Below are 54,960 nucleotides of genomic sequence, written 5' to 3'. Positions count from 1 at the left end.
AGGTCGATCCGCTGGCCCCCGGTGATCTTGGTGTAGAGGCCGAAGTCGCGGGCCACCTCGCCGATCACGATCAGCTTCTGCGGGGTGATCTCGCCGCCGGGGATGCGGGGCACGATCGAGTACGAGCCGTTGCGCTGCAGGTTGGCCAGGAAGTGGTCGTTGGTGTCCTGCAGCGCGGCCTGCTCGCCGTCCAGGACGTAGCCGGAGGCGCCGATCGTCGGGGCGAGCGAGGCGATGATCGAGCCGACGGCCGGCTTGCAGACCTCGCAGCCCTCGCCGCCGCGGGCGCCCTCGCGGCCGTGCCGGTCGAGCAGCTCGCGGAAACCGGTGATCCGCAGCGCCCGCACGATCTCGTAGAGCTCCTGGCGGGTGTGGGCGAAGCAGCCGCACAGCCCCTTGTCGACCTCGACGCCCGAGGCCTCCAGTTCGGCCGTGACCAGCTGGCCCAGCACCTTCACGCAACTGCCGCAGCCGGTCCCGGCCCTGGTGCACTTCTTCACCTCGGGGACGGTGGCGCAGCCGTGTTCGGTGACCGCGCCGCGGATCGTGCCCTTGGTGACGTTGTGGCAGGAGCAGATGACCGCCCCGTCGGGCAGTGCGGACGGGCCCAGCGCCACGGGGGCGCCCGCGCCCGCCGGGAGCACCAGCTGCTCGGCGGGGACCGGGGGCACCGAGCCGGTGAGCGGGCGCAGCATGCCGTACTGCTCGGCGTCGCCGACCAGGATGCCGCCCAGCAGCACACCGTCCGGCGAGACGACCAGCTTCTTGTAGACCCCGGAGCGGGAGTCGGAGTAGACCACGTCGAGGCAGCCCGCGGTCGCGCCGTGCGCGTCGCCGAAGGAGGCCACGTCCACGCCGAGCAGCTTCAGCTTGGTGGAGGTGTCGGCGCCGGTGAAGGAGCCCTCCTCGCCGGCGACGGCCTTCGCCGCGGTCTCCGCCATGTCGTAGCCCGGCGCGACCAGGCCGTACACCCGGCCGTCCGAGGCGAGGGCGCACTCGCCGATCGCGTAGACGTGCGGGTCCTCGGTGCGGCAGGTCGTGTCGACGACGATGCCGCCCCGCTCGCCGACCGGCAGCCCGCAGTCCCGGGCGAGCTGGTCGCGCGGCCGTACGCCGGCCGAGAAGACCACCAGGTCGGCGTCGAGCGACGAGCCGTCCGACAGCGCCATGCCCCGGACCGAGCCGTCGCCCGCCGTGAGGATCTCCTGCGTGCCCACCCCCGTGTGGACGGTCACGCCCATGTCCTCGACGGTGCGCCGCAGCGCCTCGCCGCCGCCCTCGTCGACCTGCACCGGCATCAGCCGGGGTGCGAACTCCACGACGTGCGTGTCCAGTCCGAGGCCCTTGAGGGCGCCCGCCGCCTCCAGCCCGAGGAGCCCGCCGCCGACCACCGCGCCGGTGCGGGAGGTCATCGCGTACTCCTCGATGGCCAGCAGGTCCTCGATGGTGCGGTAGACGAAGCAGCCGCCCGCGTCCTTGCCGGGGACCGGCGGCACGAAGGGGTAGGAGCCGGTGGCGAGCACCAGGGTGTCGTAGCCGACGGTGCGGCCGGAGCGGGAGGTGACGGTCCGGGCCTCCCGGTCGACGGCCACCGCCGGGTCGCCCAGGTGCAGTTCGATGCCGTGCTCCGCCATGAAGCCGGCCTCCACCAGGGAGAGCGCCTCCGGGCCGGTGCCGGCGAAGTACGAGCTGAGGTGGACGCGGTCGTACGCCGGGCGGGGCTCCTCGCAGAGCACCACCACCCGGGCGCGGGAGGTCAGGCCCCGGTCGGCCAGCGCCTCCAGGAACCGCTGTCCGACCATCCCGTGGCCGACGAGCACAATGGTGGGCGTGGTCATGTCAGGACCCTCCGTTGTCGGTGAGCAGGTGGAGCGGGGGAGCGGGCAGTGCCTCGTCGCCCTCCCAGGTGCGGGCGAGGGCGCCCACGGTGCTGAGGTCGCCGAGGAGGATGCCGCCGACGAGGCGGTCACCGCGCAGGACGACCTTCCGGTACGCGCCGCGTGTGGCGTCGGCGAGCCGGAGCACGTCGTCGCCCGGTGCGGGGGTGGTCTCGCCGAAGGAGGCGATGTCCAGGGCCGCCGGGCCGTTGAGGGTGAGCCGGGTCAGCGAACGGGTGCCGCCGTACCGTGGCCCGGGGCCGGCCGTCAGGACGTCCGCCAGCGCGTCCGCCTGCTCGGTTGCCGGGCCCGCGAGGCCGTAGACGACGCCGTCGTGCTGGGCGCAGTCGCCGACGGCGTGCACCGACGGGTCCGAGGTGCGCAGCGCGTCGTCCACCACCACCCCCTGGGCGACCGCCAGCCCCGCCGCCCGGGCCAGCCCGACCCGGGGCCGCACGCCGCAGGCCAGCACGACCAGGTCGGTGCCGAGGCGGTAGCCGTCGGCTAGCTCGACCGCGGTGACGACGCCGGGCGCCGCCGTCCGCGTCCGCCGTGAGGGCCGCGCGCCCCCGTCCGCGTCACGGGTCAGCAGACCGCGCACCCGGCACTGGGTGTGCACCTCGACGCCCAGCCCCTCCAAGTGCGTACGCAGCAACTCCGAAGCTGCGCCGTCGAGATGGCGTTCCATCAGGTGCTCGCCCTGGGTGGCGACCACCACCTGCACCCCGCGCGCCGCCAGCGCCCGCGCCGCCGACACCCCGAGCAGCCCGCCGCCGACGACCACCGCCCGCACCCCGGGGTGAGTCGCAGCGGACAGCGCCAGGCAGTCGTCCATCGTCCGGAAGGCGTGCACCCCCTCGGGGAAGCTCCCGCCGTCCTGCGCGAACAGCCCGCGCAGCGGCGGCAGTACGGGGTTTGAGCCGGTCGCCAGCACCAGCCGGTCGTACCGGAGCACCCCGCCGTCGTCGCAGACCACGGCCCGCTCGGCACGGTCGATCCGCACCACCCGGACCCCCCGGCGCTGCACCGCGCCGGGCACCCCGGGCAGCGCGACCGCCTCCGGCGCGTACCGGCCCGCCAGCACCTCCGCGAGCAGCACCCGGTTGTACGGGGCGTGCCGCTCCTCCCCGACCACCGTCACTTCCGCGCCGGAGGGCGCCAGACGCTGCGCGAGGCGCGCCCCCGCCATTCCGCCGCCGACCACCACCATCCTCATGGCACGAGCCTGCGGTGCCGCTGTTACCCGGCCGCATCCCCGTCGTTTCTCCCGGGGAACAGTGCCCTCAGCGCCGGCCCGGAGCTGCTGTGAGCCCGAAGCGGCATCCGACTACGGCCGGTCGACCCTGATCACGGCGATCCCGGGCCGGACCTCGGGGTCACCGAGCGCCGGGCACCAGCCGAAGGCCCGGCGCAGTACGGCGAGGAACGGCTCGTCGTCCGATCGGCACGCACACCGATGTGTGGGCCACGGCTCGGGGGCCCGCTGCCGCAACAGGCGCCACACCGCCGAGGTGGCTCATCGGCCGCCGCGCTCCTGCTCGGCCAAGTGCCCGAAGTCCAGGACGTCCTCGGCATGCTCCTGGAGCCACGCGAGCCCGCGGGCACGGTCGTCGGCGCTCGTCCCGGCCGCCATCGACAGGGCCAGGTTGATCGTCTCGCGCTTCGTCCTGGTGCCGAGCTGCCGCTGGGCGAGGGCGAGCATCGCGTCGTCCAGATCGATGACCATGCGTGTCACGGCGGCCTCCCGTTGGATATCAGCCAGGATGCCAGTATCTCAACAGGACTTTCAGAGACCGGTGGTCCGCGGCTCCGCCCGCTCGACACGGACCGCGCACACCTTGAACTCCGGCATGCGGGACGTCGGGTCGAGCGCCGGGTTGGTGAGGGTGTTGGCGCGGCCCTCGCCCGCCCAGTGGAAGGGCATGAAGACCGTGTCCGGACGGATCGCGCCGTCCACCCGGGCCGGCGCCACCGCGCGGCCCCGGCGGGAGGTGACGGCGACCGGGTCGCCCTCGGCGACGCCGATGCGCTCCGCCAGGCGGGGGTGGAGCTGTACGAAGGGACCGGGCGCGGCGGCGTTCAGCTCCGCCACCCGCCGCGTCTGGGCGCCCGACTGGTACTGCGCCAGCACCCGGCCGGTCGTCAGGTACAGCGGGAACTCCCCGTCCGGCTCCTCGGCCGCCGGCCGGTGCAGCACCGGCACGAACCGGGCCCGGCCGTCCGGCGTCGCGAACCGGTCGAGGAACAGCCGGGGCGTGCCCGGGTGCCCGGCGGACTCCCCGGCCGGGACGTCCGGGCACGGCCAGAACACCCCGTCCTCCGCCTCGATCCGGCGGTAGGTGATCCCCGAGTAGTCCGCGGGCCCGCCCGCCGACGCGCGGCGCAGCTCGTCGAAGACCTCCTCCGGGTCGGCCGGGAAGCCCTTCTCCGTGCCCAGTCGCGTGGCCAGCGCGTTCAGCACGTCCAGGTCGCTGCGCACGCCCTCCGGCGGGTCCACGGCCCTGCGCCGCAGCAGCACCCTGCCCTCCAGGTTCGTCGTGGTGCCGGTCTCCTCGGCCCACTGCGTCACCGGCAGCACCACGTCGGCCATCGCCGCCGTCTCCGAGAGCACCACGTCGCACACGGCGAGGAAGTCCAGCGCCGCGACGCGCTCCGTGACGTGCGCCGCCCGCGGCGCGGAGACCACCGGGTTGGAGCCCATGAGCAGCAGGCCCTTCACGTCCCGGCCCAGCGCGTCCAGCAGTTCGTACGCGCTGCGCCCCGGCCCCGGCAGGTCGTCCGGGTCGACCCCCCACACCCCGGCCACGTGGGCGCGCGCCGCCGGGTCGTCGAGCCTGCGGTAGCCCGGCAGCTGGTCGGCCTTCTGGCCGTGCTCCCGGCCGCCCTGGCCGTTGCCCTGCCCCGTGAGGCAGCCGTACCCGGACAGCGGGCGCCCCGCGCGGCCCGTCGCCAGGCACAGGTTGATCCACGCGCTCACCGTGTCCGTGCCCTTCGACTGCTGCTCGGGGCCGCGCGCGGTGAGCACCATGGCGTCCGGCACGCCGCAGAACATCTCCACCGCCTCGCGCAGTCGCGGCACCGGCACCCCCGTGATCCGCTCGACCAGCTCGGGCCAGAGCGTCATCGCCGCGGCGCGCGCCTCCGGCCAGCCGGTCGTCCGCTCCGCGACGAAGTCCTCGTCCACGCGGCCCTGCGCGACGACCAGGTGCATCAGGCCCAGCGCGAGGGCGAGGTCGGTGCCCGGACGCGGCTGCAGGTGCAGGTCGGCGTGCTCGGCGGTGCGCGTGCGCCGCGGGTCCACGACGATCAGCCGGCCGCCGTTCTCCCTCAGCTCCGTGAAGTAGCGCAGCGCCGGCGGCATCGTCTCGGCGAGGTTCGAGCCGACCAGGATCACGCAGCCGGTCCGCGGGACGTCCGCCAGCGGGAACGGCAGGCCCCGGTCCAGCCCGAAGGCCCTGGAGTGGGCGGCCGCGGCGGAGGACATGCAGAAGCGGCCGTTGTAGTCGATCTGGGACGTCCGCAGCACGACGCGGGCGAACTTGCCCAGGGCGTACGCCTTCTCGTTCGTCAGCCCCCCGCCGCCGAACACACCGACGGCGTCGGGGCCGTGGGCGGCCCGCACCCGGCGCAGGCCTTGCGCGACCCGGTCCAGGGCGTGCTCCCACGAGGCGGGCTCCAGCCGCCCGGAGGCGGGGTCCCTGACCAGGGGGCCCGTCAGCCGGGCGGACGGGGCCAGCACGGCGGGCGCGGTGCGGCCCTTGCCGCACAGGGCGCCCCTGTTCACGGGGAAGTCCCGCTCCACGACGTCCGGGACGCGCCCGTCCCCGTCCCCGGCGGCGGGGCGGAGGCCCATTCCGCACTGCAGGGCGCAGTAGGGGCAGTGGGTGTCGACGGTTCCGCCGGGGCTCGCGCTCATGGGGTCCACGATGCGGCGCCGGTGTTTCGCGTCGCGCCCGTGGGGGTTACGGGGGTCGCACGGGGGGCTCCCCGCGGGGCTGCACCGGGTGTGAGGGTGCGGCCCCGTCGTTGTGTGCGGGTTCGTTGCGCCTGCGGCGGGGCGTCCACCCGCCCTCCCGCGCTCCCCCGGCCGAAGGCTGGGGGAGCGCGGGAGGGCGGGGAAGAAACCCCAACAGCAACCACAGCGGCGCCGCACACAACTACCGGCCGCAACCACACCCCCGGTCACCCCAGCGCGCGCCGGACGCCCCCCTCACGGGGCCCGAGGAAACGCGGGTCCGGGGTGAACGCCGCGTCGAAGGCGGCCTTCACCGCTCCCGCGACCTCACGGGTGCCCCCGTAGTACCAGGTCGCGTCGTGCCGCTCGTCGACCCCGATCCCGTACGCCTCGATCCCGGCGGCCCCGCACAACGCCAGCGCCCGCCGTATGTGGAAGCCCTGGCTCACCAGCAGCGCCCGGTCGACGCCGAAGACGCGCCGGGCCCGGGTGCAGGAGTCCCACGTGTCGAATCCGGCGTAGTCGAGCACGACCTTGGCGCGGGGCACCCCGTGCGCCGCCAGGTAGTCCCGCATCGCGGTGGGCTCGTCGTAGTCGGTGCGGCTGTTGTCGCCCGTGACGAGGACCGCCCGCACCTTGCCCGCCGTCCACAGTTCGGCGGCCGCGTCGAGGCGGTGCGCCAGGTACGGGGAGGGCTCCCCGTTCCACAGGCCCGCGCCGAAGACGACGGCGACGGGCTCCGCGGGGGCGTCCGCCACCGTACGGACCCGGTCGCCCGCCGTGACCTGGAGCCACGTCGCGGGCAGCAGCGCGAGCACGCCCAGGGCCACGGCGGCCCACAGCAGGCGCCGCCGCCCCCGCCGGGACCGGGGCGGACGCGCGAGCCGCCGCAGCCGCGACAGGACGGCCCTCGCATGCGCCCCGGGGGCCTTCCGGTTTCCACTTGCTTCCACGTCCGAGTCGACGTCCCGCACCTCCCTGCGGTTCCATGATGATGATGCGCGACGACCATTCCCGCCTCCCGTTCTTCGTGTACGGGACCCTGCGGCCCGGCGAGATCAACCACTCCTGGCTGCTGCGCGGCCGGACGACGTCCGAGACGCCCGCGGTGCTGCACGGCGCGCTGCTCTTCGACGGCCCGGGCTACCCGTACGCCGTGGCCGACGAGCGCGGGCGTGTGCACGGCGACGTGATCCATCCGGTCGAGGACCTGTACCAGGAGGTGCTCGCGGACCTCGACCGCCTGGAGGAGTACAGCCCGGGCGCGTCCGGGAACCTGTACGAGCGCGTCGTGCGCGACGTGCGCACCTACTCCGGGCAGACGCTGCCCGCCTGGGTGTACCTGGCGGCCCCGGACCACGAGCGGGAGCTGCGCGAGAAGGGCCGCCCCATCGACGGGGGCGACTGGAAGCGCCGCTGACCGGCGCCCGCCCGCCCCTCACAGCGGGGCGCGCGGGCTGTGATGCGGCGGAAACCGGTCGTCACGCCGGTGCAACGGCCCGGCAACGCCGCCCGGCGACACTCGGTCCATGACGGCCGAGGAACCCGCGCCGCAGGGCGCGCCAGGAGCGGACCACTTCGACAGCACGGCGCAGCTCATGTCCCGGATCACCGAACAGCTCAGCAGCCGGCTGTCCCGGGTGACGCTGCGTGCCGCGCCGCCGCGGCCCCCGGTGCTGGTGGTCGTCGCGCACGGCAGCCGGGACCCGCGGGCGCTGCGCACCGCGCACGCCCTGCTGGACCGGGTACGGGAGCTGCGCCCGGGCCTGTGCGTGCGGCTGGGGCACATCGAGATCGACGAGCCGCCGCTGGACGGCGTGCTGGCGGCGCTGCATGGCGAGGTGGTCCTGGTGCCGCTGATGCTGACCCGCGGCCACCACGCCAAGCGGGACGTCCCCGAGGCGCTGGCGCGTGCCCCGCACCTGCGGGGGCGGGTGGCGGCGCCGCTCGGGCCGCATCCGCTGCTCGCGCAGGCGCTGCACGGCCGCCTGGCCGAGGCGGGATGGCGTCCGGGCTCCCCGCGGGCCATCCGGCGCGCCGGGGTGGTGCTGGCCGCCGCCGGGTCCCGGGACCTGGATTCCGCCAGGGACACCGAGGCGACGGCGGCCCTGCTGCGGGCCCGGCTGGGCGGGACCGTCCCGGTGGTGCCCGCGTACGCGTCCGGGGGGCCGGACGTCGCGGGCGCGGTACGGCGGCTGGCGGCCGGCGGCCGGGACCGGGTCGCGCTGGCGTCCTGCTTCGCCGCGCCGGGCCGCTTCGCCACGGCGACGGCCGCCGCGGCCCCGGGCATCGCCGCCGCCCCGCTCGGCGCGCATCCGGCGATGGCGGAGCTGGTGCTGCACCGCTACGACCGGGCGCGGGCCGACGCGGCCGGGGGAGCGGCCGGGGGCGCCGCCGCGGCGCAGCGGGCCACGGCGTAGCCACCGGTACCCGGTCGTGACCGCTACCGTCGCGGTATGGACGCGAACCACCCCGCGGCGGCCGACCACGCCCCCTACAGCGAAGCCGACACCGAACGCTACGTACCCGAGCCCGACAAGCGGCCCGGCCGCACCTCGTTCCAGCGGGACCGGGCCCGCATGCTGCACTCCGCGGGGCTGCGCAGGCTGGCCGGGAAGACGCAGGTGGTGGACCCGGTCGACGACGCCCGGGCGATCAACAGCAGCCCGCGGACGCGTCTGACGCACAGCCTGGAGTGCGCCCAGGTCGGCCGGGAGCTCGGGGCGGCCCTCGGCTGCGACCCGGACCTGGTCGAGACGGCCTGCCTGGCCCACGACATCGGCCATCCGCCCTTCGGCCACAACGGCGAGATGGTGCTCGCCGAGGTGGCGGCCGGCTGCGGCGGCTTCGAGGGCAACGCCCAGAGCCTGCGCATCCTGACCCGGCTGGAGCCGAAGCGCTTCGCCCACGCCGAGGACGGCACCCTGGTCAGCGTGGGCCTCAACCTGACCCGGGCGGCGCTGGACGCGGCGACGAAGTACCCGTGGCCCCGCGGCGGGCACCCCACCGACCCCACCAGCCCGAAGTTCGGCGTGTACGAGGACGACCTGCCGGTCTTCGAGTGGCTGCGCCGCACCGCCCCCGCCGGCCGCCCGCTCGGGCAGTGCTTCGAGGCGCAGGTCATGGACTGGGCCGACGACGTGGCGTACTCCGTCCACGACGTCGAGGACGGGCTGCACGCCGGGCACCTGGACCCGGCGGTGCTGCTCGCCGAGCCCGAGCGCCGCGAGATCTTCGCCGTCGCCGCGGCCCGCTACGCCCCCGGCGCGGCCGTGGACGAGCTCGCCGAGGCGCTGGACCGGCTGCTGGACATGGAGTGGTGGCCGCACGGCTACGACGGCTCCGCCATCGCCCAGGCCCGGCTCAAGGACGCCACCTCGCAGCTGATCGGCCGCTTCTGCCTGGCCGCCGAGCGGGCCACCCGGGACGCCTACGGCACCGGCCGGCTCACCCGGCACCGCGCGCAGCTGGTCGTCCCGCGCGACCAGCGGCTGGAGTGCGCCGTGCTGAAGGCGGTCGCCGACCGGTACGTCATGCAGCGCGAGGCGCAGGAGCGGCGGCGCGCCCAGCAGCGGGTGGTCATCGGGGAACTCGCCGAGGCCCTGCTGGCCCGGGCGCCGGAGGGGCTGGACCCGCAGTTCCGCGGCATCTTCGACGCGGCCGAGGACGACCGGGCCCGGCAGCGGGCCGTGGTCGACCAGATCGCCTCGCTCACCGACGCCGCGGCGACCGCCCTGCACGCCCGGCTCACCGCCCCCCGCTGAGCCCCCTCGCCGAGCCCCCCGCCGAGCCCCGGCGGGCCCCCGACCGCCCCCCGCGCGCCGCGCCGCCCCCGTTCCCGGTCGGCGCGGCGCTCTTCACGTCGGCCCTGCCGTGCGGGACGCTCACATGACTGGCAATTGCCAGAGGGAGGGCCGCCGGGCACCCGAGGACACCAGGGAGGCGCACAGTGGTGGACGCAGACCACACATTCGTCATCGTCGGGGCGGGGCTCGCGGGGGCGAAAGCGGCGGAGACGCTGCGCTCCGAGGGTTTCACCGGCCGCGTGATACTGATCGGGGACGAACGCGACCACCCCTACGAACGACCCGCGCTCTCCAAGGGCTTCCTGCTGGGCAACGAGGAGCGCGACTCGGTCTTCGTCCATCCCGCCGCCTGGTACGCCGAGCACGACGTCGAACTCCACCTGGGCCAGCCGGTCACCGGCCTGGACCGGGCCGCCCGGCGGATCACCCTGGGCGACGGCACCTCCATCCCGTACGACAGGCTGCTGCTGACCACCGGCGCCGAGCCGCGCCGGCTGGACATCCCCGGCACCGACCTGGCCGGGGTGCACCACCTGCGCCGCCTCGCGCACGCCGAGCGGCTGAAGAACGTGCTGACCTCGCTCGGCCGCGAGAACGGCCACCTGGTCATCGCCGGGGCGGGCTGGATCGGCCTGGAGGTGGCGGCGGCCGCCCGCGGATACGGGGTCGAGGTGACGGTCGTCGAGCCGCAGCCGTGCCCGCTGCACTCCGTCCTCGGCCCCGAACTCGGCGAGGTCTTCGCGGACCTGCACCGCGATCACGGGGTGCGCTTCCACTTCGGCGCGCGGCTGACCGAGATCACCGGCCAGGACGGCATGGTGATGTCGGTGCTCACCGACGACGGCGAGGAGCACCCCGCCCACCACGTGCTCGCCGCGATCGGCGCCGCCCCGCGCACCGCGCTCGCCGAGGCCGCCGGGCTCGCCCTCGCCGACCGGTCCGCCGGCGGCGGCATCGCCGTGGACGCCTCGCTGCGTACCTCCGACCCCGACGTCTTCGCCGCCGGTGACGTCGCCAACGCCGAACACCCGCTGCTGGGCGGCCGGTTGCGGGTCGAGCACTGGGCGAACGCGCTCAACAGCGGGCCGGTGGCGGCGCGTGCCATGCTCGGCAGGGACGTCGTCTACGACCGGGTCCCGTACTTCTTCACCGACCAGTACGACCTGGGCATGGAGTTCTCCGGGCATGCCGCCCCCGGTACCTACGACCAGGTGCTGGCCCGGGGCGACATGGGCAAGCGGCAGTTCATCGCCTTCTGGCTGCGCGAGGGCCGCGTGCTGGCCGGGATGAACGTCAACGTGTGGGACGTGACGGACACCGTCCAGAAGCTGATCCGTTCCGGCCGCCGGGTCGACACCGACGCGCTGGCCGACCCCACGGTGCCGCTGGCCTCCCTCCTGGAGTGACCGCGGGGGCGACCGCCTAGCATGGCTGCCATGGAGCCCAGGACCGCCGTCGTACCCGTCGAGGAGATATTCGATCTGCGCTGGAGGGTGCTGCGGCCGGGGCTCCCGCGGGAGTCGGCGATCTTCCTGGAGGACGGTCACCCGCTCGCCTTCCACATGGCGGCCTACGGCGGCGAGGAGGTCGTGGCGTGCGTCACGCTCTTCCCGGAGCGGCTGCCCGGCGACCTGGCGGTCGCGTACCGGATCCGCGGCATGGCGAGCGCCCCCGAGGTCCGCGGCCGCGGTTACGGGGCGGCGCTGCTGCACGCCGCGCTGGAGCAGGCCCGGCAGCGCGGGGCCGAGCTGGTGTGGTGCAACGGCCGCACCTCGGCCCGCGGCTTCTGGGAGGGGCAGGGCTTCACGGCGGTGGGGGAGGAGTTCGTCCTGGAGCCGGCCGGGCCGCACTACCTCTTCGTCGCCAAGCCGGTCTGACCTTCCGCGGACCGCGCCGTAGAATCCTTCCGTGGCTGGGCGGATCAGGGACGAGGACGTCAAGGCGGTGCGGGACGCGGTCCCGATCGACGCCGTCGTCTCGGAGTACCTGCAGCTCAGGAACGCGGGCGGCGGCAACCTGAAGGGCCTGTGCCCCTTCCACGACGAGAAGTCCCCGTCCTTCCACGTGAGCCCGAGCAAGGGGCTCTACCACTGCTTCGGCTGCCAGGAGGGCGGCGACACCCTCGACTTCGTGATGAAGGTCGACCACCTGTCCTTCTCCGAGGCCGTCGAGCGGCTGGCCGCCGTGGCGGGCATCACCCTGCGGTACGAGGAGGGCGGCTACACCCCGGGCCGCCAGCAGGGCGAGCGGATCCGGCTGATCGAGGCGCACAAGGCGGCCGCGCAGTTCTACGTCGAGCAGCTGGGCGGCGCCGAGGCCGAGATCGGCCGGAAGTTCCTCGCCGAGCGCGGCTTCGACCAGGCCGCCGCCGAGCACTTCGGCGTCGGCTACGCCCCGGCGGGCTGGGACCACCTCGTCCGCTTCCTGCGCGGCAAGGGCTTCACCGACCGCGAGCTGATCGTCTCCGGGCTGGCCAGCGAGAGCCGCCGCGGCGGCGCCATCGACCGCTTCCGCGGCCGGCTGATCTGGCCGATCCGGGACATCACCGGCGAGGTCATCGGCTTCGGCGCGCGCAAGCTGCGCGAGGACGACCAGGGCCCGAAGTACCTCAACACCCCTGAGACGCCGATCTACAAGAAGTCCCAGGTGCTGTACGGCATCGACCTGGCCAAGAAGGAGATCGCGCGCAGCAGCCGGGCCGTCGTCGTCGAGGGCTACACCGACGTCATGGCGTGCCACCTCGCGGGTGTCACCACGGCCATCGCGACCTGCGGCACCGCCTTCGGCGGCGATCACATCAAGATCCTCCGCCGGCTGCTGATGGACAACTCCAACGCCGAGGTCGTCTTCACCTTCGACGGCGACGAGGCCGGTCAGAAGGCCGCCCTGCGCGCCTTCGAGGACGACCAGAAGTTCGCCGCCGAGACCTCCATCGCCATCACCCCCGGCGGCATGGACCCGTGCGACCTGCGTCTGGCCGAGGGCGACGCGGCCGTGGAGCGGCTGGTCGACTCCCGTACGCCGCTGTTCGCGTTCGCGCTGCGGTCGGCGGTGGCGCGCTACAACCTGGAGACCGCCGAGGGCCGGGCCTCCGCGCTGGAGGCGGGCGCGCCCATCGTCGCCGGCATCAAGAACTCCGCGATCCAGCACGAGTACGCCGTGCAGCTCGCCGGCATGCTGGGCATCCTCGACACCCAGTTCGTCGTGCGCCGGGTGGGCCAACTCGCCCGCTGGCAGCGCGAACGCCGCCAGTCCGGCGGCCCGCCGGGCCCCGGCGGCAGCCGCGGCGGCCCGCCGCAGGCGCAGCAGGCGGCCCCCGCGGGACCCGCCGCGCCGCGCGGTCCCCGGCTGGACCTGCGCAGCCCGGCGCACCGGGTCGAGCGCGAACTGCTCAAGCTGGCCCTGCAGCACCCGGGGCTGGTCTCCCCGGCCTTCGACGCCTACGGCGAGGACGAGTTCACCGCCCCGCCCTACACCGCCGTGCGCCGTGCCATCGCCGAGGCGGGCGGCGCGGAGTCCGCGGACGACGGCTACCTGGCCCGCGTACGGGACGTCGCGCCGGACGACACGGTCCGCAGCATGGTGACGGAACTCGCCGTCGAGGCCGTGATGCACAAGGCCCCCGACATCTACGCCGGCGAGGTCCTGGTCCGGGTCCGCCTGCTCGCGGTGGACCGCCGCGTCGCCGAGGTCCGGGCCTCCCTGGCCCGGCTCGGTCCCCGCGCGGACGAGGCCCAGCTCTCCGCAGTGCAGGGCGAGTTGTGGGCGCTCCAGCAGTACGGCCAGCGGCTGCGCGTCCAGGGCGCCGCCGCCCTCTGAACCGGGGCGCGGACGGCCGTCCGGTCCGGGATCGGACGGGGACGCGGGCGTGACGAGGGGGTTGCCCTCCGTCACAAAAAAGCGGCGCACGACCCTCGTGGGCACGGTGTGCCGTACGCCACACTGGGGGCGGTGCAAGAGTCCTCGGAGCGCGGACTGCCGAGCGGTGTCGACGGTGACACCACCGGAGTACCGCTGACGGCGAACTCACGGACGGGCCGCGGCGAGGGCGTCGCGACCGTTCCGCCGGTGCGCGTCTCCGAGTCCGTGGCTGCGCTCACCGTGGAGGTCGCTCCCGTGCACATCCAGACCCTGACGCCCCCGGCGGCCCCGGCCGACGACCTGCTGGAGCGCGTGCCGGAGCAGAACCACGCCGCCGTGCACCCCGAGGAACCGGCCGGCGAACCCGACGAGGCGGAGGCGCAGGCGCAGGCCCGGGCCGAGGCCGCGGCCGAGGCGGGCTCCGACCCGGACCCCGGGTCCGATCCCGACCCCGGCCCGGTACGGCGGCGTTCCGCCGAGGAGGTCTCCGGCCCGTCCGCCGACCTGTTCCGCCAGTACCTGCGCGAGATCGGCCGGATACCCCTGCTCACCGCCGAGGAGGAGGTCGAGCTCGCCCGCCGGGTCGAGGCCGGCCTCTTCGCCGAGGAGAAGCTGAACAGCACCCTGGACCCCGACTCGCGGCTGGCCGTCGACCTCGACCGGCTGGTCGTCCTCGGCCGGATGGCCAAGCGCCGCCTGATCGAGGCCAACCTGCGCCTGGTCGTCTCCGTCGCCAAGCGGTACGTGGGCCGCGGCCTGACCATGCTCGACCTGGTGCAGGAGGGCAACCTCGGGCTGATCCGCGCCGTGGAGAAGTTCGACTACGCCCGCGGCTACAAGTTCTCCACCTACGCGACCTGGTGGATCCGCCAGGCCATGAGCCGCGCCCTGGCCGACCAGGCACGCACCATCCGGGTCCCGGTCCACGTCGTGGAGCTGATCAACCGCGTCGTCCGCGTCCAGCGCCGCCTGCTGCAGGAACGCGGCTACGAGCCCAGCACCGAGGAGGTCGGCGCCCACCTGGAGATCCCCCCGGAGCGGGTGAGCGAGGTGCTGCGCCTGGCGCAGGAACCGGTGAGCCTGCACGCCCCGGTGGGCGAGGAGGAGGACGTCGCCCTCGGTGACCTCATCGAGGACGGCGACGCCGCCTCGCCCGTGGAGTCCGCCTCCTTCCTGCTGCTGCGCGAGCACCTGGAGGCGGTGCTGTCCACCCTCGGCGAGCGCGAGCGCAAGGTCGTCCAGCTGCGCTACGGCCTGGTCGACGGGCGCCCGCGCACCCTGGAGGAGATCGGCCGGATCTTCGGCGTCACCCGCGAGCGCATCCGGCAGATCGAGTCCAAGACCCTCAACAAGCTGCGCGACCACGCCTTCGCCGACCAGCTGCGCGGCTACCTGGACTGAGGACGCGCGAGCCCCCGCCGGCCGGGCCGGCGGGGGCTCCCGTCAGGGCGCGGCGGACGGTCAGTCGACCTCCGCCACCGCCTGCGCGAACTGCGCCGCGTACAGCCGGGCGTAGGCACCGTCCTTGGTCAGCAGCTCCTCGTGGGTGCCCTGTTCGACGATGTCGCCGCTCTCCATCACCAGGATGACGTCCGCGTCGCGGATCGTGGACAGCCGGTGCGCGATGACGAAGCTGGTCCGCCCGTGGCTGAGCTGCGCCATGGCCCGCTGGATCAGCACCTCGGTGCGGGTGTCGACCGAGCTGGTGGCCTCGTCGAGGACGAGGATCACCGGGTCGGACAGGAACGCCCGCGCGATGGTGATCAGCTGCTTCTCGCCGGCGCTGACGCCCGTGCCCTCGTCGTCGATGACGGTGTCGTACCCGTCCGGGAGGGTGCGGATGAAGCGGTCCGCGTGCGCGGCGCGCGCGGCCTCCTCGATCTGCTCGCGGCCGGCTCCCTCGGTGCCGTACGCGATGTTCTCCGCGATGGTGCCGCCGAACAGCCAGGTGTCCTGCAGCACCATGCCGATGCCGGAGCGCAGCTCCTCCCGCGGTACGGACGCGATGTCCGTCCCGTCGAGGGTGATCCGCCCGCCGGTGACCTCGTAGAAGCGCATGAGCAGGTTGACCAGGGTGGTCTTGCCCGCGCCCGTGGGGCCGACGATGGCCACCGTATGGCCCGGTTCGACGGTCAGCGACAGGTCCTCGATGAGCGGCTTCTCCGGCTCGTAGCGGAACGCCACGTCCTCGAAGCGGACCTCGCCGCGCTGCTCCTTGCGCAGCCCGAGCGACTTCGGCTCCGGGCTCTGCTCCTCCGCGTCGAGCAGCTCGAAGACCCGCTCGGCGGAGGCGACCCCGGACTGCACCAGGTTGGACATGCTGGCCACCTGGGTCAGCGGCTGGCTGAACTGCCGGCTGTACTGGATGAAGGCCTGGACGTCGCCGATGGACAGCGCGCCGCTCGCCACCCGCAGACCGCCCACGACGGCGACCAGGATGTAGTTGACGTTCCCGATGAACATCATCGCGGGCTGGATGACGCCCGAGATGAACTGCGCCCGGAAACCCGACCGGTAGAGCGCCTCGTTCTGCTCGCGGAAGGCCTCCGCGGACTCCTCCTGGCGGCCGAAGACCTTCACCAGGGTGTGCCCGGTGTACATCTCCTCGATGTGGGCGTTGAGTTTGCCCGTGGTCCGCCACTGCTGCACGAACTGCGGCTGGGCCCGCTTGCCGACCGCCGTGGCGACGAACACCGACAGCGGCACGGTCACCAGCGCCACCAGCGCCAGCAGCCAGGAGATCGAGAACATCATCACCAGCACGCCCACGATCGACAGCAGCGCGAAGATGATCTGCCCCATCGTCTGCTGCAGCGTCTGGCCGATGTTGTCGATGTCGTTGGTGGCCCGGCTCAGCACCTCGCCGCGTGCCTGCCGGTCGAAGTACGACAACGGCAGCCGGGCCAGTTTCGCCTCGACGTCCTGGCGCAGCCGGAACACGGTGCGCTGGATGACCGTGGTCGCCAGCCGGCCCTGGACGATCGCGAAGACCGCGGCCACCACGTAGATCGCGAGGGCGGTCAGCAGGACGTGGCCCACGGCGTCGAAGTCGATCCCGGCGCCGGGGGTGAAGTCGGCGGACTGCAGCAGGTCGGCGAGGGTGTCGTTGCCCTGCTGCCGCAGGTGCTCGATGGCCCCGGCCTTGTCGGTGCCGGCGGGCAGCGAACGGCCCAGGACCCCGGCGAAGATCAGGTCGGTGGCCCTGCCCAGGATCCGCGGGCCGATGACGTTGAGGGCGACCCCCAGCGTCGTGCAGGCCAGCATGGCGACGACCAGGGCGCGTTCCGGACGCATCAGCCCCAGCAGCCGCTTCCCGGAGCCCTTGAAGTCCATGGACCGCTCGGTGGGCTGGCCGCTCATGAACCGCATCGGGCCCGCCGCGGGTGCGGGCCCCCTGCGGGGCGCGGGGACGCTCATGCCGCCTCCTGCTCGGTGAGCTGGGAGAGCACGATCTCCCGGTACGTGGGATTGCCGTCCATCAGTTCGTGGTGGGTGCCGGTGCCGACCACGCGGCCCTCGTCGAGGACCACGATCCGGTCCGCGTCGCGGATGGTGCTGACCCGCTGCGCGACGATCACGACCGTCGCGTCCGCCGTCTCCCGGGCCAGTGCCCGGCGCAGCGCGGCGTCGGTGGCGTAGTCCAGCGCGGAGAAGGAGTCGTCGAAGAGGTAGACGACGGGCTTGCGGACCAGTGCCCGCGCGATGGCGAGGCGCTGGCGCTGGCCGCCGGAGACGTTGGTGCCGCCCTGGGCGATCGGGGCGTCGAGCCCGGAGCGGCCGTCCTCCTCCGCGAGCCGTTCCACGAAGTCCTTGGCCTGCGCGATCTCCAGGGCGTGCCAGAGCTCCTCGTCGGTGGCCTCGGGGTTGCCGTAGCGCAGGTTGGAGGCGACCGTCCCGGAGAACAGGTACGGCTTCTGCGGGACCAGGGCGACCGTCTCGGCCAGGTGCACCGGGTCCAGTTCGCGGACGTCGGTGCCGTCGATCAGCACCTGGCCACCGGTGGCGTCGAACAGCCGCGGCACCAGCCCCAGCAGGGTCGTCTTGCCGCTGCCGGTGGAGCCGATCACCGCCGTGGTCTCGCCGGGCCGGGCGATCAGGTCGATGCCTTGCAGCACCTCGGCCTCGGCGCCCGGGTACGCGAAGTCCGCGGCCCGCAGCTCCAGCTCGCCGCGCCGGGACGGCAGCCGCACCGGCTCCGCGGGCGGGACGACGCTGGGGTCGGTGCCCAGCACCTCCTCGATGCGCTCGGCGCAGACCTCGGCGCGCGGCACCATCATCACCATGAAGGTGGCCATCATGATCGACATCAGGATCTGCATCAGGTAGCTGATGAACGCCGTCAGCGCGCCGATCTGCATGCCGCCGCTGTCGATCCGGTGGGCGCCGAACCACAGCACGGCCACGCTCGTGATGTTCACGACGGCCATCGCGACCGGGAACATCAGCGTCATCGTCCGCCCGGCGCGCAGCGCGACGTCGGTGAGGTCGTCGTTGGCCTTGCGGAAGCGGTTCTGCTCGAAGTCGTCCTTGACGAAGGCGCGGATGACCCGGATGCCGGTGATCTGCTCGCGCAGCACCCGGTTCACCGTGTCCAGCCGCTCCTGCATGGAGCGGAACAGCGGACGCAGCGTGCGCACCAGCAGCAGCACCAGCACGCCCAGCACCGGCACCACCGCCAGCAGCAGCGAGGACAGCGGCACGTCCTGGCCGAGCGCCATGATGATGCCGCCGAAGCACATGATCGGCGCCGAGACCATCAGCGTGAAGGTCATCAGCACCAGCATCTGGACCTGCTGGACGTCGTTGGTCGTCCGGGTGATCAGCGAGGGGGCGCCGAACTGCCCCACCTCGCGCGAGGAGAAGCGCTGCACCCGGTCGAAGACCGAGGCGCGGATGTCCCGGCCGACGGCCATCGAGGTACGGGCCCCGTGGTAGGTGGCGCCCACCGAGCAGGCGAGCTGGACGAGGGTCACGGCGAGCATGACGCCGCCGATGCGGAGGATGTAGCCGGTGTCCCCCTTCACGACGCCTTCGTCGATGATGTCGGCGTTCAGGGTGGGGAGGTAGAGCATGGCGAGGGTCGCCACGAGCTGCAGTACGACGAGCACGGAGACGGCGCGCCGGTAGGGCAGGAGATGGGACCGGAGGAGACGGATCAGCACGACGGATGACCCTATAGTCCGATGGTTGCCGCAGGCACTCGGTTTACCGGCTCATGGCCGACACCGTGATCAACCCGGGAAGGCCCCCGGATGCGTCTGCTCACGCACCGCGATGTACTGCTGCCGCACCGAGTGCCCGACCGGCCCGTCGTCCGGGCCCGGTTCCACCACGGTGTAGTCCGCCGGGTGCCAGTACGGGGGCTGCTCCGGCGAGGCCGTGCCGTTCACCACACCCAGCGACCAGGCCGCCTGCCGCGCCGCGCCCAGCGCCGCGTACTCGCCCGGCGGCGGCACCACGATCTGCGCGCCCAGCAGCGCCGGGGCCATCGACCGTACGGCGGGCAGGTCGCCCGCCGGGCCCAGCAGGAAGATCCGGCGCACCTCCACCCCGCGCGCCCGCAGCACGTCCAGTGCGTCCGCCAGCCCGCACAGCATCCCCTCGAACGCCGCCCGCGCCAGGTGCTCCGGCTTCATGCTCTCGCGCCGCAGCCCGTGCAGCGTCCCCGCGGTGTGCGGCAGGTCCGGGGTGCGCTCGCCCTCCAGGTACGGCAGCAGCACCAGGCCGTACGAACCCGGCGTGGAGCGCATCGCCAGCTCCGACAGCCCGGCCAGGTCGGTGCCGAGCAACTCGGCCGTACCGCGCAGCACCCGTACCGCGTTGCGGGTGTGCACCACCGGCAGGTGGCGGCCGGTCGCGTCGGCGAAGGAGGTGATCATGCCGGACGGGTCGCTCAGCGCGTGGTGGTGCACCGCGAAGACCGTCCCCGCCGCGCCCAGCGACACCACCGCGTCCCCGGGGCCGACGCCGAGGCCCAGGGCGGCCGCCATGTTGTCCCCGGTGCCGGCCGAGATCAGCAGCCCCTCCGGGGTCCGGCCGGCCGGCTCGGCGGGGGCCAGCACATCGGGCAACTGCACGGGATGGCCGAGCGCGAGTTCCACGAGGTCCGTGCGCCACCGGCCGGTCGCCGCCGACCAGTAGCCCGTGCCCGAGGCGTCGCCGCGGTCCGTCGTACGCCGTTGGGGGCGGCCCATCAGCTGCCACACCAGCCAGTCGTGCGGCAGCAGCACCTGCGCGGTGCGCTGCGCCGAGGCCGGTTCGTGCCGGGCCAGCCAGCGCAGCTTCGCCACCGGGTACGCGGCTTGCGGCACCGCCCCGACCGCCTCCGCCCAGGCGCCGGGACCGCCCAGCTCCTCGGTCAGGTCGGCGGCCTGGATCTGCGCCCGCTTGTCGTTCCACAGCAGTGCGGGCCGCACCAGCGCCCCGCCGGTGTCCAGCGCCAGCATCCCGTGCTGCTGCCCGGAGACCCCGATGGCCTCCACGCCCTCGAGCATCCCGCCCTTGGCGGCCTCGCCCAGCGACAGCAGCCACGCCTCGGGGTCGACCTCGGTCGGCGTCGCGCCGCCCTCGCCGCCCGGCAGGGGGTGCGGGGCGTGCGTCTGACGGAGCACGGCCCCGCTCCCGGTGTCGCACACGACCACCGTCGTGCCGGTGCCCGAGCTGTCGATCCCCGCCACAATCCCCATGCGGGCATCATGCCGCACCCGGCACGTACGGCGGAAAACCGGTCACCCGCACCCGTGCCCTCACCCCCGCCGGTGCGGCCGGGTCGTCAGGTGTTGCTGGTGCCCCAGTCGTCCTCGACGCCCGAGCCGTTGCCGCGCACCCGGCGCAGCCGCTCCGCGACCGCCGGCGGCAGCCGGTCCCCGACCTTGGCGGTCACCACGTCCACGGCCTTCACGGCCGCCCCGCGCCCCGCCTGTCCCGCGGACTCCACGGTGTTCCGCACCGCCGCGTTGTGCGCGATGCGCTGGGCGCTCTTGCGCAGCTGCTCGTACCGGTCGCGGCCGGCCCGCGCCCCGAGCACGTACCCGACGGCGACCCCGCTGATGAACGTCAGCCGGTAGCGCATGGCTCCACCCTCTCCTCGTCTCGGGGCTGTGCTTGGCGCCTACCCTTCGTGGCCTGCGGACAACCACGGAGATACCGGTTGGCGGAGCACCCCCCACCTTGCGCTAATGTATGTGTCGCAGCGAGCGCACGCCGTCCGGGATGCCGGAAACGGGTGCATTCGGTGCAAGCGGAGCGATCCCCTGTAGCTCAATTGGCAGAGCAGCCGGCTGTTAACCGGCAGGTTACTGGTTCGAGTCCAGTCGGGGGAGCTCGCGCTCCTCTATCCCCTGTAGCTCAATTGGCAGAGCAGCCGGCTGTTAACCGGCAGGTTACTGGTTCGAGTCCAGTCGGGGGAGCAGCGGCCAAGGACCCCCTCGGGGGTCCTTTTTCGTACCCCCGGGAACCGATCGTACGGTGATCGCAGTCCACCAGGTGGTGCGTCTGTGACCCGCGAGGGCGACAGATCGTATGAGCAGCTATGCTGCGGCAGACGGCGTGCACGGGATGGTGACGGCGCGCCGTACGGGGCGGTAGCTCAGCCGGTTAGAGCAGCGGACTCATAATCCGTCGGTCGTGGGTTCGAGTCCCACCCGCCCCACCAAGGGCCGTGGGCCCGCAGGTTCAGGACCTGCAGCGGGATAACGAACGAAGCCCCTCCGGGTCACCCGGAGGGGCTTCATCGCTCGTCAGCCGGCGTGCTCCCGGGCCGAGTTGCCGGCCGTTCCGCCCGACGGGCCGTCACCCCGTTCGGCCGCCCGGGGACATGCGGCGGTCAGCGGGGGCCGGTGTGGAGCGGGGCGGGCGCGCGCCGTACGCACGCCTCGGCGTCGGCGCAGAGGACGAGGATGCCGCCCGGGCCCGATCCGGTCTCGACGAGGTGGGAGACGCCGTCCTCGGTGTACGTCCGGCAGCGCGCGCAGGTGCCGGTGACCCGGTCGCCGGTGGTGCTCATCGCGGGCCCTCCCGGTGGCAGGAGCAGCGGCAGCGCGGCGTGACGAGGATGCCCGGGTGGCCGGGCAGCGGGTGGTCGTCCAGTCGCCTGCACTGGCGGTGCAGCTCCTCGTGCTCCGGGCGCTTCGCCAGTTCGCAGTGCTCGGACAGGCGGGCCGCGGCGGCCTCCGCCCCTCGTGCGCGCAGGTGGACACCGTCGTCCATGTCGACCCCTTCCGGCCGGCCGTGCCCCGTCGTCAGCGGGCGCGGGGCTTTCCGTGGCCGACGATACTCCTAGTGCGGGGTAGTACACCACCATATTGTGCGGATCGCGGGCGAGTGGGGTGCATGTCTACGGTGCACTCATGATCGACGAGTGGGCGGAGGACCGACCCAAGTGGGAGCAGATCGCCGACGTGATCCGGGCGCGGATCGCCGACGGGACCTACCCGCCGCGGTCCCGGGTGCCGTCGGTGCAGCAGCTCGTCGCCGACACCGGCGTCGCCGTCGACACCGCGCAGAAGGTCCTGGCGAACCTGCGCGAGGAGGGCGTGATCTACACCGTCCGCGGCCTGGGCTCCTTCGTCGCGGAGCCGGACGAGGGCTGAACCCGGCGGTTCGGACTTCCTCCCCGTCCGCGCGAAGGCGCCCCCGGCCCGGCCGGGGGACCGGCGGGCAGGGGGCGCGTCGTGGGGGAGGCGTCGGCGGACGGGGCGTCAGACCGAGGAGAGGTCGATCGCGCGGTCGGCGTCCGCGGGGCGCAGCACGCGGAGGATGCCCTCCAGGAGGTAGTAGTCGGCGTAGGGGACGGAGACCTCGACGCCGTCCTCGGCCGGGCGGTTGCGGGTGCAGCGGGCGACGACGGCCTGGGCGCGGGTCGAGCGGGTCGTCAGGCAGGTGCGGGAGAGGGCGAGGAGCAGACGCAGGGCGCTGTCGCGGTAGCGCGCCGTGCCGGTGGCCGCGGCCAGGTCGAGCAGGCCGCAGGCCAGGACCGCGCCGGCCGAGGCGTCCTTGACGTCGTTCGGCTGCTGCGGGGCGAGGTAGTCCCAGACCGGTACGTGATCGGGCGTCAGCGCGCCGAGCGAGAAGTCGGCGAGCCTGCGGGCGGTGGCGAGGAAGGCGGGGTCGCCGGTTCGGCGGAACATCGTGGTGAAGCCGTAGACGCCCCAGGCCTGGCCGCGGGACCAGCAGGAGGAGGGGCTGTAGCCCTGCACGGTGTTCGGGCCGAGCGGGGCGCCGGTGGCCGGGTCGAAGTCGAAGACGTGCGGGGATGAGCCGTCGGGGCGGAGGAAGTGGCGCTGGGTCGTGCGCGCGTGCGCGACGGCGACGTCGAGGTAGGCCGGGTCCCCGGTCTGCCGTGCGGCGAAGGCCAGCAGGTCCAGGTTCATCATCGTGTCCATGATCACCCGGCCCGCGTTGTCCGCGCTGCCGAGCGCGCCCCAGGCCCGGATGAAGCGGCCCGCCGAGTTGTACCGCTTGCTCAGGCTGGAGGCCGCCTGCAGCGCTCCGTCGCGCCACTTGGGGTCGCCGGTGAGCCGCCAGGCGGTCACCCAGGACGGGTAGAAGAGGAAGCCGAGGTCGTGCGTGCCGGTGTCGGTGCGCCGGGGGGCGAGCCGGTCGGCGGCGGCGAGGGCGAGGGAGCGGAACTGCGCGTCGCCGCTGTGCAGCCACGCCATCCACAGCGTGCCGGGCCAGAAGCCGCCGACCCAGTCGCCGCCCGCGGAGTAGGTCCACTTCTCGAACTTTGTGATGACGGGGAACGAGGTCACGCCGGGTGCGACGGCGCGCAGCTTCGCCACGGCGTAGTCCGCCGCCTCCCGCAGCGCGCGGAGCGTCGCGGCCGGGTCGTCGGCGTGGGCGGCCGACGTGCCGGACGCGGGGGCCGCGGCCTGTGCCGGGGGTGTGAGCGCGGTGGTCGCCGCGGCGGCGCCGGCGGCGGAGGTCAGCAGGTGACGCCGGGAGATGCCCATGGGTGCCAGCCCTTCGGAGTGGGGGGCGGTTCACGAGGAGGCCACGGGTCAGCGTGGCATGGCTATGACATGTCTGTACACCTACGTGGCGTCAGTTCCTGTACGTGAACGCCGAGTCGGTGACTTTGGCCGGAGGGGCGCTCTTGACGCCCTTCCGGTGCCGCCCTAGGTTCCGGTGGCGCGTTCATGGAGTTGTGCTCTGTTCATGTACACAGACGCAAGGAGAAGAGATATGCGCACCCCCTCGGGCCGGTCCCGGCGCCGCCGCGCAGGCGTCGCCGCCGTCCTCGCGGCCCTTCTCGTCCCGCTGGTCTGCGCCGCCCCCGCCGCGGCCCGGCCGGACGGTCACCACGGCGCGGCCGGCGGCCCCACCGCGGCGCCGCGGACGGTCGTCCTCGACGGGAGGGACCTCGTACGGGCGAAGGCCCGGCTCCGGGACGGTGACCCGCGGGCCCGCCGCGCCCTGCGGGACCTCGTCGTCCAGGCCGACGCGTGGCTGGGGCAGGGCCCGTGGACGGTCGTGGACAAGGACCGCGTCCCGCCCAGCGGCGACCCGCACGACTACTTCAGCCAGGCCCCCTACTGGTGGCCCGGCGCGCCCAGGACCCCGGACAACCCGCAGGGTTGCCCGTACGTGCAGCGCGACGGGGAGCGCAACCCCGAGGTCGACGAACTCACCGACCACGACGAACGGGGCAAGGTCTTCGAGTCGGCCTACGAACTCTCCCTGGCCTGGTACTACACCGGCCGGCGCGCGTACGCGGAGCACGCGGCCCGCATCCTGCGCACCTGGTTCGTCGACCCGGCGACGCGGATGAACCCGAACCTGGGCAACGCCCAGGCGATTCCCTGCCGTTACGACGGACGGGCCATCGGCATCATCGACTTCTCCCAGGGCTTCACCAGCCTCCTCGACGCCACCGCCGTCCTGGACCTGGGCGCCCCCGGCTGGTCGGCGGGCGACCGCGAGGGCATGCGGGCCTGGGAGGACGGCTTCCTCGACTGGCTGCTGGACAGCGACTTCGGCCGGCAGGAGGGCGCCGCCGCCAACAACCACGGCACCTTCCACCACATGCAGGTCGCCGCGCTCGCCGCCGCCACCGGCCGCACCGCGCTCGCCCGGCGGACCGTCAGCGACGCGGGAACCGGGTTGATCGACCCTCAGATCGCTCCCGACGGCGCCCAGCCGCAGGAACTCGCGCGCACCCGCAGCTGGCACTACTCCACCTTCAACCTGGTGGCCTTCACCCGGCTGGCCGCCGTCGGCGAGCACGTCGGCGTCGACCTGTGGCAGCGCACCGGCCCGGGCGGCGCGTCACTGCGGCAGGCCGTCGGCTTCCTGCTGCCGGCCGCCACCGGCGTCGAACCGTGGCCCCATCCGGAGCTGGACTTCCACGCCTACGCCGCCTCCGACCTGGTCCACGCCGCCGCCGACCACGGCGACCGGCGGGCCCGCGCGGCGCTAGCGGACCTGGAGGCGCCCCCGGGCGGCGACCTGTGGACGCTGCGGCCCGCCCCGGAGCAACTGGACGGCATCACGGGCTGAACGGGGACCGGCCAGGGCCCGGAGGTCCTCCGGATGCGCCATCCGGGTGACTGTGATGTGCTGGGTCTGTCGATGACGGCCCGGCACCGTGATGCGGTGCCCCGGGCCCCGGCTATCCCGCCCCTCTCCAGGGGGCCGGTGATCCGCGCTCCCTCGCAGGCACCGTCGTGTGCCCGGTGCCTCGGGAGCGCCGGCACCGGCAGATCCGACCACCCGACCCCCGAGGTGGACCCCATGGCTCTCACGAAGAAGCTCGCCGCCGCCACGGCCGCCGCGCTCGCGGCGGGGGCCCTGGCCCTCGGCGGTGCCGGCACGGCCGTCGCCGAGGACGGCTGCCACGGTCAGGACGGGCAGGGCGGTTCCGCCTCGCACTGCGCGCCGGACGTCTCGGAGTGGTCCACGGCGGACGTCCAGGAGGCGCTGCAGTCCTTCCTGCAGGCGCACCCGGACATCGCGGCCGATCCCCATGTGCAGGCCTTCGCCGCCCTCGCGACGCAGTGGCTGCAGGCGCATCCCGGGATGACGGCCGACCAGTTGACGGCGGCGCTCGGGCCGGTCGTCTCCTGCCTGACGGCGGGCGGCGCACCGCAGTCCTGTGTGACGTCGCAGTCCTGACGGCCCCGGCGGAGCGGTCCTATGTCGCCCGAGGGCCCGATGATCCTCGTGACCGGCGCGGCCGGCAGCGTGGGAGGGGTCGGCCGCACCACCGTCGAGTTGCTGAGGGAACGCGGCTTCCCGGTCCGCGCCTTCGTCCACCGTGAGGACGAGCGGGCGGAGCGGCTGCGGGCCACCGGGGCCGAGGTGTCCACCGGCGACCTGACCCGGACCGCGGACGTCGCGCGGGCCGCGGAGGGCTGCGGCCGGATGTACTTCGGGATGGGTGTGTCGGCCCAGTACCTGCAGGCCGCCGCGACGACGGCGGCCGTGGCCCGCGCCCACGGGGGTCTTGACGTGCTGGTGAACATGTCGCAGATGACGGTCTCCCAGATGGACCTCACCAGTACGACCGAGTCGAAGCAGCAGTGGCAGCAGTGGCTGGCGGAGCAGGTCATGAACTGGTCCGGGGTGCCGGTGTGCCACATCCGGCCGACGGTCTTCATGGAGAACCCGCTCTTCCTCGGGCTCGGCTTCCGCTCGATCACCCGGGACGGCACGATCCGGCTGCCCTTCGGCGACGGGCGGACCTCACCCGTCGCGGCCCGCGACGTGGCCGAGGTGGTCACGGCGGTGCTGACGGACCCGGCGCCGCACGTCGGCCGGGTCCACGAGCTGACCGGTGCGGAGTCCCGCGACATGACCGCGATCGCGGCCGAGTTCACCGAGGTGCTGGGCCGGAAGGTCGGCTACGTCGACGTGCCGTACGAGGAGTGGCTCCCGGAACTGGACGCCCTGGGGCTCCCCGACCACGTGCGGCAGCACATCGCCACCATGGCCCGCCTGCACGCGGCGAACCGCTACGACCGCGCCACCGACGACATCGCGCGGATCCTGGGCAGACCGGCCCACGGCGTCGCGGAGCTGGTCCGGGAGCACCCCGAGGTGTTCGGCTGACGTCCGCCGCCGTCAGTGGTCCGCGCAGCAGGGCGTCGGGTTGGGCACCTCGAACGGGGCGAGCCGTCCGCCGACCGCGGGGACCAGCGGCAGGACCAGCTCGCCCGCGCGCCACTCGGGGCGGACGTGTCCGCTGGTGAGGATCTCCGCGGACGGCGCGGGCCGCTCGTCCGCGGGGGAGCCGAGCACGACGAGCCGGGTGATCGGGGTGCGGTCCAGCAGTTCGGCCACGGTGACCGTGCCCGTGAGGCCGTCGACGCCCGGGTACACCACCGCCCGGCCCGCGGTGCGTGCCGCGGCCTCGGCGGCGGCGCCGGCCGCCGCCTCGGCCAGGGCGGCCGGGCCGTGGCTGCGGCCGGCCAGGAAGACGCCGAGGCCGGCCGTGGCCTCACCGGCGCCGGTCCCGTCCGCGCCCGTCCCCTCCGCCTCCGTGAGCAGGTGCCACGCCGCCTTGGCGACGGCGGGATCCGCCGTCGCCAGCGAGAGGGCCGTGTGCGGATCACCGTCGCGTACCAGGTGCGTGCACGCGACGGTGCCGGCGGGGAGGCCGAGCCGGTCCACCAGGTGGTGGACCAGGTGGTCGGCCTCCCTCAGGCCCGGGGAACCGGCGTCGACGCCGAGGACCGTGGGGGCCGTCGTCACGCGGGCAGCACCCAGATCGGGTTGGAGTAGAACCACAGGTCCTTCCACGGGTCGGCGTCGCCCAGGACGTCGATCGCCGGACCCGCCGGGTCCACCGCGGCACCGTTGATGCCGACCGCGCCGCGGTTGCCGTCCGTACCGCGCAGGCGGACGTAGAGCGGCTTGTCGACGCGGCCCAGGGAGTACGTCAGCCGCACCGCACCCGTCGAGCGGTTGACCTCGAAGGACTTCACGACCCTGGTGTCCGGGGTGGCGAAGGTGTCCTTGTCGGAGACCCGGCCGGTGACCGCGCCGCGGATCACGTCCACGCGGGCCAGCTTCGGCACGAACTGGGCCCAGTTGGGGCCGTTCGCCAGGTCGATGTCGACGACGAGGTCGACCTTGTCGCCGCGGCGCACCCGCAGCATGCCGCCGAGCGTCTCCTCGCGCCCGCCGGAGCGCAGCCGCGCGTCGAGACCGCTGATCAGCCCGCCGTGGTCGACCCAGACGCGGCCCTCGCGGATGCCGTCCATGACCGCGCGGTACGAGAAGCCGTCCGCCCCGACGTGGGTGCAGCTGTACTGGCCGGGCCAGAAGTCGCCGTCGGTCAGGCTGAGGCCGCCGCCGTAGACCGGGTCGTCGTAGTGGCCCTGGGTGGCGAAGTCGCCGCCGCCGCGGACCGCGGTGTCGGCGTAGACGTTGTGCGCGTCGGAGTTGGCGGTGATCCACCAGGGCTTGCCCTCGGCGAGGAGGCTGTCCCACAGGCCGCCGACGGTCGCGGTCATCCAGTCGAAGCCGCCCCAGGTGCGGTAGCTCTCCAGCGGGTAGCCGGCCCAGGACTGGGCGCTCGGGCTGCTGTCGTAGAACCCGCGGCCCGAGCCGGGGCCCTGCGGCGCGGGCAGGCCGGCGGCCTGGTGGCCGGGCGCGCCCTCCATGCCGACCGCGATGGCGGGCTGCGCGTCGCGCCAGGCGCGGATCTCGTGCGGGGAGTCCAGGCCCTTGCGCGCCGGGTGGTTGGCGAGGAACAGCGCGTCCTGCACCTTCTTGCGGCGGACGGCGTCGGCGAGGAAGTCCAGACCCGCGATGGCCAGCGCCTCGTTGGCCGGGGTGGGCGCGGTGGCGGCCTTGACCGAGCCGTCGAAGGAGTTCTCGAACTCCTTCAGCACGGCGACCTCGTTGCGGCCGGGGTGGACGAAGACCGTGCCGTGCTCGGCGGCCGGGATGTTCCACTCCAGGCCCTGGAAGACCAGGGTGTCGGAGACCTCGTCACGGGCCGCGACGATGTGCGGGTTGACCTTGTCCACGCCGATCTTGGCGTGCTGCTCGCTGCCGTGGTCGGTGATGACCATCCAGTCCAGGCCGTTGGCGTTGGCGTGACGGACGTGGTCGATGACGCGGTACTTGGCGTCGGAGCTGAACTGGGTGTGGATGTGGTGGTCGCCGGCCAGCCACAGGTAGCGACCGGAGTTCGAGCCGCCGTGTCCCTGGTGGCCGTGCGAGGAGGAGCCGTGGGCGGCGGCCTGGCCGGCGCCGGCGAGCACGCTGCCCGCGGCCAGCCCGGCGCCCAGCAGCCCGGTGCGGCGCAGCATGGAGCGCCGGGACAGCTGGGCGGGGGTCAGTTCCCCGTCCGGGACGGAGAGGTCGAGCGCGGGCGGCAGGGACTCCGTGCCGTCGCCGTGGTGGTCGTGCCCGTGGGTGTGGTCGTGCCCGTGGTGATGGCCGTGGCCCATGATCCGCTCCTAGCCCTCCGTGAGGGCGCCGGTCCGCGCTGACTTGGGGCGTGCGTCAGGAGAGCCTGCGGAGGCCGGATGAACGTCCCGGGCCACGAAGGTGGACACCACCGGGACGCGACATGTGGTCTGGGACACAGGGAACGGAGCTGATCGCTCCACCGCGGCGCGGCGCCGGCCGACGGCTGGACCGGCGTGCAGCCCTACGGGGGACGGTAGTTGGGCGTACGGGCCGCTGCCGCGGGGCACTGCGCCGGCCGACCAACCGCCGCCGTGCGCCACGAGGCCGGCGAGCCCTCGGGGCAGCACCGCGCCGCGGCCGCCGCCGGTCGCGGTTCGTCCGTGGGACACCGGCTGCCGTCCGGCCGTTCACCGGGAGTTCCCCCGCCTGTCCGGCTCCTGCGTCATCCGTGCGCCCTCGTTCCGGCGTGATCAAGGAAGTCCGCATGGCCCAGCTGCCCGACCTCAGGCCCGATTCCGCCGTGAAGCCCGACCGATGGGCCCAGTTCCGGGGGCTCTCCCCGTGGCAGGCCGGGGGTACGTTCCTTCCGCTGGTGCTGATCGTCTTCGGCGGGCTCCTCGGCGGACTCGCCGGGGGAGCGGCCACGATGATCAACCTGAAGATCGCCCGTTCCGGGATGGCTCCCGCGGTGCAGGCGCTGGCCATGGTGGGCGTCGTCCTCGGCGCCGCGATCACCTACCTCGTGGCCGCCGCTCTCCTTTCCGCGGCGCTCGGTTAGGGGCCCGTCGAGGCGGCCGCAGGGGCGGACGAAGCGCCACGAGCCGCCTCTTAAGGTGGGGGCATGGCCTCCTCCACTTCGCCGAACGCCGTGCCGAACGCCGTGCCGAACCCCGCGCCGGACGCCGTTCCGGACACAACGCCGCCCGGGCAGGCTCCCGTCGGCCCCGCCGAGCTGATCGCCGACCCCTACGGGGCGTACGGCAGGCTCCGCGAGGCCGGCCCCGTCCATCGCGTCACCGGCACCGACGGACGCCCCGCCTGGGTGGTCACCCGGTACGAGGACGTGCGCCAGGCGCTCGGCGACCCGCTGCTGTCCCTGGACAAGCGCAACGCCCTGCCCGGCAACTACTCCGGGTTCGCGCTGCCGCCCGCGCTCGACGCCAACCTGCTGAACATGGACCCGCCCGACCACACCCGCATCCGGCGCCTGGTCGCGCAGGCGTTCACCCCGCGCCGCGTCGCGGACCTGCGCGAGCCCGTCCGCCGGACCGCCGCCGAGCTCCTGGACGCCGTCGCACCCGAGGGCCGCGCGGAGCTGATCGCCGCCTACGCCGTGCCGCTGCCGATCCGGGTGATCTGCGACCTGCTGGGCGTCGCCCCCGGCGACCGCCGCGACTTCCGGGGCTGGACGGACGCCCTGGTCGCGCCGGACCCGTCGCGCCCCGCCGCGGCGAAGGAGGCGGTCGCCGCGATGCTCGGGTACTTCGCGCAGCTCATCGCGCGCAAGCGCGCGCACCCCGAGGACGACCTGCTCTCGGCGATGATCGCGGCCCGCGACGACGGCGACCGGCTCAGCGAGGACGAGCTGATGTCGCTGACCTTCCTCGTCCTGTTCGCCGGTTACGAGAACACCGTGCAGCTCATCGGCAACGCCGTCCTGGCGCTGCTGACGCACCCCGCACAGCTGGCGGCCCTGCGGGCCGAGCCGGGCAGGGCCGCGGCGGCGGTAGAGGAGCTGACCCGCTGGGACGGGCCGGCGCCGCTGGCCATCCGGCGCTTCCCGCTGGAGGACGTCACCATCGGCGGCGTCACGATCCCGGCGGGCGAGACGGTGCTGCTGTCACTGGCCGCGGCCAACCGCGACCCCGCCCGTTTCGCCGAGCCCGACCTGCTCGCCCTCGACCGCACCGACACCGCGCACCTCGGCCTCGGGCACGGCATCCACTACTGCCTCGGCGCGCCCCTGGCCCGGCTGGAGACCGAGATCGCGCTCACCGAGCTGCTGGCCAGGTTCCCCGGGCTGGCCCTCGACGCGGACCCCGCGGAGCTGCGGTGGCGCCCCTCCCTGCGCACCCGGGGCCTGATCGCCCTCCCGGTCCGCTTCTGACCCGCGGTACGGGGCCGGGGTCACCGGCGGGCGGCGACGGTGGCCGCCCCCGCCACCACCAGCGCGCACCCGGTGGCCGCGCCGAGCGCGGCGGGCGGTGAGACCAGGAGCACCAGCAGGCCCCCGGTGAGCGCGCCGGCCACCAGGGCGGCGATGCTCAGCGCCTGGCGCACGGCCACCCGCCGGTCGTGCGCCGCGGCGCCGGTGTCGCCCAGCAGCCCGACCAGGGTGCGGGTCATCACGGTCGTGGTCAGCCCCGCGATGCCGACGCGTCCCGCCATGGCGTTCTGCACGCCCAACGCCACCGCGCAGACCACCACGAGTACCCGCCGCGGCCCGTCCAGCGCGTGCAGCGCCGTGGCCGAGGCGAGCAGCGCGGTCTCGCACAGGGCGGCCGCGCTCATCAGCGCGACCGGCCGGCCCAGCCGGTACAGCGCCGCCCGGCAGAAGAGGATGCCGACGGCGAAGCCGCCGAGCGCCACCAGCGAGGTGACGACGGAGAACCCGGGTGCCCCGGCCAGGCCCAGGCTGACGAAGACCAGGTTGCCCGTCATGTTCGCCACGAAGACGTGGCCCAGGCTGAGGATGCTCACGGCGTCGACCAGCCCGCTGAGCACGGTGAGCACCAGCAGCAGCACGGTCAGCAGGCGCCGCCCTTCCCCTTCCGGGCCACCGCTCATGTCCAGCCGCCTTCCGCACGGGTTCGGTGCCGCTCCTGGTCAGGATGCACCGGACCGGGGCCCGGAGCAGACTTGTGCGTGTCCGCCCGGACCAGGGCGCGCCCCGACACGAAGGAGCGTGGTGATGGCGCAGCCGCTGCCGCAGCCGGTGCTCAGCCCTCTCACCACGTCCGCGATCTTCCTGGTCGTGACGGTCGACCCCGGCGGGGAGAGTGCCGTCCGGGATCTGCTGGAGGACCTGTCCGGGCTGCAGCGTTCGGTCGGCTTCGGGACCCCGGACGGGCGGCTCAGCTGCGTGGCGGGGGTGGGTTCGAACGTGTGGGGCCGGCTCTTCTCGGGACCGCGCCCCGCCGAGTTGCACCCGTTCACCGAGCTGACCGGGGCCCGCCACCAGGCGCCCGCCACGCCGGGTGACCTGCTCTTCCACATCCGGGCCGCCCGGCTGGACCTGTGCTTCGCCCTGGCCTCCCTGGTGATGGACCGGCTGCGCGGCCACGTCACGGTCCGTGACGAGGTGCACGGCTTCAAGTACCTCGACATCCGCGACCTGCTGGGCTTCGTCGACGGCACCGAGAACCCGGTGGGCCCCGAGGCGACCGAGGCGGTGCTGACCGGCGACGAGGACCCGGACTTCGCGGGCGGCAGCTACGTGGTCGTGCAGAAGTACGTGCACGACCTCGACGCCTGGAACGCCCTGCCCGTCGAGGCGCAGGAGCGGGTGATCGGCCGCAGCAAGCTCGGGAACGTCGAGATGGACGACGACGTGAAGCCGGCCGACTCCCACGTCGCCCTGACCACGATCGTCGAACCGGACGGCACCGAACGGCAGATCCTCCGCGACAACATGCCCTTCGGCCGGGTGGGCACCGCCGAGTTCGGGACGTACTTCATCGGCTACGCCCGGACCCCCGAGGTCACCGAGCGGATGCTGCGCAACATGTTCCTCGGCGAGGGGCAGGCGAGCCACGACCGGATCCTGGACTTCTCCCGGGCCGTGACCGGCACGCTGTTCTTCGCGCCCTCCGCCGACTTCCTGGACGACCTTCCCGATCCCCCCGCCGTCGCGGCCGTCCCGGTCGCGAAGTCGCTGGGGATCGGCGACCTGAGGAAGACCGTCACGCCATGAACAACCTGCACCGGGAACTCGCCCCGATCTCCGAAGCCGCCTGGGACGACCTGGAGGAGGAGGCGCGGCGCACCTTCAAGCGCCATGTCGCCGCCCGCCGGATCGTCGACGTGCCCGAGGCCGCCGGCCCCGGGTTCGCCGGGGTGAACACCGGCCGGCTCGACCCGGTCGAGGCGCCGCACGAGGACGTCGTCGCCCGGGTGCGCCGCGCGCAGCCGGTCGTCGAACTGCGCGTGCCCTTCACGGTCGACCGCGCCGAGGTCGACATCGTGGAGCGCGGCGCCGAGGACGCGGACTGGCAGCCCGTGAAGGACGCGGCCCGGCGCATCGCGTTCACCGAGGACCGGGCGGTCTTCGAGGGGTACGCGGCGGCCGGCATCGCCGGCATCCGCGCGAGCGCGTCCAACCCGCCGCTGAGCCTCCCCGGGGACGTGCGCGACTACCCCGACGCCGTCAGCCAGGCCATCTCGGCGCTGCGCCTCGCGGGCGTCGGCGGCCCGTACACGCTCGCGCTGAGCGCCGACGCGTACACCGCCGTCAACGAGACCTCCCACTACGGCTACCCGGTCCACGCGCACCTCGCCCGGCTCCTGGACGGGGAGATCGTGTGGGCGCCCGCCATCGACGGGGCGTTCCTGCTCTCGACCCGGGGCGGCGACTTCGAACTGCGCATCGGCGAGGACGTGTCCATCGGCTACCTGTCGCACGACGACACGAGCGTGCGGCTGTACTTCCAGGAGTCCCTGACCTTCCTGGTGCACACGGCGGAGGCGGCGGTCGCCCTCACGGCCGCGTGAGGACCGCCGGGTGCGGGTATTGCACCGTTATGACCGGAAAGCACAGGAAGGCATCGCTCTGGCCGCACCGCTCCCGGGTCAGGACCGGCGGTCCCGCCCGCCACGCGGCCCCGCACGGTGAGGACGCCCGCGGCCACGGGAGCGTCCCCGACGAGCTGCCGCCCGCCCACGCCCCGGTGGTGCCCGGCACCCACGTGGACGGCACGGAGGCGCCGCACCACCGCGCGTGAGCGGCCGTGCCGTGCCCGAGCTGCCGGACGTGGAGGCTTTCCGCGGCGTCCTGTCCTCGTACGGAGGCGGGCGGCGCATCGAGCACGTCGAGGTCGCCGACCCGTCGGTGCTGCGCGGAGTGGGGGCGACCCGGTTGCGCCGGGCGCTGGAGGGGCGCCGGTTCGGCACGCCGAGGCGGCACGGCAAGTGGCTGATCGCCCCCACCCGCGACGGCCCCGTGCTGCTGATCCACTTCGGCATGACCGGTCTCCTGATCCGCTGTTCCCCGAGCCGGCCGCGGCACCCGCACGACCGTCTCCTGCTCACCCTCTCCGGCGGACGCGGACTGCGCTATCGCGACCAGCGCAAACTGCAGGGCCTGCGCCTCGTCGACACGGAGGAGGCCGTCGCCGACGCCTTGGCGGGCCAGGGGCCCGACGCCCTGGAGGTCGACCGCCGCCGGTTCGCCGAACTGCTCGCGGGGCGGCGGGGCCGCATCAAGGCCGTGCTGATCGACCAGTCCGTCGTCGCCGGCCTCGGCAACCTGCTCGCCGACGAGATCCTGTGGCGGACGCGGACGCCGCCCACGCGCCCCGCCGCCTCGCTCGACGAGCAGGAGTGCGACCGGCTGCGCATCGCGATGCGGCGCGTCCTGCGCTCCGCCGTCGGCGCGGGGTGCGTGCCGGCCCGCCGCTCCTGGCTCACCGGCCATCGGGACGGCCCCGCCCCGGGCTGCCCGCGCTGCGGGGGCCGGCTGCGCCGGGACCGGATCGCCGGACGGACGACCGTCTGGTGCCCCCTCTGCCAGCAGGCCTGACGACGTGTCCGCGTGCCGTGGCGCCGGTGCCGGAGGGCCCGCTGACGGGGCCTCACGAAGTGTGCCCCCGTCCGGGTGGAGCGCACCGGGAGGGCGTGTCACGTTCCGTCACCGCGGGGACCGATTGTGTGATTATTCGGCCCGCTCGGTTGGAGGTAGTCCCCCCATGAAACCAGTGACGGAACGTCAGTCCGGCCACCGCGCCGCGGAGGTGCGCACCCGATGACGATGCACACCGAGAACGAGATCGTCATCGACGCACCCCTGCGGTACGTGTGGCTGCGGACCAACGACGTCGCCGGCTGGCCCGGCCTCTTCAGCGAGTACGCCGAGGCCGAGATCATCTCCCGGGAGGGCGACACCACCCGCTTCCGCCTCACCATGCACCCCGACGAGAAGGGCCGCGTCTGGTCCTGGGTGTCCGAGCGCACCGCCGACCCCGCCACCCGCACCGTGCGGGCCCGGCGGCTGGAGACCGGCCCGTTCGAGTTCATGAACATCTACTGGCAGTACGAGGAGCTCGGCCCGGAGAGCACCCGCATGCGCTGGCTGCAGGACTTCCGGATGAAGGTGGACGCGCCCGTCGACGACGAGGGCATGCGGCAGCGCATCAACAGCAACTCCCGCGTCCAGATGCAGCTCATCAAGGACCGCCTGGAGTCCCGCCGCATCCGGCCGCTCGGCACCCTGGACACGCACGCCGACACCCGCCGCGGCGGCGACATCCGCACCCTGCTGACCACCGCCTCGGTCGGCACCACGGACGGCTTCTGCGGCATGGTCACCGTCGGCCCCGGCGAGGCCGTCGCCGAGCACTACCACCCGTACTCGCAGGAGCAACTGGTCGTCGTCGAGGGCGAGGTGCGGGTCGACCTCGACGGTTCGCCGCGCAGCGTCGCCGCCAACGAGGCGCTGCTCGTGCCGCGCGGGGTCCGCCACCGGCTGGTGAACACCTCGGGCGCCGTGGCCCGCGCCGTGTTCTTCCTGGCGCCGCTGGCTCCGCGCCCCGACCTCGGGCACGTCGACACCGAGACCCGCGAGGAGGCCGCCGCCATCGCGCGCGCCGCCACCGCGACGGGACCCGCGACGGAGGGGCCGCCGCCGGGCCGCGAACTGGTCGACCGGTGACCGCGGGCCGTACCGCGCGCAGGGTGGTGGTGACGGGCGTCGGAGCCGTCGCCGCCGGCGGCGTCGGGCGGGAGGCGTTCTGGGAGCGGATCGTCGGGGGCAGGCCGGCGATCCGCCGGATCACCCGCTTCGACCCCTCGCGGTACCGCTCGCGGATCGCCGCCGAGGCCGACTTCGACCCCCTGGCGGCCGGGCTCACCCCGCGGGAGATACGCCGCAACGGCCGCTTCGCCCAGTTCGCGCTCGCCGCCGCCGCCGAGGCGCTCGCCGACAGCGGACTGCGCACCGAGGACGAGGACACCGACCGCGCCGGGGTCTGCCTCGGCACCGCCGTTGGCGCCACCGTCACCCTGGAGGACGAGTACGTCGTCGCCAGCGACGGCGGCCGGCACTGGGAGGTCAGCCCCGACCACGGCATGCCCTTCCTGCACCGGGCGATGCACCCCTCCTCGGCCGCCGCCGAACTCTCCCTCCGGTACGGCCTGCACGGCCCGTCCTCGGTCGTCTCCACCGGCTGCACCTCCGGCGTCGACGCGATCGGCTGCGCCTTCCGGACGCTCAGCGACGGCGAGGCCGACATCATGCTGGCGGGCGCGGGGGAGGCGCCCATCTCCCCGGTCACGGTGGCCTGCTTCGACGCCATCGGCGCCACCACCGCCTTCACCGGCGACCCCGAGTCGGCACCGGCGCCCTTCGACGCCCGGCGCGACGGCTTCGTGCTCGGCGAGGGCGGCGCCGTGCTCGTCCTGGAGGAACTGGGGCACGCCCTCGCCCGGGGCGCGTCCGTGTACTGCGAGGTCCGCGGCTGGGAACACCGCACCGGCGCCTACCACATGACCGGTCTGCGCCCCGACGGCTACGACCTGAGCGAGGCGATCATCTCCGCCATGTCGGAGGCCGGCATCGCCCCGTGGCAGCTCGACTGGATCAGCGCCCACGGCTCCGGCACGGTGCAGAGCGACCGCTACGAGACCGCCGCCTACAAGCGCGCCCTCGGCGAGTACGCGCCCAAGGTGCCGGTCAGCTCCGTCAAGTCCGTCATCGGACACTGCCTCGGCGCGGCGGGCGCCCTGGAGATGGCCGCCTGCGCCCTCGCCGTGCGGCGGGGGGTGATCCCGCCGACCGCGAACCTGCTGCGGCCCGACGCGCAGTGCGACCTCGACTACACGCCGGTCCTCGCCCGCGAACGGCGGGTGCGGCACGCGCTGTCGGTGGCCTGCGGCCTCGGCGGTTTCCAGTCGGCGATGGTCTTCTCGGCCCTGGGGCCGGACGCGGAACGGGAGGCGGAGGCATGACCACACGCGCGGTCCTCAGCGGGCTCGGGGTCGTCGCCCCCACCGGTGTCGGCGCCCGCCCCTACTGGCGGGCCACCGTCGCCGGGCGCAACGGCATCCGTCCGATCGGCAGGCCCGACGCGAGCCGCTCCCCGGTGGTGCTGGCCGGCGAGGTCACGGGGTTCGACACCACCCGCTGGATCGACGACCGGCTCCGCGCCGAGACCGACCGCTGGACCTGGTTCGCGCTGGCCGCGGCCGAGATGGCGCTGGCCGACGCGGCGCTGCGGCCCGCCGACCACCCCCCGTTCCACCTGTCGGTGGTCACCTCCAGCGGCTCCGGCGGCAACGAGTCCGGCCAGCGCGAGACCCACGCCCTGTGGGCGTCGCGGCAGCCCGGCGAGGCCGACGCCCACCAGTCCATCGCCTGGTTCCACGCGGCCGGCGCCGCCCAGATCTCCATCCGGCACGGGCTGACCGGCGGCTGCGGCGTCGTCGCCGCGGACGGCGCGGGCGGCCTGGACGCGCTCAAGCACGCCTGGCGGCTGCTGCGGCGCGGCGGCAAGGCCGTGATCGTCGGCGGCACCGAGGCGCCGCTGTCGCCCTACGCCCTCGCCTGCCAGTCCACCCTGCCCACCGTCCACCGCGGCACCGACCCCGAACGGGCCTACCTGCCCTTCAGCCCGCACGCCTCGGGGTTCGTCCCCGGGGAGGGCGGCGCCCTGATGGTCCTGGAGGAGAAGGCGCACGCCGCCGAACGCGGGGTGCGCGGCTACGCCGAACTGCTCGGCCACGCCGCCACGCACGACGCCCACCACCACACGGCCCCCGCGGCCGACGGCGTCCAACTGGCCCGGGCCGTCACCACGGCACTGGAACAGGCCGGCCGCGCCCCCGGGGACGTGGACGTGGTCTTCGCCGACGGCGCCGGCGACCCCGCCGGGGACGCGGCCGAGGTGGCGGCGCTGCGGCGGGTGTTCGGCGACCGGCTGGCGGAGGTCCCGGTCACGGTGCCCAAGGCGGGCGTCGGACGGCTCACCTCGGGCTCGGGCGCCCTGGACGCGGTCACCGCCGCCCTCGCCCTGCGCACCGGGGTCGTCCCGCCCACCCGCGGTGGCGACGCACAGGCCGCCCGGGAGCGGTACGGCATCCGCCTGGTGACCCGCTGGACTCGGCCGGAGCGGCTGACGACGGCCGTGGTCCTCGCCCGTGGGACCGGCGGATTCAACAGCGCCGTCGTCCTGGGGTCGTTGGACGCGGACTCCTCGTATTAGCGGCGCGGCCTACGGCCTGGGAGTGAATGAGGGAAAACCTGGAGCAATGCCCGTCACGTCCGCACGGCGGGGGGCGTTGCTCCTGATGTCGGCGTCCGGAGGACGTCGTTGAACTCCCAGAGGAGAAACTCCCCATGCTGAAGAAGGCTCTCGCCTGCGCTTCCCTCGCCGTCGCGGCCACCGGTGCCGTGGTTCCCGCCGCCGTGGCCTCCGACACCTCGGGCGGGAACTACTCGCAGAACGTCAACCTGATCCCCCACCCCTGCCTGGACGTGAAGCGCATCAACGTGCTCAACCCGGTGACGGCCGACCTGCTGACCGAGACCAGCGGCCAGCAGTGCAACGAGAAGTCGAAGGTCGTCGACGGACACAAGTCCGCGCTGTCGGACCTGATCGACGCCGGCGCCTACCAGAACTGACGGACCGGGCGCACCGAGGGCCCGGCCCCACGGATCTCCGTGGAGCCGGGCCCTTCTCCGTTCTCCGTCGTCCGGCGCCCGTCGTCCGGCGCCCGCCCCCGTCCTGCGCGCGCACGAACGGTGGCCGCCCCCGTGTGCCGGGGACGGCCACCGTGGATCCCGCCCGGAATCAGTTCTGGTACGCGCCGACGTCGGCGAGGTCGGACAGCGCGGACTTGTGCGCGTCCACCACGCTGGACTTCTCGTTGCACTGCTGGCCGCTGGTCTCGGTCAGCGCGTCGAGCGCGACGGGGTTGAGGGCGTTGACGCGCTTCACGTCCAGGCACAGGTGCGGCAGGACGTTGACGTTCTGCGAGTAGTTCCCGCCGTGGACGTCGGAGGCCTGTGCGGTCGGCGCGAGGGCCGCGGCGCTGCCGGTGGCGGCCACTGCGAGGGTGGCGCAGGCGAGTGCCTTCTTCAGCATGTTGCGGAGCTCCAGATGAGGTGCGGACGGATGGCCGGGCGCCCGGGGGCGGGCGCTGCCGTCAGGAGTTGATGCAGACGTTGCCGGCCGTGAAGTTCAGCAGCGCGCCGGCGTTGATGCCGTTGCCGCAGATGTTGACCGGGATGTTGACCGGGATCTGGATGACGTTGCCGCTGAGGACACCGGGGGAGCCGACGGCCGCACCCTCGGCCGAGGCGCCGCCGCGGTCGTAGTGGCGGTCCTTGCCGCCGTCGCTTGCGAGCGCGCCGCCCGCACTGCCCATCACCGCGACACCGGCCGCGACGGTCAGCACGGCGGCCTTCGAAAGACGCTTCACGGGTTCTTCCTTTCCTTGGTCACTCACGTGCGGACTGGTCAACGACGCGCGACTCGGGGCGGATGCGGAGCGTCACCCGAACAGCGGCCGGAACCGGGCGTCCGGGATGCTGAGCTGATAACCAGAAACCTGGGGGGCCGTCAGATCCCGACACCGGTCAAGGAGCTCCGCAGATGCGAAAGTCCTTGTGGCGGACGGCCTCCGCCGCCCTGACAACCGCCCTCCCCGCCCTCGCCCTCGCGGCCCCCCACCCGAGCGCGGCGGAACCGCTGCCCCGTACCCCCGGGGCGATCCCGGACCAGTACATCGTGACGCTGGACCCCGGCACCGCACCGCACACCGTCCTCGAGGGGCTGGGCGTCCAGCCGCTCTTCACCTACCGGCACGCGCTGACCGGCTTCACCGCCCGGCTCACCCCGGACCAGGTGCAGCGGGTCCGCGCCGCGTCCGGGGTGGACGAGGTGGAGCAGGACGCGGTGGTCGCCATCCCGCTCGGGGAGGACGCCCCCGCCGACAGCGACCTGGAACCCCCCTACCCCGGCGGCCTCCCGGGCGAGCCGGCCGGCCCCGTCGACTTCCCCCAGGACACCGGCGCACCCGGGGCGGCCCTTCCGGCGGGCCCGGGTGCCGGGCCGCTCCCCGTGCCGTACGAGCAGCCGCCGGAACAGTCCCCCGAGCAGGCGGTGCCGGAACTGTCCGGCCCGGACCCGGCGGCTCCGTACGGGACCTCGCCGGATCTGACGGTGCCGTTCCAGGTGGTGCCGGAACCGGCGGGGCCGGGGCAGGAGCCGCCCGGGCAGTCCTCGCCGGTGCCCGCGGCGCCGGGCACGTCCGTCGCTCCGGGGCCCGGGACCAAGCCGGTCCTGGTCCCGCAGGCCGTACCCGGTCCGGTCACGCCCTCGGCCCCGGTGCCCGACTCCTCCGGGCCCCGCTCCAGGGGGCTGCGCGGCCTGGGCGGGTTCACGCCCTGGGGCCTGACCCGGATCAACAACCGGGCCCTCGGCGGCACCGGCTTCGAGGTGCGGGCCACCGGCGCCAAGGTCACCTCGTACATCGTCGACAGCGGCATCGAGTTCTCCCACCCGGACTTCGGCGGCCGTGCGGTGCCCGGGTACGACGCGATCGGCGACGGCCTGGACGGCGGGGACTGCAACGGCCACGGCACCCATGTGGCGGGCGTGGTCGGCGGCAGCTACACCGGTGTCGCGCGCAAGACGACGCTGGTGTCGGTGCGGGTCTTCCCGTGCGCCGGGCGGACCTCCACCTCCGCGGTGATCGCGGGCATCGACTGGGTCGCCGGTCACGCGAAGAAGCCCGCCGTGGCGAACCTGTCGCTCTCCGGGCGCTGGTCCCTGGCGGCCAACCGGGCCGTCGAGGGCCTGGCCGCGGCCGGGGTGTTCCCCGTCGCCGCGGCCGGGAACGACAACCTCAACGCGTGCTTCGTCTCGCCGGCCAGTTCGCGGACGGCCTTCACGGTCGGCGCGATCGACCAGGAGGACCGCCGTGCCTGGTTCAGCAACTGGGGCACCTGCGTCGACATCCACGCGCCGGGCATGGGCATCCTGTCGGCGTACCTCAACGGGAGCTTCCGCGACATGGACGGCACCTCGATGGCCGCCCCGCACGTCACCGGGATCGCGGCCCTGTACAAGGACACCCACGGCGACACGTCCTTCACGGCGCTCAGCGCCTGGCTGACCGGGCACGCCGTCCGCAACGTGCCCATCGACGGCGGCTTCGGCACCGCGCGGCTGTCGGCCTTCACCAACGACCTGTGACGTGGCGGGGCCGCCGGAGGACGGTGTCCTCCGGCGGCCCCGGGTGGTGCGCGGTGTGCGTCAGCCGTTGATGCAGACGTTGCCCGCGGTGGGGTTGAGCAGGCCGACCGCGTTCAGGCCGTTGCCGCAGACGTTGATCGGGATGTTGATCGGCACCTGGATGACGTTGCCGCTCAGGATGCCGGGGGAGCCGACGGCGATGGCACGGGCGTTGGCGCCGCTGCGGCGGTTGCCGTAGCCGTAGCCGTCGAAGCCGTAGCCCTTGCCGTAGCCCTTGCCGTAGCCGTGGCCACCGCCCTTGCCGCCGCCGTCGTAGCCGCCGGCGAGGGCGGTGGTGGCGGAACCGAGGACGAGGGCACCGGTGGCGACCGTCAGGGCGACAGCCTTGGAGAAACGCTTCACTTCTGTTCCTTTCGGACTGGAGGGGACCAAAGGTCGTGATCTGATCAACGACCCGATTTGTCCATGGATGCGCATGATCACCCGAATAGTCGTACCGGATTCGGATACGGCATGACGACTGGTCAGTTATTCGGGTTCCCGGCGGCCGTTCGGCGCACCGGGAGCGGCCGGTCCGGGCGGGCGATGTGACGGGAGGTCACGTGGCTCTCGCCGTGATCGCACGTGCGCGACGGCCCGGCGCCCGCACCGTCCGCGCCGCGGTCCGCCCCGGCTCCGGTGGCCGCCCCGGTGCGGTCGGCCGCCCCGCCTGCCGTGGCCGACACCGCCGCGTGCGCCGGCGGGCGATGACGGGGGCGGAACGACGGAGAAGCGGGAAGGGGACGGCCACCCGGTACCGGGCGGCCGTCCCCTTCCCGCTTCTCAGCCCCTCCTTCAGCGGCGCACCAGGTGCTGCCGCACCGCCGCCATCCGGATGGCGGGACGCTGCCTGGGTGCGCGGTGCCGCCCCTTGGCCGTGCGTCGGGACCGCCGCGCGGCCAGGGTGCCCGCCACCCGGCGCCGCAGCACACTGCACCGCCAGACCACGAGCGGTACGAGGGCGGTCAGCAGTGCGATCGCCGCCCAGGTGCGCATCGCCGCGTGGCCGTGGCCGAGGAGGGCCGAGGCGAGCAGCGAACCGGCGAACACGGCCGCCCACAGCAGGTGGACACCGAAGGCGGCGAGCCGGTCCGGGCGGCCCGGGTCGGCCTCGGCCGCGGTGACCGGGCGCGGCCTGCGCCGGAGCGGGGTCGTCACGAGGGCGGGCACGCAGACCGGGCCGGCCACCGCGGCCATCACCGCGCCCGCGACGCCGGAGGAGCCCTTGGGCCGGTGCGGGCTGACGTTGCGTCCGCGGTTGCCGAGGCAGAGGGCGAGCCGCGCCGCGACGGCGGTGCCGTGGAGGGCCAGCCACACCGTGGGGTCGATCGGGGCGCCGGAGGCGCCGGGTCCGAGGAAGAGGACGCAGGCGAGCGCGGTGAGGAGCCAGCCGAGGCCCGCCAGGGGGTAGTGGGCGGCCGTCAGCGTGTAGGTGAGCAGGCTGCCGGGGCGCAGCTTCCACGGGGCCTTCCAGAACTGGCGCAGGAGGGACTCGCAGACGCCGCGGCTCCGGCGCCGCTCCCGGGCGAGGAACCCGGCCCAGGTGGACGGTCCGCCGCCGACGGCCACCACGTCCGGGGTGTGCACCGAGCGCCACTTGCGGCCGGTGGCGGGGTTGCGCCGGCTGTGGATCTCCAGCCCGGTGGCCAGGTCGGCGGCGGCGCAGTCGTACACCCCGCCGGCCTGCCGCAGCGCCGAGACGCGGACGACGTCGGCGGCGCCGGTGAACAGGGCGGAGCCGTAGCGGTTGCCGGCCCGCTGGGCGGACGCGTCGACCAGCAGCCGGTGGCTCTCGGCGGCCCTGGCCACGACCGTGCCGTGGTTGCCGGGGACCAGCGGGGCGACGACGAAGGCGACGTCCTGGTCGTGGAAGTAGCCGAGCGTCCGCTCCAGGTAGGTGGGGAGCGGTACCTGGCCGGTGCCGAGGCGGGCGGTGAACTCGTAGGCGTCGCCGTGGGCATCGAGCCAGGCGTTGTGGGCGCCGTGGCGGGCGCCGGTGCGGAAGGCGCCCTTGGGCCGGTTCCAGCGTGCGACGTCCTTGCGGGTGAAGTGCCGTACGCCCAGGGACTCGCAGAGCCGCCGGACCTCCGGGTCGTCGTCCTCGTCCAGCAGCCACACGTCGACGGGGCCGTCGTGCCGGACGCGCACGGCGCCCTCCAGGGTGGCCCGCACCCGGACCAGGGACTCGTCCCCCGGGTCGGAGGAGGCCAGCAGCGCCACCCGGGTGCCCGGTGCCGGGGCGACCGGGACCGGGTCGCGGGCGACCAGGGTGGCGTGGGCGTGCGAGACGGCGGAGACCAGCCGGAGGAGTTCGACGAGTCCGAGGCAGACCAGCATCGCGATGCCCGCGACGTGCGCCCACTGCGGTACGGCCTCGCGGGCCGCCCAGTGGCGCGGCTGCACGAGCCAGGCCAGCACGCCCAGCGAGGCCAGGGGTGCGGCGGTGAGCAGCAGCCAGGTGCGGACCCGGTGTCCCTCGCGCACCATCAGGCTGCGGTACCTGACCCGGTACAGCACCCCTGGTCGCGGGGGGTCGTTGAGGGGGCCGGCGAGTTTGGCGTGGCGTGCGTAGTCGTGGCGGCGGGGAGCGCCGGCGTCGGGCGCCGGCCGGTCGCCCTCGCCGGTGGCCGGGGAGGGGACGAGCCCGCCTTTCCTGGCGGGCGTCTTGCGCATGCTGCTGGGCGTGATCGTCACGGCGACCCCGTAGGAGGAGAGGGAGTGGTGAAGGAATCACCGGAAAGTCGGAAAGTGGGGCAAAGCCCCTGATGGGCACTGAGAAAGTAGCAAACGGCCCTAGAATTATCTGACAAGCCGACAATCGGCGTGGCGTGGCGCGCGCCCATTGCCCGCCGCGACCTGGCGCGGATACGCTGCGTTCGCGATACCGATCGTTATACGGAATCTCGAACAGGCGCCGGAGAGAGCGAGCAGAGATGGGACGTCTCGTACCCGCCGTGACCAGAGCCCTGGACATCCTGGAGCTCTTCCTCGAAGGCGACGGCACGATGTCCGCGCCCGAGATCACCCGCAGGCTGGGTCTGCCGCGCACCACCGTGCACGAGCTGGTGACCACCCTCGCCGCGCGCAACTACCTGGTGCCGCAGCCGGGCCAGACCGGCCGCTACCGGCTGGGCGTGCGCACGTACCAGCTCGGCAGCCGCTACGCCGAGCAGCTGGACCTCGCCGCCGAGGGCCAGCAGGTGGCCCGCTCGGTCGCGGAGACCTGCGACGAGACGGTGCACGTGGCGATCCTGGAGGGCACCGACGTCATCTACATCGCCAAGGTGGACAGCACCCACGCGGTGCGGATGGTGTCGGCGGCCGGACGCCGGCTGCCCGCGCACTGCACCTCCGTCGGCAAGATGCTGCTGGCCTCGCTGCCGCCGGACGACCTCGACCGGCGTATGCCCGTGGACGGGCCGCTGCCCGCGATGACCGAGCACAGCATCACCACGGCCGGTGAACTGCGGCGCCAGCTCGACGCGGTGCGCGAGCGGGGCGTCGCCGTCGAACGGCGCGAGTCCAACCCCGACGTCTCCTGCGTCGCCGCCCCGGTCCGCGACTCGGCGGGGCGGGTGGTGGCCGCGCTCAGCATCTCGGTGCCGATGATCCGCTGGAGCGAGGAACACCGGGCCGAACTGGAGGAACTGGCCGTCAAGGGCGCCGCCGAGCTGTCCGAGCGCCTCGGCCACCGGGGCGGTGCGCGGTGAACGGGGTCGAACTCGCCCTGAAGGCCGGGGCACGGCTCGGCGAGGGACCCACCTGGGACCCGGTCGGCGCGCGGCTGCTGTGGGTGGACATCCTCGCCTCCCGGGTGCACTGGTACGACCCGGCGGGCGGCGGCGAGACCGTGATGGCGACCGGGCAGCACGTCGGCGCGGCCAAGCCGCGCACGGCCGGCGGCGTGGTCGTCAACCTGCGCGACGGCGTGGGGCTGTACGACGCGGACGGCGCCTTCCGCTGGCTGCACCGCGACCCCGTACCCGGCCGGCGGGCCAACGACGCCGCCGTCGACACCGCGGGCACCCTGTGGGCCGGCACCATGCGCTACGACGAGGCGCCCGGCGGCGGCACCCTGCGCCGGGTGGCGCCGGACGGCACGGTCGTACCGGTGCTGGACGACGTCACCGTCAGCAACGGCACCGACTGGAGCCCCGACGGCACCCTGATGTACTACGTGGACAGCCCGACCCGGCGCGTGGACGTGTTCGACGTCGACCCGGACACCGGACTCGTGCGCGGACGGCGGCCGTTCGCGGTCGTCGAGGAGGAAGCGGGTCTCCCCGACGGGCTGACCGTGGACGCCGAGGGCTGCGTCTGGGTGGCCCTGTGGGACGGGGCGGCCGTCCGCCGCTACACCCCGCGGGGCGAGCTGGACCGGGTCGTGGAGGTGCCGGTGCGGCGTCCCACGGCGTGCGCCTTCGGCGGCCCGGCCCTGACGGATCTCTACATCACCTCCGCGAGCACGGGTCTTGACGCCCGGGAACTGGCGGAGCGGCCCCTGTCGGGATCGCTGCTGGTGGTGCCGGGAGCCGGGCAGGGGATGCCCGATGTGCCGTTCGGTGGTTGATTCCGTGGTGGTTCGGGGTTGATTCGGGGCTGTTCGGCGCCCTAAACCCGCATGTCCCGGGTTTCACAGAGGTTTCACGGGATCGACGGGCAACTCATATGTACGTCGTATCGGTGCGTCCCATACGCTGCACGGGCAATGGACTACTGCGCAGCCTGCCGACGGCACATCAACGGCGCCCTTTCTTGCCCGGGGTGCGGAACGCCAGCCCACCAGCTCGGTGCGCAGGGGCCCGCCGACGCGCCCGCGCGGGAGCCCGCCGACGGCGAGACCGCCGCGTCCGCCGAGGGCGGTCGTGCGGAACGCCGCAAGACCGCCGGGCGCGGCCCGGAGCAGGGCGCCGCGCGCCGCTCCGGCAGCCGGGCCCGCACCCGCCGCGTCCGCACCCGCCGCCGTTCGCGGCTGCTGGTCGGCACCCTGGTGGGCGCCGCCATCGTGCTCGTCGGCTGGAGCGTGGCGGAACTCCCGCTCGCCGGCTACGTGACGGGCGCGAACTCGGCCGCCTCCGACCACGCGCCGAGCGGCGGCTCCTCCCCGAGCGCGACCTCCTCGCCGGGCGGCGACGCCTCCGAGGACCCGGCCGAGCCCGGCTCCGAGGCCTCGGCGTCCGCGAGCGCGAGCACCTCCGCGTCGCCCAGCGTCTCCGAGAGCGCCAAGAAGTCGGCGTCGCCCAAGGTCTCCGCCTCCGCCACGGTCAGTCGTTCACCCGCCGGCTCCGGGGGCACGGCCCCCGCCGGAGGCGGCTCCACCGCCTCGGCCCCGCCGCACTCCGCCCCGGCCTCGTCGCCCGCCACGCACACGCCGAAGCCGACGCCCTCCTGCACGCGCTTCCTGTGGTGGTGCACCTGACGGGCACCGCTCCCGTCCTCCCCGCCCCTCCCGTCGATCCTCAGCGCCGGCCGGTTCCACCGGCCGGCGCTCCGGTGTGCGACGGGCACGCCCGTGCCGATTTATTTGACTTCCTCAAACATCCAGGCTCATGGTTAGTTAAGAACCTAAAGCTTTGGAGGCTTCCCCCCATGCCGAAGAGCCGTGAATGGCACCTGGTCGCCCGCCCCCACGGGTGGCCCAAGCCCGAGGACTTCGCCCTGCGCGAGACCGAGGTCCCCGAGCCCGGACCCGGTGAGATCCTCGTCCGCAACCTCTACGTGTCGGTCGACCCCTACATGCGCGGCCGCATGAACGACGCCAAGTCGTACGCGGAGCCGTACCGGCTGGACCAGCCGATGCACGGCGGAGCGGTCGGCCGGGTCGTCGCCTCGGGCGCGGAGGGCCTCGCACCCGGCGACCACGTGCTGCACCCCCTCGGCTGGCGTGAGTACGCCTTGGTCAAGGCCGAGAGCGTGGTCAGGGTCGACCCCGACCTCGCCCCGCTCAGCACCTACCTGGGCGTGCTCGGGATGACCGGCCTCACCGCCTACGCCGGCCTGCTGCGCGTCGCGGACCTCAAGGAGGGCGACACGGTCTTCGTCTCCGGCGCGGCGGGCGCGGTCGGCAGCCAGGCCGGCCAGATCGCCAGGCTCAAGGGCGCCTCCCGGGTGATCGGCAGCGCCGGCTCGGACGAGAAGGTCAAGCTCCTGGTCGAGGAGTACGGCTTCGACGCGGCCTTCAACTACAAGAACGGCCCCGTGGCCGAGCAACTGGCGGCGGCCGCCCCCGACGGCATCGACGTCTACTTCGACAACGTGGGCGGCGAGCACCTCGAGGCGGCCATCGGCGCCCTCAACCTGCGCGGCCGGGTGGCCGTCTGCGGCATGATCGCCCTCTACAACGCCACCGAGCCCGCGCCCGGCCCCCGCAACCTGTCCCGGCTCATCCAGAACCGGCTGCGCATCGAGGGCTTCCTCGTCGGCGACCACTACGACCTGCAGCCGCAGTTCGTGCAGGAGGTCGGCGGCTGGATCCGCGAGGGCAGGCTGCGCTACCGCGAGACGGTCGTCGACGGGATCGAGAACAACCTGGAGGCCTTCCTCGGCGTCCTGCGCGGCGACAACACCGGGAAGATGCTGGTGCGCCTGCCCGAGTGACGGCGGCGGCCGGAGGCGGCGACGGGAGCCGGGACGAGGGGTGCGCCCGGCCGGGCGCACCCCTCACGCGTCGCCCGCTGCGCCGTCGTCGCGGCCCGGGTCGAGCAGGGCGACGAAGTGCCGGAAGACCGCCGCCATGTCCACCGCGCCGGGATCGTGCAGCCACTGCAGCTGCAGCCCGTCCATGACGGCCACCAGCAGCGGGGCGGCCTGCTCGGGCGTGAGGCCGCCGGGCAGCGTGTCGCCGTACTCGGCGCGCAGGGAGTCGGCGGCCCAGCCGCGCACCCGTGCGTAGCGGTCCCTGAAGTACCCGCGTGCGGGGTGGCCCTCGGTGACGCTGTCGCCGGCGAGGACGGTGAAGACCTGGACGACGCCCGGCCGGGTGGCGTTGTACTCGACCAGACCGGCCACCATCTCCATCGGCCAGGCCGTGCCGTGCAGCGCCGCCGAGGCCATGTCCCACCGGTCGCGGACCTCCAGCACCGCGACGAGCAGGGCCTCCTTGCCCGGGAAGTGGTGGAGCAGCCCCTGCTGGGTGAGCCCGGCCCGTTCCGCGACGGCGGCCAGCGTGGCGCCCCGGTAGCCGCGTTCGGCGATCACTTCGAGGGCGGCCCGGACGATCTCCGCCCTGCGGTCCTCGTTGCGGACCGCGCGGCCGAGTCCCCGGCCGCGGTCGTTGGCAGTCACGGGGGCGAGCCTAGGGCGTGCCGCGCGGGCCGCCGGAATGTAACGAAGAGGTGACGACACCTACCGATCAACAGGGCGCGGGCCGGAGGATGGCGACGGTCCGTCAGGCACGGGCGGGCGACGGGTTGTCACGTCCTCACGAAGGAGTCCGCCCCATGACCGGCACCTCCGGAACCCCGCTCGACGACGCGGTCGAACGCGCGCTGGGCAAGCTCGACCTCGACGCGAAGGCGCGGCTGCTGGCCGGGCAGGACATGTGGTCGCTGCCCGCGCTGCCCGAGATCGGACTGGGCCCGCTCGTCATGTCGGACGGGCCCATCGGGGTGCGCGGCGTGCGCTGGACCGCCGACGACCCCTCCGTCGCGCTGCCCAGCCCCACGGCGCTCGCCGCCACCTGGGACCCCGCCCTCGCCCGCCGCACCGGGCGGCTGCTCGCCCAGGAGGCCCGCCGCAAGGGCGTGCACGTCCTGCTCGCGCCGACCGTCAACCTGCACCGCTCGCCGCTGGGCGGGCGGCACTTCGAGGCGTACTCCGAGGACCCGTACCTCACCGGTGAGATCGGCACCGGCTACGTCGCGGGCGTCCAGGACGGCGGGGTCGGCACCACCGTCAAGCACTTCGTCGCCAACGACGCCGAGACCGAGCGCTTCACCGTCGACAACGTGATCGGCGAGCGCGCGCTGCGCGAGCTCTACCTCGCGCCCTTCGAGGCCATCGTCAGGAACGCCCGCCCCTGGGGCGTCATGGCCGCCTACAACTCCGTCAACGGCACCACCATGACCGAGCACCACCACCTGCAGAACGAGGTGCTGCGCCAGGAGTGGGGCTTCGACGGCTTCGTCGTCTCCGACTGGGCGGCCGCCCGGGACACCGCCGCCGCCCTCGCCGGCGGCCTCGACGTGGCGATGCCCGGACCGCGCACCGTCTACGGGGAGGCGCTGGCCCGCGCCGTGCGCGAGGGCCGCGTCGAGGAGTCCGCCGTGGACACCGCGGTGCGCAACGTGCTGCGGCTGGCCGGCCGGGTGGGCCTGCTGGCGGACACCCCCGCGGCGGTGCCCGCCGGGCGGATCCCCGCCCCGGTCGACGGACCCGCGCTGGCCCGCGAGATCGCCCGCCGCTCCTTCGTCCTGGTACGCAACGAACCGCGCGGCGAGCGGCCCGTCCTCCCCGTGGACCCCACCGCCGTGCGCCACATCGCGCTCATCGGTGCCGCCGCGCGCGACGCCAGGGTGCTGGGCGGCGGATCCGCGCAGGTCTTCCCCAGCCGTGTCGTCTCGCCCCTGGACGGCCTGCGGGCGGCGCTGCCGGAGGCCACCGCCCTGACCTTCGCCGTGGGCGCCGACCCCAACGAGGAACTCGCGCCCGCCGGGACCGGGTTCGCACTGCGCGCGGTCTGCCGGGACGTCGCGGGCGAGGTCCTCGGCGGCTGTACCCTGCCCGGTGGCCACGTGCAGTGGATGGGCGGCGACCTGCCCGACGGCGTGACCCACGACGCCCTGCACTCCGTGGAGGTGACCGGCACCTTCACCCCGCGCGAGAGCGGCGCCCACCACTTCGGCACCCGCGGACTGGGCGGCTTCCGGCTCGTCGTGGACGGCGCGGAGGTCTTCGACGGCACCCAGGTCGCCGGCCCCGAGTCCGGTCCCTTCGAGGGGATGTTCGGCGCGCCCGTCGAGCGCGGCCGGGTCGAACTGACCGCGGGGGTGCCCGTCGCGGTCTCGCTGACCCACGTCGTCCCGAAGGACGGCCGGGGGCCGGTCCGCGCGGTCGTCTTCTCGCTCGTCCACGGCGAACCGCGGCAGGACGGGGACGAGTCGATCGCGGAGGCGGTCGCCGCGGCGCGGGACGCGGAGGTGGCGGTGGTCGTCGTCGCGACCACCGAGCGGGTCGAGAGCGAGGGCTTCGACCGCGCCGACCTGCGACTGCCGGGCCGGCAGGACGAACTCGTCCACGCGGTGGCCGCGGTGAACCCGCGGACGGTGGTCGTGGTGAACGCCGGCTCGCCGGTGGAGATGCCGTGGCGCGAGGAGGTCGCCGCGGTGCTGATCGGCTGGTTCCCCGGGCAGGAGGCCGGCGCGGCACTCGCCGACGTGCTCCTCGGCGCGGCCGAGCCCGGCGGCAGGCTGCCCACCACCTGGCCGGCCCGGCTGGCCGACGCCCCGGTCGTGGACGTCGTCCCCCGGGACGGGGTGCTCCGCTACGACGAGGGCGTCTTCGTCGGCTACCGCGCCTGGGAACGGGCCGGGACGGCACCCGCGTACCCCTTCGGCCACGGGCTCGGCTACACCGACTGGGCCTACGAGGACGCCTCCTTCACGCCCGCGCAGGGACCGGCCGCGGACGGCGGGCCGGACCTCCTCGGCACGCTCACCGTACGGCTGCGCAACACCGGCGACCGGCCCGGGCGCGAGGTCGTCCAGGTCTACCTGGCGCCGCCCGCGGACGAGGACCCGGCGGTCGGCCGTCCGGCCCGCGTCCTGGCCGGATTCCTCGCCGTCGAACTGCCCGCGGGCGCCGCGACGCAGGCCCGCGTCGCGCTCACCCGCCGCGCGGCGCAGATCTGGGACCCCGCGGAGGGTGACTGGCGCCTTCTTGCGGGTACGTACACAGCCGAGGTCGCGCGCAGCGTCGCCGACCGCCGTCTCTCGGTGCCGGTGGCCGTGGACGGCTGACCCACCACCCCGGGGAGGTCCCTGACACCCTCCCCGGGGTGCGGGGCCGTCGCCCCTCGCGTCGTGCGTTCCCGCGGGACGGACCGGTGGCGGACCGGTGCCGGGCGGGCGTACGGCGGCGCGATCGTGTGGTGACGGTGTGTCAGAGACCCGCGCCGGCAGGGTCCCCCGGGCGGACCCCGCCCGATTGCGGGCCGCGTGCCGTGCCGTGACGCTCGTGCCGAACGCGCCCACCCCGGGCGTCCACCCGAGGAGCAGCGATGACGGCACGTACGCGCACCCGTCCGGTCCTGGTCGGCGCGGCACTCGCCCTGGCCGGCGCGTCCGTGCTGCTGACCGGGTCCGCGCGGGCCGGCGAACCGCCCGCGCCCGCCGTCTGCACGGTGAACGGCCGGCCGGTCACCGGTGGCGTCGTCGCCGGCACCGAGGGCTTCGACGAGATCGACTGCGCGTACGGCGTCCCCGCCGGCGTGCTGGTCGCCGGGGGCGGCGGCGTCGACGTGATCACCGTCCACGGCGGCAACGCGGGCACCGTCGACGGCGGCGACGGGGCCGACATGATCGAGGTCGACGGCGGGAACACCGGGCTGGTCGCCGGCGGCACCGGCGACGATCTGGTCGACCTGCTCGGCGACGCCGAGGCCAACTCCGGCACCGTCAGCGGCGGGCCCGGCGACGACGTGCTCTTCCTGAAGGCCGAGGACATCGCGGGGACCGGCGTCGTCAGCGGCGACACGGGCTCCGACGTCTGCCTCTTCGACCCCCACCCCGCGGGCCCCCGGGACTGCGAGGTCATGGTCTGAGCCGTCCCGGCCGGGCGGGGGTTCGCATACCCTGTCGCGCATGCGAGATCTTGCCTCCGGGATACGGCTCTTCGTGGACGGTCAGCGCTGGGTGCTCCGGCACGGCCGCTGGTTCGGCTTCGGGCTGCTGCCCGCGCTGATCACACTCGTCGGCTACGCGGCGGCACTGGTCGCCCTCGCCTTCTGGGCCGACGACGCGACCGCCTGGGCCACGCCCTTCGCCGACGACTGGGACTCGCCGTGGCGCGGCCTGTTCCGCGGGCTGCTCACCGCGGTCGCCTTCGGCGGCGGCCTGCTGCTGGCGGTGATCTCCTTCACCGCGGTGACGCTCCTGGTGGGCCAGCCCTTCTACGAGTCCCTGGCCGAGCGGGTCGACGTCTCCGAGGGCGGCGCCCCGGACGCGCCCGACGTCCCGCTGTGGCGGGAACTGCTGCAGTCCGCGCGGGACAGCCTGCGCGTGCTGGTCCGGGTCGCGGCCTGGGGCGTCCTGCTCTTCGCCGCCGGCTTCATCCCCGTCGTCGGCCAGACCGTCGTCCCCGCGATCGGCTTCTGCGTGTCCGGCTACTTCCTCGCCCTCGAACTCACCGGCGTGGCCTTCCAGCGCCGGCAGGTGCCGCTGCGGGAGCGGATGCGCCTGCTGCGCGGCCGGATGACGCTCACCCTCGGGTTCGGGGTGCCGCTGATCCTGTGCTTCCTGGTGCCGCTGGTATCCGTCCTGCTCATGCCCGGCGCGGTCGCCAGCGCCACGCTCCTGGCGCGGTCCCTGATGCCGCCGCCGCAGGAGGAGCCGGAGCCGCGGGCGGAGCCCGGAGTGCCGGTGGGGCCGCCGGACCTCCGCAAGCCGTAGCGCCGGGAGCGAAGCGGAGGGAACCATGGTCCGCACCTGCCGCGTGACGTATGTCGGGAGGACGAGCACGCGAGGGGGAGGCGCGCCATGGCGCAGCGCACCAACCAGTACGACGACAACCCGCAGAGCTACCGCAGCTACTGGGTGGGCCGCGGCTACGAACACGCCGCGGAGGTCGCCGCGTTGCGCCGGCTGCTCGCGGGCCGGCACTTCGGCCACGCGGCGGACGTCGGCGGCGGCTACGGCCGGCTCGTGCCCGTGCTGCGCGAGTTCGCCGACCGGGTCACGCTGGTGGACGCCAGCCGCAAGCAGCTCAACGACGCGGAGGAGTACCTCAAGGGGCTCGCCGGGGTGAGCATGCGGCTGATGAGCGCGGGGGGCCTGGGCCTGCACTCCGAGAGCGTGGACCTGGTCACCCTGATCCGCGTCATGCACCACCTGCCCGACCCGCGGGCAGCCCTGACCGAGATGACCCGGGTGCTGCGCCCGGGCGGCACCGCCGTCGTCGAGACCGCCAACCTCGCGCACGCCGCCAACCGCCTCCGCTACGCGGCCCACCGGCGGCGGGTGCCGCTGTCCCCGGTCGACATCCGCTCCGCGGAGAACCGGGAGCGCGACAGCATCCCGTTCGTCAACCACCACCCGCGCACGGTCGCCGAGCAACTGGAGGCGGCGGGGCTGCGCGTGGAGCGCCGGCTGTCGGTGTCCAACCTGCGCAGCGCACGGCTCAAGCGGGTGGTCCCGCACGCGGCACTGGTACGCGCCGAGGGCGCCCTGCAGTCCCCGCTGGCCCGCGTGGGCTTCGGGCCGAGCATCTTCTTCCTCGTCCGCAAACCGGGCCGGGCCCTGTCGTCCTAGGTCCTGTCGTCAAACGAGCTCCCCCAGCTACCGCTGGGAGGTGCCCCCACCGCCCGAAGGGCGGGCTCAGCGGCTCCCCCGGCTTGCGCCGGGAGGTGCCCCCAGGTGCGGTGCATCGCAAGGCGGAGAGTCGTCCTCGTAGTGGGCTACTCGGACGATTCGACAACGCAGCGAGGTGCCGTGCCAGGCGTCGCTGAGCAGGGGGGCGTTTGACGACACGACCTAGGCCCGACGGACGCCCCCGACGGCGGCGTGGGACACCCTCCGGGCCCACGAGGTGACGTGCCCCGTCGTGTGCGCCGCCCGAACGCTCCGACGGCGCAGCCTCCCGCCACGCCGTGCGCGACACCCCGACCCCCGGGAGGGGCGCCGGGGCGGCGGCCTTGGGGCCCGCCTCGGGACCGGCTAGCGGGCGGTCCAGGGGTTGCGATGGGCCGGGCTTCCGGGAGGGGCGCCGGGTGCGCTTGGGGGGCCTTCTCGGGGTGGAGGGGCGCTGGCTGTGGGTCGGCCTGGGGGACGGTCAGCGGGCGGCCCGGGGGTTGAGGTGGGCCCGGCTTCCGGGAGGGGTGCCGGTGTCTCTGGGGCACGTTCTCGGGGCGGGAGGGCCGGCAGCCGTGGGGGCCCGGCCCGGGGGACCGGTCAGCGGAGGGTGCGGCCCGGGCGGGTACCGGGCGGAGGGGCGGCGGCTGTGGGGCTCGCCCGGTGGACCGGTCGTCGGCGGGGGCGGCGGGTCGTGTCCCGTTCATGGTGGGCGCCCAGGCCTCCCGCACGGCTCTGTGCCGCATGGCCGCGGCGGCGGGCCCTGTGCCCCCAGGCCTGGCCGCCCGGCCGTGTTCCAAGGGGCCGCGCAGCGGGTCCGTGCCGCCCTGGTGGGGGAGGCCCGGCCCCGGGGGCCTGGCGGGGCGGGCGGTTCGGGTGGGGTGGCGGGGCGCCCGGGGCGCGTCCTCCGGGCGGAGGGGTAGCGGCTGTCGGGCTCGCCTGGGAGACCGGTCGCGGGGGCGGCGGCGGGTCGTGTCCCGCTCGCGATGGGCCCAGGCCTCCCGCACGGTTCTGTGCCGCATGGCCGCCTGGCCGCGCCCCTCCGGGCCCGGCCGCCTGGCCGCGCCCCTCCGGGCCCGGCCGCCTGGCCGCGCCCCTCCGGGCCCGGCCGCCTGGCCGCGCCCCTCCGGGCCCGGCCGCCTGGCC

Annotated in this window: 50 protein-coding genes and 3 tRNA genes (1 of these 53 running past the window's edge); 33 read left to right on the top strand and 20 right to left on the bottom strand. The window is 74.4% G+C overall.

Annotated elements, in window-relative coordinates:
* The 5 genes from nirB to ACFZAU_RS12925 form a co-directional block, all read right to left on the bottom strand.
* Nucleotides 1-1,838, bottom strand: partial view of a nitrite reductase large subunit NirB gene (gene nirB, locus ACFZAU_RS12945; protein ID WP_500552172.1) — the 5' portion only. Its footprint begins 748 nt before the window's first position; the window shows 1,838 of its 2,586 coding nt (coding positions 1-1,838); it begins with the start codon at nt 1,836-1,838; the stop codon falls past the left edge of the window.
* A 1-nt stretch (nt 1,839) separates the two neighbouring features.
* Nucleotides 1,840-3,093: an NAD(P)/FAD-dependent oxidoreductase gene (locus ACFZAU_RS12940; RefSeq protein WP_500552171.1), complete on the bottom strand. Its 1,254-nt coding sequence runs from the start codon at nt 3,091-3,093 to the stop codon at nt 1,840-1,842.
* A gap of 300 nt (nt 3,094-3,393) precedes the next feature.
* On the bottom strand, nt 3,394-3,603 hold the full coding sequence (locus ACFZAU_RS12935) for a type II toxin-antitoxin system VapB family antitoxin (protein WP_500552321.1): 210 nt from the start codon (nt 3,601-3,603) through the stop codon (nt 3,394-3,396).
* Nucleotides 3,604-3,663: 60 nt separating this feature from the next.
* Complete coding sequence (locus ACFZAU_RS12930) at nt 3,664-5,793, bottom strand: molybdopterin oxidoreductase family protein (RefSeq protein WP_500552170.1); 2,130 nt, start codon at nt 5,791-5,793, stop codon at nt 3,664-3,666.
* Nucleotides 5,794-6,059: 266 nt separating this feature from the next.
* Nucleotides 6,060-6,734, bottom strand: a complete 675-nt coding sequence (locus ACFZAU_RS12925; RefSeq protein WP_500552320.1) for a SanA/YdcF family protein — start codon at nt 6,732-6,734, stop codon at nt 6,060-6,062.
* Nucleotides 6,735-6,829: 95 nt separating this feature from the next.
* Here ACFZAU_RS12925 and ACFZAU_RS12920 point away from each other — a divergent pair, with 95 nt between their 5' ends.
* From ACFZAU_RS12920 to ACFZAU_RS12890, 7 genes are all read left to right on the top strand, one after another.
* On the top strand, nt 6,830-7,252 hold the full coding sequence (locus tag ACFZAU_RS12920) for a gamma-glutamylcyclotransferase family protein (protein ID WP_499598799.1): 423 nt from the start codon (nt 6,830-6,832) through the stop codon (nt 7,250-7,252).
* A 109-nt stretch (nt 7,253-7,361) separates the two neighbouring features.
* Nucleotides 7,362-8,252 (top strand): sirohydrochlorin chelatase, encoded by an 891-nt coding sequence (locus ACFZAU_RS12915; RefSeq protein ID WP_500552169.1) that lies wholly within the window; start codon nt 7,362-7,364, stop codon nt 8,250-8,252.
* 36 nt (nt 8,253-8,288) lie between these two features.
* Nucleotides 8,289-9,596: a deoxyguanosinetriphosphate triphosphohydrolase gene (locus ACFZAU_RS12910; RefSeq protein WP_500552168.1), complete on the top strand. Its 1,308-nt coding sequence runs from the start codon at nt 8,289-8,291 to the stop codon at nt 9,594-9,596.
* Nucleotides 9,597-9,781: 185 nt separating this feature from the next.
* Nucleotides 9,782-11,044: an NAD(P)/FAD-dependent oxidoreductase gene (locus ACFZAU_RS12905; protein WP_500552167.1), complete on the top strand. Its 1,263-nt coding sequence runs from the start codon at nt 9,782-9,784 to the stop codon at nt 11,042-11,044.
* Between the two features lie 30 nt (nt 11,045-11,074).
* Nucleotides 11,075-11,515, top strand: coding sequence for a GNAT family N-acetyltransferase (locus tag ACFZAU_RS12900; RefSeq protein ID WP_500552166.1), 441 nt, complete (start codon nt 11,075-11,077; stop codon nt 11,513-11,515).
* Nucleotides 11,516-11,546: 31 nt separating this feature from the next.
* Complete coding sequence (gene dnaG, locus ACFZAU_RS12895) at nt 11,547-13,457, top strand: DNA primase (RefSeq protein ID WP_500552165.1); 1,911 nt, start codon at nt 11,547-11,549, stop codon at nt 13,455-13,457.
* A 132-nt stretch (nt 13,458-13,589) separates the two neighbouring features.
* Nucleotides 13,590-14,900, top strand: coding sequence for an RNA polymerase sigma factor (locus tag ACFZAU_RS12890; protein WP_499598790.1), 1,311 nt, complete (start codon nt 13,590-13,592; stop codon nt 14,898-14,900).
* Between the two features lie 60 nt (nt 14,901-14,960).
* On the opposite strand, the gene ACFZAU_RS12885 is transcribed toward ACFZAU_RS12890, so the two are convergent.
* From ACFZAU_RS12885 to ACFZAU_RS12870, 4 genes are all read right to left on the bottom strand, one after another.
* Nucleotides 14,961-16,916, bottom strand: a complete 1,956-nt coding sequence (locus ACFZAU_RS12885) for an ABC transporter ATP-binding protein (protein WP_500552164.1) — start codon at nt 16,914-16,916, stop codon at nt 14,961-14,963.
* Nucleotides 16,913-18,661, bottom strand: a complete 1,749-nt coding sequence (locus tag ACFZAU_RS12880) for an ABC transporter ATP-binding protein (protein WP_500552163.1) — start codon at nt 18,659-18,661, stop codon at nt 16,913-16,915. Before ACFZAU_RS12880 ends, ACFZAU_RS12885 begins: the two co-directional genes overlap by 4 nt.
* A gap of 69 nt (nt 18,662-18,730) precedes the next feature.
* Complete coding sequence (locus ACFZAU_RS12875) at nt 18,731-20,185, bottom strand: FGGY family carbohydrate kinase (RefSeq protein WP_500552162.1); 1,455 nt, start codon at nt 20,183-20,185, stop codon at nt 18,731-18,733.
* A gap of 86 nt (nt 20,186-20,271) precedes the next feature.
* Nucleotides 20,272-20,571 (bottom strand): YtxH domain-containing protein, encoded by a 300-nt coding sequence (locus tag ACFZAU_RS12870; RefSeq protein ID WP_500552161.1) that lies wholly within the window; start codon nt 20,569-20,571, stop codon nt 20,272-20,274.
* 177 nt (nt 20,572-20,748) lie between these two features.
* Between ACFZAU_RS12870 and ACFZAU_RS12865 the strand changes: the two genes are divergently transcribed.
* From ACFZAU_RS12865 to ACFZAU_RS12855, 3 genes are all read left to right on the top strand, one after another.
* Nucleotides 20,749-20,821: transfer RNA gene (locus tag ACFZAU_RS12865), tRNA-Asn, on the top strand.
* A gap of 14 nt (nt 20,822-20,835) precedes the next feature.
* Nucleotides 20,836-20,908: transfer RNA gene (locus tag ACFZAU_RS12860), tRNA-Asn, on the top strand.
* 168 nt (nt 20,909-21,076) lie between these two features.
* Nucleotides 21,077-21,153: transfer RNA gene (locus ACFZAU_RS12855), tRNA-Ile, on the top strand.
* Nucleotides 21,154-21,324: 171 nt separating this feature from the next.
* Here the strand turns inward: ACFZAU_RS12855 and ACFZAU_RS12850 are convergent.
* Together ACFZAU_RS12850 and ACFZAU_RS12845 are read right to left on the bottom strand one after the other, a co-directional pair.
* On the bottom strand, nt 21,325-21,504 hold the full coding sequence (locus ACFZAU_RS12850; protein ID WP_499598783.1) for a hypothetical protein: 180 nt from the start codon (nt 21,502-21,504) through the stop codon (nt 21,325-21,327).
* A complete protein-coding gene (locus ACFZAU_RS12845) occupies nt 21,501-21,707 on the bottom strand; it encodes a hypothetical protein (RefSeq protein WP_499598781.1) in 207 nt (68 codons plus the stop codon). The genes ACFZAU_RS12850 and ACFZAU_RS12845 overlap by 4 nt, the downstream gene beginning before the upstream one ends.
* A 140-nt stretch (nt 21,708-21,847) precedes the next feature.
* Here ACFZAU_RS12845 and ACFZAU_RS12840 point away from each other — a divergent pair, with 140 nt between their 5' ends.
* The gene (locus tag ACFZAU_RS12840) at nt 21,848-22,090 is read left to right on the top strand and encodes a GntR family transcriptional regulator (RefSeq protein WP_499598779.1); all 243 of its coding nucleotides are present in this window, start codon (nt 21,848-21,850) and stop codon (nt 22,088-22,090) included.
* 108 nt (nt 22,091-22,198) lie between these two features.
* Here ACFZAU_RS12840 and ACFZAU_RS12835 read toward each other — a convergent pair whose 3' ends face one another.
* Nucleotides 22,199-23,452 (bottom strand): glycoside hydrolase family 88 protein, encoded by a 1,254-nt coding sequence (locus ACFZAU_RS12835; RefSeq protein WP_500552160.1) that lies wholly within the window; start codon nt 23,450-23,452, stop codon nt 22,199-22,201.
* Nucleotides 23,453-23,684: 232 nt separating this feature from the next.
* Here ACFZAU_RS12835 and ACFZAU_RS12830 point away from each other — a divergent pair, with 232 nt between their 5' ends.
* The 3 genes from ACFZAU_RS12830 (at nt 23,685) to ACFZAU_RS12820 (ending at nt 26,549) form a co-directional block, all read left to right on the top strand.
* Complete coding sequence (locus ACFZAU_RS12830; RefSeq protein WP_500552159.1) at nt 23,685-24,998, top strand: alginate lyase family protein; 1,314 nt, start codon at nt 23,685-23,687, stop codon at nt 24,996-24,998.
* Nucleotides 24,999-25,232: 234 nt separating this feature from the next.
* The gene (locus ACFZAU_RS12825) at nt 25,233-25,613 is read left to right on the top strand and encodes a hypothetical protein (protein ID WP_500552158.1); all 381 of its coding nucleotides are present in this window, start codon (nt 25,233-25,235) and stop codon (nt 25,611-25,613) included.
* Nucleotides 25,614-25,634: 21 nt separating this feature from the next.
* Entirely contained in the window at nt 25,635-26,549 is a 915-nt protein-coding gene (locus ACFZAU_RS12820; protein ID WP_500552157.1) for an NmrA family NAD(P)-binding protein, read from the top strand.
* Nucleotides 26,550-26,561: 12 nt separating this feature from the next.
* Here ACFZAU_RS12820 and ACFZAU_RS12815 read toward each other — a convergent pair whose 3' ends face one another.
* Both ACFZAU_RS12815 and ACFZAU_RS12810 read right to left on the bottom strand, forming a co-directional pair.
* Entirely contained in the window at nt 26,562-27,191 is a 630-nt protein-coding gene (locus tag ACFZAU_RS12815; protein WP_500552156.1) for a hypothetical protein, read from the bottom strand.
* Complete coding sequence (locus tag ACFZAU_RS12810; RefSeq protein WP_500552155.1) at nt 27,188-28,900, bottom strand: PHP domain-containing protein; 1,713 nt, start codon at nt 28,898-28,900, stop codon at nt 27,188-27,190. Before ACFZAU_RS12810 ends, ACFZAU_RS12815 begins: the two co-directional genes overlap by 4 nt.
* A 446-nt stretch (nt 28,901-29,346) precedes the next feature.
* On the opposite strand from ACFZAU_RS12810, the gene ACFZAU_RS12805 reads away from it, so the two are divergent.
* Together ACFZAU_RS12805 and ACFZAU_RS12800 are read left to right on the top strand one after the other, a co-directional pair.
* On the top strand, nt 29,347-29,640 hold the full coding sequence (locus ACFZAU_RS12805; RefSeq protein ID WP_500552154.1) for a hypothetical protein: 294 nt from the start codon (nt 29,347-29,349) through the stop codon (nt 29,638-29,640).
* A 63-nt stretch (nt 29,641-29,703) separates the two neighbouring features.
* Nucleotides 29,704-30,969 (top strand): cytochrome P450 family protein, encoded by a 1,266-nt coding sequence (locus ACFZAU_RS12800; protein ID WP_500552153.1) that lies wholly within the window; start codon nt 29,704-29,706, stop codon nt 30,967-30,969.
* 20 nt (nt 30,970-30,989) lie between these two features.
* On the opposite strand, the gene ACFZAU_RS12795 is transcribed toward ACFZAU_RS12800, so the two are convergent.
* On the bottom strand, nt 30,990-31,649 hold the full coding sequence (locus ACFZAU_RS12795) for a YoaK family protein (protein WP_500552152.1): 660 nt from the start codon (nt 31,647-31,649) through the stop codon (nt 30,990-30,992).
* Nucleotides 31,650-31,773: 124 nt separating this feature from the next.
* Between ACFZAU_RS12795 and ACFZAU_RS12790 the strand changes: the two genes are divergently transcribed.
* The 8 genes from ACFZAU_RS12790 to ACFZAU_RS12755 all read left to right on the top strand — a co-directional run bounded on the left by ACFZAU_RS12790 (nt 31,774) and on the right by ACFZAU_RS12755 (nt 38,694).
* Nucleotides 31,774-32,775, top strand: coding sequence for a Dyp-type peroxidase (locus ACFZAU_RS12790; protein WP_500552151.1), 1,002 nt, complete (start codon nt 31,774-31,776; stop codon nt 32,773-32,775).
* A complete protein-coding gene (locus ACFZAU_RS12785) occupies nt 32,772-33,572 on the top strand; it encodes a family 1 encapsulin nanocompartment shell protein (protein WP_500461526.1) in 801 nt (266 codons plus the stop codon). The genes ACFZAU_RS12790 and ACFZAU_RS12785 overlap by 4 nt, the downstream gene beginning before the upstream one ends.
* A gap of 29 nt (nt 33,573-33,601) precedes the next feature.
* Nucleotides 33,602-33,802, top strand: coding sequence for a hypothetical protein (locus ACFZAU_RS12780; RefSeq protein ID WP_500552150.1), 201 nt, complete (start codon nt 33,602-33,604; stop codon nt 33,800-33,802).
* A gap of 11 nt (nt 33,803-33,813) precedes the next feature.
* Nucleotides 33,814-34,599, top strand: coding sequence for an Fpg/Nei family DNA glycosylase (locus ACFZAU_RS12775; RefSeq protein WP_500552319.1), 786 nt, complete (start codon nt 33,814-33,816; stop codon nt 34,597-34,599).
* Between the two features lie 222 nt (nt 34,600-34,821).
* Nucleotides 34,822-35,727 carry a cupin domain-containing protein gene (locus ACFZAU_RS12770; protein ID WP_500461524.1) on the top strand — a complete coding sequence of 302 codons (906 nt, stop codon included), beginning with the start codon at nt 34,822-34,824 and terminating at the stop codon, nt 35,725-35,727.
* Between the two features lie 29 nt (nt 35,728-35,756).
* Nucleotides 35,757-37,022: a beta-ketoacyl-[acyl-carrier-protein] synthase family protein gene (locus ACFZAU_RS12765; protein ID WP_500552149.1), complete on the top strand. Its 1,266-nt coding sequence runs from the start codon at nt 35,757-35,759 to the stop codon at nt 37,020-37,022.
* A complete protein-coding gene (locus ACFZAU_RS12760) occupies nt 37,019-38,275 on the top strand; it encodes a beta-ketoacyl synthase N-terminal-like domain-containing protein (protein ID WP_500552148.1) in 1,257 nt (418 codons plus the stop codon). Before ACFZAU_RS12765 ends, ACFZAU_RS12760 begins: the two co-directional genes overlap by 4 nt.
* 134 nt (nt 38,276-38,409) lie before the next feature.
* Nucleotides 38,410-38,694: a hypothetical protein gene (locus tag ACFZAU_RS12755; protein WP_500552147.1), complete on the top strand. Its 285-nt coding sequence runs from the start codon at nt 38,410-38,412 to the stop codon at nt 38,692-38,694.
* Between the two features lie 169 nt (nt 38,695-38,863).
* On the opposite strand, the gene ACFZAU_RS12750 is transcribed toward ACFZAU_RS12755, so the two are convergent.
* Entirely contained in the window at nt 38,864-39,157 is a 294-nt protein-coding gene (locus ACFZAU_RS12750; protein ID WP_499598756.1) for a hypothetical protein, read from the bottom strand.
* Nucleotides 39,158-39,218: 61 nt separating this feature from the next.
* Entirely contained in the window at nt 39,219-39,494 is a 276-nt protein-coding gene (locus tag ACFZAU_RS12745; protein WP_500552146.1) for a chaplin, read from the bottom strand.
* A gap of 173 nt (nt 39,495-39,667) precedes the next feature.
* Between ACFZAU_RS12745 and ACFZAU_RS12740 the strand changes: the two genes are divergently transcribed.
* Nucleotides 39,668-41,272, top strand: a complete 1,605-nt coding sequence (locus ACFZAU_RS12740; protein ID WP_500552145.1) for a S8 family peptidase — start codon at nt 39,668-39,670, stop codon at nt 41,270-41,272.
* Between the two features lie 60 nt (nt 41,273-41,332).
* Here ACFZAU_RS12740 and ACFZAU_RS12735 read toward each other — a convergent pair whose 3' ends face one another.
* Entirely contained in the window at nt 41,333-41,674 is a 342-nt protein-coding gene (locus tag ACFZAU_RS12735) for a chaplin (protein WP_499598752.1), read from the bottom strand.
* A gap of 432 nt (nt 41,675-42,106) precedes the next feature.
* On the bottom strand, nt 42,107-44,005 hold the full coding sequence (locus ACFZAU_RS12730) for a glycosyltransferase family 2 protein (RefSeq protein ID WP_500552144.1): 1,899 nt from the start codon (nt 44,003-44,005) through the stop codon (nt 42,107-42,109).
* Nucleotides 44,006-44,244: 239 nt separating this feature from the next.
* Between ACFZAU_RS12730 and ACFZAU_RS12725 the strand changes: the two genes are divergently transcribed.
* From ACFZAU_RS12725 to ACFZAU_RS12710, 4 genes are all read left to right on the top strand, one after another.
* A complete protein-coding gene (locus ACFZAU_RS12725; RefSeq protein ID WP_500552143.1) occupies nt 44,245-45,021 on the top strand; it encodes an IclR family transcriptional regulator in 777 nt (258 codons plus the stop codon).
* Nucleotides 45,018-45,881 carry an SMP-30/gluconolactonase/LRE family protein gene (locus ACFZAU_RS12720; RefSeq protein ID WP_500466405.1) on the top strand — a complete coding sequence of 288 codons (864 nt, stop codon included), beginning with the start codon at nt 45,018-45,020 and terminating at the stop codon, nt 45,879-45,881. Before ACFZAU_RS12725 ends, ACFZAU_RS12720 begins: the two co-directional genes overlap by 4 nt.
* A gap of 138 nt (nt 45,882-46,019) precedes the next feature.
* Nucleotides 46,020-46,730 (top strand): SCO2400 family protein, encoded by a 711-nt coding sequence (locus ACFZAU_RS12715; RefSeq protein ID WP_500552142.1) that lies wholly within the window; start codon nt 46,020-46,022, stop codon nt 46,728-46,730.
* A 170-nt stretch (nt 46,731-46,900) separates the two neighbouring features.
* Nucleotides 46,901-47,908: an NADP-dependent oxidoreductase gene (locus ACFZAU_RS12710; protein WP_500552141.1), complete on the top strand. Its 1,008-nt coding sequence runs from the start codon at nt 46,901-46,903 to the stop codon at nt 47,906-47,908.
* Between the two features lie 63 nt (nt 47,909-47,971).
* On the opposite strand, the gene ACFZAU_RS12705 is transcribed toward ACFZAU_RS12710, so the two are convergent.
* Nucleotides 47,972-48,595: a TetR/AcrR family transcriptional regulator gene (locus tag ACFZAU_RS12705; RefSeq protein ID WP_499598742.1), complete on the bottom strand. Its 624-nt coding sequence runs from the start codon at nt 48,593-48,595 to the stop codon at nt 47,972-47,974.
* A 155-nt stretch (nt 48,596-48,750) separates the two neighbouring features.
* Between ACFZAU_RS12705 and ACFZAU_RS12700 the strand changes: the two genes are divergently transcribed.
* The 4 genes from ACFZAU_RS12700 to ACFZAU_RS12685 all read left to right on the top strand — a co-directional run bounded on the left by ACFZAU_RS12700 (nt 48,751) and on the right by ACFZAU_RS12685 (nt 53,775).
* Nucleotides 48,751-51,267: a beta-glucosidase gene (locus ACFZAU_RS12700; protein ID WP_500552140.1), complete on the top strand. Its 2,517-nt coding sequence runs from the start codon at nt 48,751-48,753 to the stop codon at nt 51,265-51,267.
* Between the two features lie 260 nt (nt 51,268-51,527).
* Nucleotides 51,528-52,070, top strand: a complete 543-nt coding sequence (locus ACFZAU_RS12695) for a hypothetical protein (RefSeq protein ID WP_500552139.1) — start codon at nt 51,528-51,530, stop codon at nt 52,068-52,070.
* Nucleotides 52,071-52,110: 40 nt separating this feature from the next.
* Nucleotides 52,111-52,917, top strand: coding sequence for an EI24 domain-containing protein (locus tag ACFZAU_RS12690; RefSeq protein WP_500552138.1), 807 nt, complete (start codon nt 52,111-52,113; stop codon nt 52,915-52,917).
* A gap of 87 nt (nt 52,918-53,004) precedes the next feature.
* Nucleotides 53,005-53,775: a class I SAM-dependent methyltransferase gene (locus ACFZAU_RS12685; protein WP_500552137.1), complete on the top strand. Its 771-nt coding sequence runs from the start codon at nt 53,005-53,007 to the stop codon at nt 53,773-53,775.
* Nucleotides 53,776-54,960: the final 1,185 nt, after the last annotated feature.

The organism is Streptomyces sp. NPDC008238, from assembly GCF_042956445.1.
GTDB lineage: Bacteria > Actinomycetota > Actinomycetes > Streptomycetales > Streptomycetaceae > Actinacidiphila.
The sequence above is the reverse complement of the archived record's forward strand: the minus strand, read 5'-3'. Positions and strand labels throughout refer to the sequence as shown.

What these genes read in the sequence shown, in the direction of transcription:
- ACFZAU_RS12940 (WP_500552171.1), bottom strand. Translation starts at nt 3,093, where the DNA reads ATGAGGATGGTGGTGGTCGGCGGCGGAATGGCGGGGGCGCGCCTCGCG.
- ACFZAU_RS12935 (WP_500552321.1), bottom strand. Translation starts at nt 3,603, where the DNA reads ATGGTCATCGATCTGGACGACGCGATGCTCGCCCTCGCCCAGCGGCAG.
- ACFZAU_RS12930 (WP_500552170.1), bottom strand. Translation starts at nt 5,793, where the DNA reads ATGAGCGCGAGCCCCGGCGGAACCGTCGACACCCACTGCCCCTACTGC.
- ACFZAU_RS12920 (WP_499598799.1), top strand. Translation starts at nt 6,830, where the DNA reads ATGCGCGACGACCATTCCCGCCTCCCGTTCTTCGTGTACGGGACCCTG.
- ACFZAU_RS12915 (WP_500552169.1), top strand. Translation starts at nt 7,362, where the DNA reads ATGACGGCCGAGGAACCCGCGCCGCAGGGCGCGCCAGGAGCGGACCAC.
- ACFZAU_RS12910 (WP_500552168.1), top strand. Translation starts at nt 8,289, where the DNA reads ATGGACGCGAACCACCCCGCGGCGGCCGACCACGCCCCCTACAGCGAA.
- ACFZAU_RS12900 (WP_500552166.1), top strand. Translation starts at nt 11,075, where the DNA reads ATGGAGCCCAGGACCGCCGTCGTACCCGTCGAGGAGATATTCGATCTG.
- ACFZAU_RS12885 (WP_500552164.1), bottom strand. Translation starts at nt 16,916, where the DNA reads ATGAGCGTCCCCGCGCCCCGCAGGGGGCCCGCACCCGCGGCGGGCCCG.
- ACFZAU_RS12875 (WP_500552162.1), bottom strand. Translation starts at nt 20,185, where the DNA reads ATGGGGATTGTGGCGGGGATCGACAGCTCGGGCACCGGCACGACGGTG.
- ACFZAU_RS12870 (WP_500552161.1), bottom strand. Translation starts at nt 20,571, where the DNA reads ATGCGCTACCGGCTGACGTTCATCAGCGGGGTCGCCGTCGGGTACGTG.
- ACFZAU_RS12850 (WP_499598783.1), bottom strand. Translation starts at nt 21,504, where the DNA reads ATGAGCACCACCGGCGACCGGGTCACCGGCACCTGCGCGCGCTGCCGG.
- ACFZAU_RS12845 (WP_499598781.1), bottom strand. Translation starts at nt 21,707, where the DNA reads ATGGACGACGGTGTCCACCTGCGCGCACGAGGGGCGGAGGCCGCCGCG.
- ACFZAU_RS12840 (WP_499598779.1), top strand. Translation starts at nt 21,848, where the DNA reads ATGATCGACGAGTGGGCGGAGGACCGACCCAAGTGGGAGCAGATCGCC.
- ACFZAU_RS12835 (WP_500552160.1), bottom strand. Translation starts at nt 23,452, where the DNA reads ATGGGCATCTCCCGGCGTCACCTGCTGACCTCCGCCGCCGGCGCCGCC.
- ACFZAU_RS12830 (WP_500552159.1), top strand. Translation starts at nt 23,685, where the DNA reads ATGCGCACCCCCTCGGGCCGGTCCCGGCGCCGCCGCGCAGGCGTCGCC.
- ACFZAU_RS12825 (WP_500552158.1), top strand. Translation starts at nt 25,233, where the DNA reads ATGGCTCTCACGAAGAAGCTCGCCGCCGCCACGGCCGCCGCGCTCGCG.
- ACFZAU_RS12820 (WP_500552157.1), top strand. Translation starts at nt 25,635, where the DNA reads ATGTCGCCCGAGGGCCCGATGATCCTCGTGACCGGCGCGGCCGGCAGC.
- ACFZAU_RS12810 (WP_500552155.1), bottom strand. Translation starts at nt 28,900, where the DNA reads ATGGGCCACGGCCATCACCACGGGCACGACCACACCCACGGGCACGAC.
- ACFZAU_RS12805 (WP_500552154.1), top strand. Translation starts at nt 29,347, where the DNA reads ATGGCCCAGCTGCCCGACCTCAGGCCCGATTCCGCCGTGAAGCCCGAC.
- ACFZAU_RS12800 (WP_500552153.1), top strand. Translation starts at nt 29,704, where the DNA reads ATGGCCTCCTCCACTTCGCCGAACGCCGTGCCGAACGCCGTGCCGAAC.
- ACFZAU_RS12795 (WP_500552152.1), bottom strand. Translation starts at nt 31,649, where the DNA reads ATGAGCGGTGGCCCGGAAGGGGAAGGGCGGCGCCTGCTGACCGTGCTG.
- ACFZAU_RS12790 (WP_500552151.1), top strand. Translation starts at nt 31,774, where the DNA reads ATGGCGCAGCCGCTGCCGCAGCCGGTGCTCAGCCCTCTCACCACGTCC.
- ACFZAU_RS12785 (WP_500461526.1), top strand. Translation starts at nt 32,772, where the DNA reads ATGAACAACCTGCACCGGGAACTCGCCCCGATCTCCGAAGCCGCCTGG.
- ACFZAU_RS12780 (WP_500552150.1), top strand. Translation starts at nt 33,602, where the DNA reads ATGACCGGAAAGCACAGGAAGGCATCGCTCTGGCCGCACCGCTCCCGG.
- ACFZAU_RS12770 (WP_500461524.1), top strand. Translation starts at nt 34,822, where the DNA reads ATGACGATGCACACCGAGAACGAGATCGTCATCGACGCACCCCTGCGG.
- ACFZAU_RS12760 (WP_500552148.1), top strand. Translation starts at nt 37,019, where the DNA reads ATGACCACACGCGCGGTCCTCAGCGGGCTCGGGGTCGTCGCCCCCACC.
- ACFZAU_RS12755 (WP_500552147.1), top strand. Translation starts at nt 38,410, where the DNA reads ATGCTGAAGAAGGCTCTCGCCTGCGCTTCCCTCGCCGTCGCGGCCACC.
- ACFZAU_RS12750 (WP_499598756.1), bottom strand. Translation starts at nt 39,157, where the DNA reads ATGCTGAAGAAGGCACTCGCCTGCGCCACCCTCGCAGTGGCCGCCACC.
- ACFZAU_RS12740 (WP_500552145.1), top strand. Translation starts at nt 39,668, where the DNA reads ATGCGAAAGTCCTTGTGGCGGACGGCCTCCGCCGCCCTGACAACCGCC.
- ACFZAU_RS12725 (WP_500552143.1), top strand. Translation starts at nt 44,245, where the DNA reads ATGGGACGTCTCGTACCCGCCGTGACCAGAGCCCTGGACATCCTGGAG.
- ACFZAU_RS12715 (WP_500552142.1), top strand. Translation starts at nt 46,020, where the DNA reads ATGGACTACTGCGCAGCCTGCCGACGGCACATCAACGGCGCCCTTTCT.
- ACFZAU_RS12710 (WP_500552141.1), top strand. Translation starts at nt 46,901, where the DNA reads ATGCCGAAGAGCCGTGAATGGCACCTGGTCGCCCGCCCCCACGGGTGG.
- ACFZAU_RS12700 (WP_500552140.1), top strand. Translation starts at nt 48,751, where the DNA reads ATGACCGGCACCTCCGGAACCCCGCTCGACGACGCGGTCGAACGCGCG.
- ACFZAU_RS12695 (WP_500552139.1), top strand. Translation starts at nt 51,528, where the DNA reads ATGACGGCACGTACGCGCACCCGTCCGGTCCTGGTCGGCGCGGCACTC.
- ACFZAU_RS12690 (WP_500552138.1), top strand. Translation starts at nt 52,111, where the DNA reads ATGCGAGATCTTGCCTCCGGGATACGGCTCTTCGTGGACGGTCAGCGC.
- ACFZAU_RS12685 (WP_500552137.1), top strand. Translation starts at nt 53,005, where the DNA reads ATGGCGCAGCGCACCAACCAGTACGACGACAACCCGCAGAGCTACCGC.